The organism is Streptomyces luteireticuli (assembly GCF_041519305.1).
Classification (GTDB): Bacteria; Actinomycetota; Actinomycetes; order Streptomycetales; family Streptomycetaceae; genus Streptomyces; species Streptomyces luteireticuli.
In genome coordinates this window covers 508,456-564,467 of the sequence record NZ_CP167928.1, presented here as the reverse complement: position 1 = coordinate 564,467, position 56,012 = coordinate 508,456, and the positions used below count along the sequence as shown (strand labels likewise).

The window sequence follows — 56,012 nt, the reverse complement described above, 5'->3', positions numbered from 1 at the left end:
CGCTACGCCATCATCCGCTCCCACGGCGATGGCGCCCTGCGACCCTTGCGGGAGCCGGGCGACACCGAGGGGTGAGAAGCGGCCGGATCATTCACCATGCAATGCGGTAAGCCGTCGATACGACAATGGCCGGGGGGTGGCTCTGGCGGGTGAGGGGTGGGACGGGTCACGATGGTGGCCATGAGTGCTGTATCGGACGCTGTGGGTGATGGCGGGCGGGGTTCTCCGAGGACGCCTGAACGGACGCCAGCATGTTCCGTTCCGCCCAGCACCCTCGAGGAACGGGCCCAGACCCTGCTGGGCAGCTTGACCGAACAGAGCCGGCTTACTCCCTCGGTTTACGAGACCGGACGCGTTGTCTCGCTACTGCCGGAACTAGCCCGGCACTCCGAGCGAGTCACCTTCCTGCTCGCCACTCAGAAGCCGGAAGGACATTGGGGGCCGCATCACGCCGGGTACGCCCTGATTCCCACACTCAGTGCGATCGAGGCCCTGCTAGCAGTCCGGCTACGCAATCCCCACGACGCTCGGATCACCTCCGCCGCGCGCTCAGGCGTGCGGAGCCTCGCTGATCTGGCTGAGGCACAGTTGCCTGACTTGCCTGCAGCCGATCTCATCGTCGCCATGCTGGTCCCGCGTATCGAGCAGCACCTGAACGGCAACGCCCCCCTAGAGGGAGCGCCCTTGCGTCTGCCCGACCAACTCCTCGCGTTAGCTTGTCGCAGCGGCAGGCTGACCGCGACGCGCGCCCTGCTGTCCGGCACCGCCCGCATCGAGCCCAAGTTGCTGCACGCCGCAGAAACCTTCGGCGAATGCCGCTGGCCGGACCGCGTGCAGCCGACGGAAGCAGGGGGCATCGGAGCCTCGCCCGCGGCCTCAGCGGCGTGGCTTGCCGCTGGTGGCTCTGCACAGCCCGGGTCACGCGTAGTGCGCCGGTACCTTCGACGGGCGATGCAACAGCACGGCGGGCCCTTGCCCTGCGTCTGGCCCGCCGCCGTCTTCGAACGCGCGTGGGTACTGAACTGGCTGCTCCACTCCGGGATATCGCTGCCAGTGCCCCCGCATCTGCGGCGCGGTCTCCGTGAATCTCTGGGGCCGGAAGGGGCCGCGACCGCACTCGGACTACCCCCGGACGCGGACACCACCAGCATGGTCCTGGCCACTCTCACTCTGCTCGATGAGCCCCTCGCCCCCACGGCACTGCTGCGCTACGAGCTCGACACGCACTTCTGCACATGGCCGGGCGAACAAGGCCAGTCAGTCACCACCAACGCCCATGTGCTCGAAGCCCTGGGCCTGTATGTCCTCGCATGCCCCGCGGAGAAGAGGCGCTATGCCCGATTGATCCGTAAGGTCTCCGGCTGGCTCCGCGACCGGCAACTCGACTCCGGTGCATGGGACGACCGGTGGCACGCCTCGCCCTACTATGCAACGTTCTCCGCAGCTCTCGCGCTGCACCGCTTCGGTGTCCCGGATGCAGCCTCATCCACCAGGACGGTCCAGTGGTTAATGGAGACGCAGCACGATGACGGCTCGTGGGGCATCTGGGGCGGCACCGCAGAAGAAACTGCTTACGCCGTCCTGCTTCTCGCCCGGTTACCAGCCTCTGGGGACGCCCGTTGCCAAAACGCTCTCAACCGAGCTCGGCCCCACCTCGCTTGTACAACCCCAGCCAGTGGTCATCCACCTCTGTGGCATGACAAGGACCTGTACACGCCCAACGCGATCGTCTCAGCCGCACTGCTCGCCGCTGGACACGAAGTCAGAACGTTGACCTCTCCGTGAGACCGAATCAGGGATTGGAAATGAACAGAGTCGATGTCCACAGGGTGATGACCGAGCTAGCCGATCTCCTGCACCTTCAAATCTATCCAGAAAGCGATCGCCTAGAGCAAGAAACTCTGGCCTGGTTCGACGCCCTGGACCTGTCGGGCATTCCGCTGGTGAGTAAAGAGAAGTTGCGCACATATGAATTCGCTCGTGGCGTCGGCGCATCGTTGCCGACTGCCGAGTTTTCCACGGTGCTGTGGTGGAGTAAATTCACCCTCTGGTACATGATCATCGATGACAACTATGCCGAGACCGCCGCCGTCCATGACCTCGCAGGCTACCTCGGCACTGTCGGCGAAATCTGGCGAATTTCGCAAGATACCATGCCTCCCGAACTTCCTGGCACACCGCTCGCTTCTGTGCTGAACGAACTGCTCGACGAGCTGGATAGCTTGGTCAACAGCTGTATCGCTGCACGGATACGCCACGCTCTGCGTGACTACTTCTTCGCTGCCGCTTGGGAAGCAGCTGCCAGGAGTGCCGGATCATTGCCTGACCCATCGGCATATCACACATTCCGGCGACACTTCGCTCTCTTCGTGCTCAACGTTGAGTTTGTTGAGCACCTCCCCGGCTTGCTACTCACCGATGATGAACGCCGGATACCTGAGGTGCGTAAACTTCGCGCATTGGCCTGTGATGTCATGGGGGACATCAATGTACTGTGCTCTCTCCGTAAAGAGGTTACTGTCAACAATTTCTTTCTTCCTGAAGTCACCTCCAGCTCTGAAAATCTCAATGAATACGCTTCTACGTTGCCAGTTCTGTGCCGTAGTCAAGCTCGGGAGATTCTCCAACTGGGACGGATGCTCGCTCCCGATCCAAAGCTGAGCTCGTATGCTACCGCCATTGCCAAATGGGTTGCTGGCACCACATGGTGGCACCAGCAAGCCCTGCGCCATCGTTATCAAGCCTGAGGATCATGGTTTGCTGGGTCTCGGTTCGGTCATCGCGAGGACTGGTGGGCTCTCGGCCTGACTGTTTCATAGGTGTTCGCCTGTGAAACGCCGTCACCCGGCGGACGCGTCCAGGGCGAACCGCATTTCATGAGTTGTTGCAAACGGCTGGACGGTTTGAAACCACTCATGAAACAGTCGGGGCTCGTGAGCGACGACTTCAAGCGCGTGGAATCGCACGACTGCCCGATGTCCACCTGCGCCGCCCCCGCGGGCTCGCCGTGCCGCACCGGCAAGGGCAAGGTGGCCATCCAGTACCACACCGCCCGCTTCCGCCTCGTGCCCCAACTCGCCAAGGCCCTCAACGTGCCGACCCCCGCCGTACGCAAGCCCGGATCCGCCTGGGCCGAGCTGCCCCGGCCGAGGAACGCCGGCGCCGAACCCGTCGGGCACGCCCGCCTGGGGTACGCCCGCGCCTCGACCGCCCGCCAGTCCCTCGACTCCCAGCTCGACTCACTCGCCGAAGCCGGAGTCACCCGGATCTTCTCCCAGAAGATCTCCACCCGCGCCACCCAGCGGCCCGAACTGGACAAGGCCGTCGCCCTCGCCGGCGAACTACGCGCCTCCGGGGTGCGCGTCACGCTCGTCGTCCACGAGCACAAGCGGCTCGGCCGCGGCATCGAACTGGCGACCCTGGCCGAGGAACTGAAGGCGAGCGACGTCAGCCTGGAGTTCCTCACCGGCGAACTGCAGGGCTCCCACGATCCCTCGGGCGTCGTGTTCACGGTGCTGGCCGCGCTGTCGGGCATGGAACGCGAGTACATCCGCGACCGCACCCTGGAAGGTCACGAGTCCGCCCGCAAACGCGGCAAGACCATCGGAGGCGCGGGTGGCAATCCCCTGGGATCGTGGAGTCTTCGTCTATGCGGCTTGAGTGGGCGTTCGATGTTGATTCGCGCTGACCGTTTCAGTGCGCTTTGCCGGGACTCATCACCAATGCACACGGCCTGAAATGCCCGGAAGCTCCCTGCAGGCAGGGAGTTTTCGCCTCATTTCTAAACCAGACAGAATCTGGGCGCTATGTGCGAACCAAACGGGCAACTGGGTCGATGCACCGAAGGGCATGAGTAGGCATATCCGGTGTAAATCACTTCAAAAGACGCTGCCCGCAAAGGGGATATAGCGTCAGGAACCTTCCCTGAATGCCCTCTGAGAGGGCGTTTACCTAGTTCTGTTCCGATAAATGGCCTTTGCCGCTGCCCTAGTTTGCTTGGCTTCGCGAGGTATGCAGACTTCGTGCCCCGTCGCTGCTCGGGACCTGTCGTCCGTTTCGCTCGCTTCTGACGCCGGGAGTCCGTCTGGTTTCAAGATCAGGGAGAATCGCCGAACATGCAGCGGAACGACACCGTCCGTCTCGACCATGATCACGCTACGGCGTGAGCCAGCGGAAGCCGTACCCCAGCGACCTGTCCGACGCCCGATGGGCCTTGATCGAGCCGACGTTGACGGCCTGGCGGAAAGCCCGGCTCGACCGTCGCCCCACCGGAAAGCCGGCCACGGTCGAACTCCGCGATGTGTTCAACGCGATTCTCTATCTGAACCGCACGGGAATCCCCTGGAAGTACCTCCCGCACGACTTCCCCGGACACGGCACCGTCTACTTCTACTACGCGGCCTGGCGCGACGAGGGAATCTTCGCCCAACTCAACTACGACCTCACGGGATTGGCCCGCGTAAAGGAAGGCCGCAAGCCCGAACCCACCGCCTCCGTCATCGACACCCAGAGCGTGAAGACCTCCACCAACGTGCCCGTGACCAGCCAGGGAACCGATGCCGCCAAGAAGATCGTAGGCCGCAAGCGCGGCATCCTGACCGACACGCTCGGCCTCATCCTCGCCGTGACCGTCACGGCCGCCGGCCTCCACGAGAACGCCCTGGGAATACGCCTCCTCGACCAAGCGAAGGAAACGTATCCGACCATCTCCAAGAGCTGGGTCGACACCGGCTTCAAGAACGCCGTCGTCGAGCACGGGGCGAAGCTCGGAATCGACGTCGAAGTCGTCAACAGGAACCCCGGAGTTCGCGGATTTCATGTCGTGAAAAGGCGCTGGGTGGTGGAGACGTGTCAAGCACACTGCACTCATGGATGCGGATCGGCTGGCGTGTTGTCGTTCTCGGTCCAGAGGCGGCGGCTGTACCAGCCGGGCGGGCGAGTCCGTCGTTCCCGCAGTTCGGCAAGTTCTTGCTGGCCGGCGTGAGCGATGAGCCGGTGCGGCCAGGAGCTCTCGCGGCGCGTGGTGATCCAGCCTCGGTTGATCCAGGCGTAGAGGGTGGAGGTGGTCATGTCCAGTTCCGCGGCCAGGTGTTTGAGCCACCATTCGTCCGGGCCGGGGCCTTCGCCGGGAAGTGCGGGGCGGTGGCGGTGGACACGGCCTGCCGGGCAGCCGAGACGGCGCATGAGGTTGCGGATGGTGGTCGCGGTGATCCGTTTGCCGCCCTTCGCCGGGCGGTAGCCCTCGGCTTCCAGGCGGTCGGCGATCCCGCTGGCGCCGGTGCCCTGGCCTGCGAGTTCCCTGATCCGGCTGGTCAGCTGTGGGTAGTAGGACAGTTGGTCGAGCCGCTGGACCGGGCGGACGAGCTCGCCGGAGGTGGTGGCGCCGCCCGCCCAGACGATGACCGCGGTGACGCGTTCGGTGGTGCCGGCCACGGTGACGACGACCTTGTCGACGATCGCGCGGATGATCTCCTTGCGGTCCGTGACCGTCGTCGTCTTCGCATGCCACAGCCCGTTGATGTCACCGGCCAGAGTGGTGATGGTCCGGCGCTCGGCGGGGGTGAGGGTTCGCGGGCTGGTGCGGGTGAAGCGGGCGTGTTCCTCGCGGAGTTTCTGCTGGCTGGCCAGCGCGGTCTCCCATTCCTTCTCCAGCTGGCGCACGACCAGGCGGTTTTCGGGTTCGGCCAGGTGGTAGCAGCGGCGGGCCCGGTCGGCTTCGTACTCGGCCCGCTCCAGCCGCTGGGCCCACAGCTTCTCCAGTTCGGCCCGCTCGGACATGACCTGGTCAGCCGCCTGGAGCGAGACCTCGACGGCGGCGGGCGTGAGCGCGGCCAGGACCTGCTGTTCGACGAAGCGGTCCACGCATGCCGCGTTCAGGAGCTGGCAGGTCCTGGCGGCTCCGTAGTTGGTGACCTCCCGGGAGCACACGTACTCCGGGACGGCCTTGCTCTCCTGGGTGTGATACCGCACGATCACGCGGCGGTGGCAGCGGCCGCAGAAGACCAGCCCGGCCGCGAGAGCGGGCCCGTTGCGGACGGCGCCCATGGTCTCGGCGCGGGCCCGGTTGGCGGCGAGTTTCGCCTCGTTCGCCTCGAACTGGGCCACCGTGATGTAGGCGGGGAGCACGTCGGGGACCATCACGAGCCATTCGTCCCTTGCCTGGACGACCCGGCCCGTGCTGGGGCGGGCGGGGTCCTTGCGGCGTGGGTCGACCCGGCGCCGGCCGTAGGCGTAGATGCCGGCGTAGGCGGGGTTGTGCAGCAGGGTCTGCAGGGTCATCCGGTTCGGCCTCCGCCATTCCAGGGTGCCCTTGTCCGGACCCTCGCGCAGCCGGATGCCCAGCTGGATGTCGTGGTCGACGAGGTAGCGGAGCATCCCGTGCAGCGTGCCGATCCGCTCGAACTGCGCGAAGACCAGGCGGATGACGGTCTGCACCTGCTCGTCCGGGTCGAAGACCACCTCGCCCGAAGGACGGCGGACATAGCCGGAGGGCAGCGGGAAGGTGAGTTCGCCGCGGCGGGCCTTGTTGATGCGTCCGTTCCACATCCGCTGCTTGATCAGGTGGAGTTCGGCCTCGCTCATCGTGCCCTTGAGCCCGAGCAGCAGCCGGTCGTTGTAGTCCGCCGGGTCGTAGACCCCGTCGGTGTCCGCCAGCACCGCCCCCGACAGGGCACACAACTCGATGAGCTGGTACCAGTCCTTGCCCGAGCGGGCCAGACGGGACATCTCGATACCGAGCACGAGGCCGACGTGGTCCAGGCCGATCTCAGTGACCAGCCGCTGGAAACCGGTCCGGGCCACCGCACTCGCCCCGGACATCCCCTGGTCGTCGTCGATCACCAGGACCCGGTCCGCCTCCCAGCCCAGCCTCACCGCCCGGTCCACCAGCGCATACTGCAGCCGCGTCGACTCCTGATGATCCAGGACCTGCTGCCGCGTGGACTGACGGACATAGACCGCCGCGAGACGCAGGAGGTGACGGTCGGTCACCTTACTGTCAGCCCTCTCCCAGGGCATCACCGCTGTCATGACCGGCCCCGTTCACCCGGCGCCGCAGCGGTCGACATCACGCGGCCAGCCAGCTTCGCCAACTGCCGCACCACCGCCTGCCGGTTCACCTCCGGCAGCCCGGCCCACACCCTCTCGTCCGACGCCGGCCGCACAGTCCTCTGGGGCCGACATCACCTCCGTCGCACATGCCACGACCCCCTCGCCACGGCCCTCCAGCCGCTCGGCCACCATGACCAGCCGCAACAGGCCCTCACGACCGATTATCGGCGCACGTCCACACTCGTGACTATCCATATGCGCAGTGTGCTTGGGCGATGGAACGAAGTTTTGGTTGGATCATGATGCACCGCCGGCTCGCCCGCGACTACGAGACCAAGCCCGAGCACTCCGAGAGCATGATCCGCCTCGCCGCGATCTCCAACCTCGCGAAGCGGGCAACCGGCGAATCCACCCCCACCTGGCGAGACACATAAAACGCAATCACTCACGAACTACACGAACCAGACGTCCTCTTAGATCTGAAATGGCGTCATTCTTGTGGTGATTTCTGACGCCCCGGGTGGCGGACTCCCCTGAGGCGCCGCGAGTTCTCCGGACAAGCGTCTGACGGTCTCTTACGCGACGGATCGCAACTTCTGGTATTCGGCATGGACTTCACGGGGAGGCCGGTATCCCACTGCCGAGTGAAGGCGTTTGTGATTGTACCAGAATTCGATGTACCGGGTGATGTCCTGTCGGGCAGCTTCACGGGTCAGGTAAGTTACGCGTGATGCTCGCTCGTTTTTCAGTGTGCCGAAGAACGATTCGGCGATAGCATTATCGAAGCAGATTCCGGTGCGGCCGGCTGATTGCCGCAGTCCGAGCCCTGAGAGGACGCCCGCGTACTCGGCTGACATGTAGTTGCTGCCGCGATCCGAGTGGAATATGGCTCCCGCGGCCAGCTTCCGGTTGCGGGCGGCGTTGCGTATGGCCCGGGATATCAGAGGTGTCTGGTAGTGGTCGTCCATTGCGTATCCGATGACTTCCTTGGTGCAGCAGTCGATGACCGTCGCCAGATAGAGCCATCCTTCACCGGTTTTGATGTAAGTGATATCGCCGACGAGCTTTTCGCCGGGGGCATCGGCGGTGAAGTCGCGGCCGACGAGGTCGGGCAACGCGCCGGCCGCGGGCCGGGTCAGGCCGAACCTCTTCGGCTTCGGCTGGCAGGTCACCAGGCCCAGGACCCGCATCAGCTGGCGGACCAGCTCCAGGCCGGCGGCCACGCCCCAGCGGGCCAGCTGGGCATGCACGCGCCGGTACCCGTATGTGCTGTCCGACATCTCGAATACCTTCCGGATGAGCGTCTTCAGTTCCTCGCGGCGTTTCGCCGTCGCGGAATCGGAGCGCGAGCGCCAGTCGTAGTAGCCAGATTTGGACACGCCGAGCCGCTGGCACATGAACTCGACTGTGTAGGCGTACTCCTCGGTGTCGAGTCGCATCGTTTCGATGAACTCGAACTTGCTGGCTACCGGGGATCCCTCGCGAAGTACGCTGCGGCTTTTTTCAGGAACGCGTTCTCCATCTCAAGCTCACGGACGCGCCGTTCCGCTTCCTTCAGACGGGCCCGTTCGTCAAGCGCCAATGGTGCATCGGCCGTCGGCTCGTTGCGCCGCTTATGCTTCTTCACCCAGCCGCGGAGCGTCTCCGGGTTGATTCCGAGTTCACGCCCTACCTCGGTGACGGTCTTGCTCGACTGCAACGCGATCTGGACGGCTTCTTCCCGGAACTCCGGGGTGTACTTGCTGGGTGGCGCCACTTCTTCTTCCTCGTTTCCTGTTCAGGACAACCCTATTGGATGCCTGTCCGGAAACTTCGGGGCTCCTCACCCCGTACGGGTCGGGGACTGGCGCGGTGATCAAGTCCCCGTGTCCAGTCCCCCAGGTTTCCCGGTAGGGCGGCCTCGCCCCGTTGGCGGTCAGGTTGCCTTGTAGCGGGCGGCAGCCATGTTGAGGTGGTTCGTGGTCGCGCCGCCGACGAGCACGATCTTGTTGGCAGTTTGCAGGACGATGGCGCGGCCGCCGTCGCCCTGGCCGGCGAAGTCGGTGCGCACGATGCCGCCGGTACCGAACGCGGCATCCAGGGTGCCGTTCGGGTTGAGCCGCCAGAGCCCGAAGTCGCCCACCATAGGGTCGGCGAAGCCCGTGAGACCGGTGGCCTCACCAATGAACCCGCCTGCGACGATCTTCCCGTCGTTCTGCAGCACCAGGCCGCGCACCCCGTCCGGGATGAGCGGGGAGGGATCGGACTGTGTCTTCCCGCCAGTGCCGAAGGCGGCATCCAGGCTGCCGTCGGGGTGGTAGCGAACCCAGCCGGCCTTGATGTCCCCGCCGGTCCCGAAGGGGTCGGCGGCGTCAATGTCCCCGCCCAGGACGATGGCGCCGTCCGCCTTCACGAGGACCACGAACCCGAGGTCGTTGAGCCCGTTGAAATCGGTGCGCACGAACCCGCTGGTGCCGAACGTGGCATCCAGGGTGCCATCGGTGTTGAACCGGGCGAGCAGGAAGTCGTCCTGCGTGATGGTGTCGAATCCGGCGACCAGGAACTTGCCCGTGCTCAGCAGGGCCAGGGCAAACAGGTGGCCGGAGTTGCCGATCGGCACGGCCGCTTTGCCCCCACCCGCGAAGGTGGCATCCAGGCTCCCATCGGGGTTGAGCCGGATCAGCCCGGGATTAGCACCGGCCACCCCCGCCCCGAGAATCTTGCCGTCCGGCTGGATGGCCATCGCCCGGATGGCGTCCCCTGTCGCTCCGCTGATGTCGTAGGTGACCGTCCCGCCGGTACCGAACGAGCTGTCCAGCGTGCCGTCGGTATTGAGCCGGGCCACCGAGATGTTCCCGGCCAGCTCAGATCCCGAAAAGCCGCCCACGACGATCTTCCCGTCGCTCTGGAGGGCGACGGCGCGGGCGACGTCCTCCTGGCCCGTGAAGTTGATGACGACCTTGCCGCCGCTGCCGAAGGAAGCGTCCAGGCTCCCGTTGGGGCTGAGCCTGACCACCCCCCAGTCTCCGCTGGAGACATCGCCGACCCGGCCCGCCAGCACCAGACTCTGATTGCCCTGGACGGCCACCGCGTTCGCGATGGAGATCGGGCCGAAGTCAACACTGACCTTGCCGCCTGTGCCGAACGAGGTGTCGAGATCACCGGCAGCCATGGCTCACCTCGCACCGAGCCGCATCTATGGATCGCATGGCCGAACCTCCTCTTGCCGAATCCCTGTCAGTCTTGGTAGAGAAATGCCCGAGGAGGTGACCACTGCACCCCTCGTGTCACGGCGCACACACGCGAACCCCAGCGCCCCGGCGCATACCGCAGCGCATGCGGACTGTCATGCGCTGCACGGCGCGCAGTGCGCACGAACCGGCCTGGTGGCGGCGCCCGCATGACCGTGGCCCGAGGTCGGGCCCGTCGAGATTGACGTCCCGCGCGACCGGGAGGGCAGCTTCGAGCCGCAGATCGTCAAGAAACGGCAGCGCCGGCTGACCGGCGTCGATGAGATGGTGCTTTCCCTGTCCGCCCGTGGCCTGACGCACGGCGAGATCTCTGCTCATCTCGCGGAGGTCTATGGCGCCGAGGTGTCCAAGACGACGATTTCCACGATCACGGACAAGGTGATCGACGGCATGCACGAATGGCAAAACCGGCCCCTCGACTCGGTCTACCCGGTCCTGTTTATCGACTGTGTGCACGTGAAGCTGCGGGACGGCCAGGTCGCCAACAGGCCGATCTACGTCGTGCTCGCGGTCACCGTCGAAGGCACCCGTGAGATTCTCGGTCTGTGGGCCGGCGACGGCGGCGAAGGAGCAAAGTACTGGCTCCAGGTCCTCACCGAGATAAAGAACCGGGGCGTCGACGCAAGGCCACGGAGTTAAGACGCGACTTCATCCGTCAAGAGGGTGAACTCGGCTCGTGATGCGGACGCGGGAACGGGACCTCCGGTACAGCAAGGGATCGACCAAGATCTACTCGCTGAAGAGGTCCCGTTGACCGACCAGTGTGCCACTGCTGTGCCTGAGTGTGGTGGCAGTGCGGGGAAATCCCCGCTCGCGCCAGGGCACTTGGGTGAGCTGACCCGTTACCTTCCCGTCGAACTTGTCGATGCGGTCCTGGAGGAGAGCCGCGCGTTTGAGCGTCGGCGGCGCCTCCTGCCATCGCGTGTCGGCGTGTACTTCGTCCTGGCTCTGTCGCTGTTCCCCGCGCTGGGTTACCTGCGTGTCTGGGGCAAACTGACGGCCGGATTCGCCAGGCTGGAGGTTGTACGTCCGAGCGAGAAGGCCCTTCGATGCCTGCGGCGGCGCTTGGGGCCTGCCCCGCTCAGGGCCTTGTTCGAGGTGGTGGCCGGGCCGCTCGCGCAACCCACCACGGTCGGGGTCCGCTACCGGCGCTGGCGGACCGTGGCCTTCGACGGGTGCAGCGCGGTGAAGGTGCCCGACTCCGAGCGGAACCGGGCCTGGCTCGGCAAGATCCAAGCCCGGCTGGGGTGGGCCGGCTACCCCCTCCTCCGGCTGATGACGCTCTGCGAGACCGGCTCCCGCGGTCTGCTCGGTGCGGTCTTCGGGCCGACGAACGAGTACGAGACCGCGTATGCGCGTCGCCTCCTGCCGCTGGTGGACGCCACCATGCTCGTGCTCGCCGACCGGGGCTTCGATGCAGACGACTTCCTGTCGGACACCGCCGCCACCGGAGCTCAGTTCGTCATCCGCATCACCGCCCGCCGCCGCCCGGCCGTCCTGGCCGTGCTGCCGGACGGCTCGTATCTCACCCGGCTCGGCAGGCTCAAACTGCGCGTCGTCGACGCGACGATCACGATGACCACGGACAGCGGCGAGACACTCTGCGAGCACTACCGCATCGCCACCACCCTGCTCGACTACCGCCGCGACCCCGCCGAAACACTGGTCCGGCTCTACCACGAGCGCTGGGAGGTCGAGTCCGCCTACTACGCGCTGCGGCACACCCTGCAGGACGGTCTTGTGCTCAGGTCGCAGGACCGCGCGGGCCTGGAGCAGGAAGTGTGGTCGCAGCTGATCGTCTACCAGCTCCTGCGGACGGCGATGGTCGACGCCGTGGAGTCATGTCCGGGCACAGACCCGGACCGCGCCAGCTTCACCATCGCTCTGGAAAGCGCACGCGAGCGGATCATCCTTGCCGACGCCGCCGCAGGTGTTCACGACGAGCTGGTCGGCGCCATCGGCCGGGCCGTGCTGGACGGTCTGCTGCCACCGAGGCGGGCCCGCACCAGCGCCCGCTCGGTCAAGGCCGCCCGCACGCGATACCCCACCAGACCCGCAGAACCCCGCCCCCGGCAGAGCAAGGTGATCAGCGGCCTGGCCATCACGCTTCGCGCGGCTCCCGAGGCCCCGCCCCGACCGACAGACAGCCGTGAAGACCAGCGCAAGGCTGTTACCGGGATCAGGCCCATGGGCGCCGGAAATCGAAACCGGGCCTTCCACCTCATGGCCACCGAGCCCGAACGGCCCTGGCGTCCTCGCGAAGTCGCCATCGCCCTGGGCATTTACAACTACGCGAGCTTCGCGACCCAGATGACCCAGTGGGCGGCCGAAGGCCTTCTCAAGAAGATCGCCTACGGGACCTACACCCTCGCCGACGCATGGAAACGGACCGCCTTGACGGACGCGAACAGGGCTTAACTCCGTGGCCTTGGGCGTCGACGACGTCTGCATGGTCGTCTGTGACGGCTTGAAGGGCCTGCCTGATGCGATCGGGACGGTCTGGCCCCAGGCCATCACGCAGACCTGTGTCGTTCACCTTCTGAGGGCGTCGTTCCGTTACGCGGCCCGGCAGGACTGGGACAAGATCTCGAAGGCGCTCAAGCCCGTCTACACCGCCCCGACCCAGGATGCCGCGGAGGAGAAGTTCCTCGAGTTCTGCGAGACATGGGGCAAGAAATACCCGGCGATCGTCAGGCTGTGGGAGAACGCCTGGGCCGAGTTCGTGCCCTTCCTCCAGTTCGACACCGAGATACGGCGGATCGTCTGCACCACGAACGCCATCGAGAGCGTCAACGCACGCATCCGCAAGGCCGTCCGCGCCCGCGGGCATTTCCCGAACGAGCAGGCAGCGATCAAGTGCGTCTACATGGCCGTCATGAGCCTCGACCCGACCGGGCAGGGACGCAAACGCTGGTCACAACGCTGGAAGGCCGCCCTCAACGCCTTCGAGATCACCTTCGACGGCCGGCTCTCAGCCGCCCGCCGCTGACCCACTAACAACTCCAGAACCACCGTTAACTTTACGGACCCGACGGGCTGTGTGTCCAGCTGCGTTCGTCGACTGGATCACTGTGGTGGTCTCAGGTCCAGGGTGCGGCGTACGGTCGTGGAGACGGGTTCGGTACCGTGGAGCTGGCTGATGACGATGGTGATGTCGACGCGATCGCCAGTCTGGGCGCGTTTGGCTCTGCCGGTGGGGACATAGACGTCACCGCTGTGCTGTTGGTTGTCGCAAACCACCCTGTCGTCGGTGAAGCCGTTGCCTTTGGGATAGGCCTGGTCCTCGACGGTGATTTCGGCGTCCCCGGCTGTGGCCTGAGTTCCGTCGCCGAGTCCGGTGCAGGTGTAGGTGTAGCCCACGTGGATCTGTGAACCGTCTCCGGTTGAGTCGACTTGGGCCCAGTCGGCGGTCAGTGTGATCGGGTCGGAGGCAAGGGCGGTCGGGGTGTTTGTGAGGAGCATCCCGGCGGCCAGAGCCGGTCCGGCGAGCAGTACGGGAGTGCGCAAGCGGCGTGGCGGGGCCATAGGAGTGCCTTTCTAACTGCGGGGACACAGGCCGGAACAACCTGGGTGTTCCTTCAAGCGTGCGGTGGTCTGGGCCGTGGCGCACGCCCGGCCCGCCACAGGGCGGACAGCGACGCTGGCTCGTCTGTTGGTACCGCGAAGTCCTGGGACGGTACCCAGAGCCGTTCCAAAGTCGCAATGGGTCAAGCCATCTCGCCGATCGAATGGGTGACCGAGTCGGCGTCCGTGCAGCTCAGCGCCGCTTTGTCGAACCGTACGGCCTGATGGTCCGTGAGGCGATTAAGGATGCCGGTCATGTCCCCAAGTCTCTGACCAGCGGAGATGCAGTCGACTGCCGACCCTGGAACAGCCCTGGGACGGTACCTGATGAGCCGCCGTGGCGAGCGGCTTTACTCCATCACGGTGAGCGGCCGCGCGGCAGACCGTTCAGCCGGGCCCGGGCGGATATGAATGCATGGAATCTTCCGATTGTCGTACGGAGGAGCGGTGTACCAACGATTCACGCCGGCCCGGACGGCCGTGTGCGGCAGCCTGCTGCTGGCTCTGGTGGCGGTCACCGGTACGCAGACCGGTGCCGCTGTGCCCGAGTCTCGGCCCTGGCCGCCCTCCGCGATTGCAGCCCCGATTCCTGGGCCGCCAGCGCTCAGCAAGAACATGAGCGATCAGATCGCCAAATACGCCGGGGCGTGCCAGGAGACCAAGCAGCAAGACCAGACGGTCAAGGCGCTGTGCGAGGTCGACTGGAAACAGATGTACGACCGGGCGACCAATCTGGTCAAAGGCGCCAACGGCAGCGCCGAGGTGCGCCAGGCCCTGAAGAAGGCGCCGAAGACGCTGCAGAGCAACGAGCAGCGGTGGGCCTGGGCCAGGGAGGTGGTCCGGACCTCGGAGGATTATCTTGAGAAGTTTTCCCAGGCCAAGAAGGCGTTCCGGACGATCAAGTCGAGTGCCTTCACCGGTGTGGGGGCTGCGCTGAGCAACGCGATCTCCAACTCCGACGTGTGGGGCGATCCCAGTGCCACTCCCACGGAGAAGGCCTACGCGGTGCTCGGTAGCCTGCCAGTCGTAGGCGAGATGCTGGGCTTCGTCAAGAGCGCGCAGAAGGAGGATGTGGAGGGCGTTATCGTCAACACCCTAGCGTTGGCGGGAATCATCGCCACCTTCGCCTTCCCGCCGGCCGCTCTTTTGATCGAGGCCATCATCCTGGGGTACAACGTCGTCAAGGTGTTCCTCAGCTTCTTCACCCAGCAGAGCGGTCCCTTCGACCAGCATTCCGCCATTAAGGAAGGCTTCGTCCGCGCCAACGACAAGGAGGGCGTTGGCTTCCACTGGGCCACACCACAGGATGAACGGGCGAAGGCTACCGGGAGCCGACAACTAAGAAAGCACTACATGATCTTCACCAGCAATGCTCCGCATGAGGCGCTGTTGCGGGAGATCAGGCTGGGCGCCGGGGCATTGGAAGTGGATAGCGTCGTCGCCCGGGCCGGGTCCCACGACGGGCCGCAACTGGCCAAGTTCACCTGTCAGGACAAAGTAATCGACTTTATCTGCAGTCCTTCCAACACAGTCCCGTTCGGCAAGCACTACAGCCTCAAGAACCGGGCCGTGTATCTAGAGCTCACCTTCGAGGACGTGGGTGCACCCTGTACAGGGCCATGCCCTACCCAAGGCCAGCGCATCGTGGTGAAGACACAGGAATACGGCTCCAACCCTGTCTACGAGGAGACGTTCCTGACCGTCACCGGCCAGCCGCCCCATCGCACACACAAGAGGTTCTGCCCTGCCGGGGCATACTGCCCCCTGCCCGGACCGTACCCTGGAGGTAACCCCTTTGAGGAAGTTTCATCGTGATTCGTGCAGGTCAACGGCTCTGAGCCCTTTCCAACCTCAGTTTGTGCGGTTGAGGTGGAGGGTGAGGATGGCCTGGACGGTGCGGGTGATGCGGGTGGTGCTGCGGCGGAGCTTGCGGAGGAGCCGCCGGTTCTTGAGGGTGGCCATGGCTCGTTCGCCGAGAGCGCGGATCTTGGCGTGGCACCGGTTGACAGCCTTCTGGCCTGCGGAGAGGTGAGGCGCCGCGAGTTCTCCGGACAAGCGTCTGACGGTCTCTTACGCGACGGATCGCAACTTCTGGTATTCGGCATGGACTTCACGGGGAGGCCGGTATCCCACTGCCGAGTGAAGGCGTTTGTGATTGTACCAGAATTCGATGTACCGGGTGATGTCCTGTCGGGCAGCTTCACGGGTCAGGTAAGTTACGCGTGATGCTCGCTCGTTTTTCAGTGTGCCGAAGAACGATTCGGCGATAGCATTATCGAAGCAGATTCCGGTGCGGCCGGCTGATTGCCGCAGTCCGAGCCCTGAGAGGACGCCCGCGTACTCGGCTGACATGTAGTTGCTGCCGCGATCCGAGTGGAATATGGCTCCCGCGGCCAGCTTCCGGTTGCGGGCGGCGTTGCGTATGGCCCGGGATATCAGAGGTGTCTGGTAGTGGTCGTCCATTGCGTATCCGATGACTTCCTTGGTGCAGCAGTCGATGACCGTCGCCAGATAGAGCCATCCTTCACCGGTTTTGATGTAAGTGATATCGCCGACGAGCTTTTCGCCGGGGGCATCGGCGGTGAAGTCGCGGCCGACGAGGTCGGGCAACGCGCCGGCCGCGGGCCGGGTCAGGCCGAACCTCTTCGGCTTCGGCTGGCAGGTCACCAGGCCCAGGACCCGCATCAGCTGGCGGACCAGCTCCAGGCCGGCGGCCACGCCCCAGCGGGCCAGCTGGGCATGCACGCGCCGGTACCCGTATGTGCTGTCCGACATCTCGAATACCTTCCGGATGAGCGTCTTCAGTTCCTCGCGGCGTTTCGCCGTCGCGGAATCGGAGCGCGAGCGCCAGTCGTAGTAGCCAGATTTGGACACGCCGAGCCGCTGGCACATGAACTCGACTGTGTAGGCGTACTCCTCGGTGTCGAGTCGCATCGTTTCGATGAACTCGAACTTGCTGGCTACCGGGGATCCCTCGCGAAGTACGCTGCGGCTTTTTTCAGGAACGCGTTCTCCATCTCAAGCTCACGGACGCGCCGTTCCGCTTCCTTCAGACGGGCCCGTTCGTCAAGCGCCAATGGTGCATCGGCCGTCGGCTCGTTGCGCCGCTTATGCTTCTTCACCCAGCCGCGGAGCGTCTCCGGGTTGATTCCGAGTTCACGCCCTACCTCGGTGACGGTCTTGCTCGACTGCAACGCGATCTGGACGGCTTCTTCCCGGAACTCCGGGGTGTACTTGCTGGGTGGCGCCACTTCTTCTTCCTCGTTTCCTGTTCAGGACAACCCTATTGGATGCCTGTCCGGAAACTTCGGGGCTCCTCACACCCAGTGCGTCCTCAAGATCTTCGCGATCCGCTCGGGAGATGCCTGGCGGCTGGTCAGGTCGGTGATCACGTAGACCGTCTCCCGGCTCTGCTTGCCGGTCTTGGTGTCGGTGCGGTGCCGTACGACCTTGGCGATCTGAACGGCGTGAGGGAAGTCGACTCCGAGGCCGGTGACGGTCAGGGCCGTGAGGACCCGCGTCTCCTTGTGGCCGTGGCTGGTGGTGCGGTCGTGGAACTTCGCCGTTGCCCGGTCCCAGGGCAGGGTCCGCAGTTGTCCGTGTAGGTTCTTCTGGTTCCGCTTCACGGTGAAGACGTAAATGATGTCCCGTAAGCCCTGGTCAGGCATGTGATGATCTTGGTGTGAGTGCTGTGGTCACGGCGTCTGAGCCGAGGTGGATAGGCCTGTTCTCCGGGCTGAGCGAGCGGCAGTTCCGCAAGCTCGTAGGTGTGGTGCGGCGTCGTGGCGGTGGGGCGCCGACCGGTGGCCGGCCATGGTCCCTGCCGCTGTGAGGCTCTCGGGGGCGTGTGCGGGTATTCGTGAGCCGGTTGTGTGTTCCAGTGCGCCCTGTTCGCTGGACTGGCTGGTTTGTGCTGCTGGCAGGACACTCCGAGCACCGCAGCGCTCTCTGGCTTCCCTGGGTGCTGCGGCACCGTGGACCGGAAGGGGAACTCGCCATGCGAAACGTACGCTCCCGCCTCACCACCACAGGCCCAAGGACCGGCAAGGCCGCTGCAGCCACCGCCCTGGCCCTGGGCCTCCTCACCGCCCTCACCACACCCGCCCACGCGCAAGGCCCCGTCCACGGATGCCCTTCAGGCGACGGCTGCGTCTACAAGACTCAGGCCGACTACAACAACAACTCCCCCAGCGCGAAGCTGAGCCTGAAGGTAACCGCCACCTACCTCGGCTTCCCCATCACGATCATCGACGTCGACGTCAACAACTCTGACGCCCCTGCCTACACCTCTGAAGGAAAATTCGTCCTCAGGATCCCCGGTGTGCTCTGTGTGTACGTCCCCGATGACAAGGACGTACAGGCACCCGACACCATCGAGAACCCCGCAGACGGAGCCATGGTCAACGCCATGGCAGTCGGCGCAACCAAAGCAGACGTGGAGGCGATTGCCGTCGTAGCCCTCAGCAACTGCGGCTCCTGAAAACGGCGCGTGAAGGGCCACAGGCCCTACGTGACCCCCAGGAAAGCGGCATGCAGTCAGGTCAGTGCCTGTCGGTGAGGCCTGCATGGCAACTCTCGCGGAGGGGGCGCCAGGGGCCTGGCCGGAAGGCTCGCCAGGGTCGTTCTCAACGACATCCGGGGTCGTTGAGACCCCTTCCCGGCATAGCCATCATTCCGGTCACCCTGACCGTTCCTTGAAGCGTCCACACGGACGGCAGCGCGAACGGCCTTCTTCTGTAGTCCCTGTGCGGTGCGTCGGGTCACGTACTCGCGGGTGCGTCGGTCGTGTTGCATGCGGACGACCGCGATGCGGTAGAGGGCCGCGTTGGCGGACCGGTTGCCTCCCCGGTTGAGCCGGTGCCGGTCCCGGCGGCCGGAAGAAGCGGGCAGAGGCGCGGCGCCGCACAGGTGGGCGAAGGCTGCCTCGGAGCGCAAGCGCTCGGGGTTGTCACCGACAGCTGCCAGAAGGCGGGCTGCGGTCTCGGGGCCGACGCCGTTGACGGCCAGGAGTGCCGGCGCGGTCTGAGCTGCCAGTGCTTTCAACTCCACGTCGTAGTCGCTGATTTCGCGCGCCAGGTCCTGGTAGCGGCGGGCAAGTCGGCGCAGGGTGAACTTGGCCGCGGCGGTGGGATCGGCCAGGTCCGGTGTCGGTCGGAGTCTGGCGCACGTGCTGATCAGCTCTGCCGGTGCCAGACCGCGCAGTTGGCCGTGCAGGGTGTCGGGTGCGGTGACCAGGAGGCTGCGGATCTGGTTGATGGCCTGGGTGCGGGCCTTCATGGCCGAGGTACGGGCGTTGTGCAGGACACGTAGTCCCTCGGCGGCACCGGCGTGGGTCTTGGGGATGATGCCCGCGCGTCCGGAGGCGACCGCCTCGGCGGCGGCGTAGGCGTCGACGGGATCGGACTTGCCCAGCTGGCGGCGCATGCGCCGGTCAGGCCGGTAGATGTCGAACACTTGCAGGCCGGCGGCAGCCAGGGCGCGTGCAAGCTGGGTGCCGTAGGATCCGGTGCCCTCGACGCCGACGGCGAGCACGGCCCCGAAGGAGTGCAGCCAAGGCCAGCAGGGCGCGGTAGCCGTCGCTCGTGGTGGGGAACTGCGCGTCGCCCAGGTGCCGTCCGATGGGGTCGACGACGGCGGCGTGGTGGGTGTCGGCGTGGGTGTCCACGCCGCCGAAGACGTCCGGGCGCTGATCGGTCATGATGGGGGTGCTGTCCTTCCGGGTTGCTTCGATGGGCAGCACACGCCGGCCGGGCGGCGGACAAAGCAGTGACGGGGGCTTCTCGCCCAAGCTCCTATCAGGTCACGAGCGCCCGGTCAGCTGTGTGCACCGTGGCCCTCCGCAGCGAGTCGACAGTTCTCCGACATGACAGCCATGGGGTGTCAGCTTCGATGTGGGTCAGACCCGGCGGAGGACCACGGCACCATCATCACTGCTTCGATGTGCCGTCAGTCTGCCACCGTCTGTCTGGTGAAGTCACCCACGCGTCAACACCGCGTGATTTCCGGGCTGGAGGGGCGGCTGCGGACACTGCCGGACCCGCGCCGACGTCGGGGGCGTCGTCACTCTCTGGTGTCGGTACTGCTGATCACGGCCTGTGCGGTCCTGGCCGGTGCCTGCTCCTATGCCGCGGTCGGGCAGTGGGCCCGCCACGCCCCGCAGGATGCCCTGGCCCGCCTCGGTGTCCGGGCCGCCGGCCCCCTGGCCGTGCGGCAGGCGCCGAGCACATCGACGATCCGCAGGGTCGTGCTCGCGGTGTGCCCCGGGGCCTGGCCGACCTGCTCGGATGTGCCCCGGACAGGGCAGGACGGGTGGCCGTGGACGGCAAGGCCGCCCGCGGTTCACGCACCGATGCCGGCCCGGCAGCCCACCCGCTCGCTGCTGTCACCGGTGACGGGCGGACCGTCACACAGCTCCGAGTACCGGACAAAACGAACGAGATCACCTGCTTCGCGGCACTGCTGGAGCCCTTCGGCCTCACCGGCACCGTCGTGACGGCCGACGCCCTGCACACCCAGCGCACACACACGAAGTTCCTGGTCGGGGAGAAGAAAGCGCACTGCCTGCTGACGGTCAGGCCGAGCCGGCCACGCCTGCACGCCGCACTGCGCGCGCTGTGAGCTTCCCCCGAGATGCGGAGTCAGTTGACAGAGGGTCAGATGGGACTCATGAGAGGACCTTCGACCATGGCTGCCCCGAGAAGATATCCGCTGGAGTTGCGTGAGCGTGCGGTGCGGATGTACCGCACCTCCGACCCGAGGCCGCAGATCAAGAAACTGGCCGTCGACCTCGGCGTGCATCCGGAGGCCCTGCGCGGCTGGATCCGCCAGGCCGAGGCCGATGCCGGCGAGCGCGACGACCGGCTCACCACCGACGAGCGGGCCGAGCTCACGGCCCTGCGCAAGGAGAACGCCCAGCTCAAGCGGGCCAACGACGTGCTGCGGACGGCCTCGGCGTTTTTCGCGGCGCAACTCGACCCGACCCGGCCCAGGTGACGGCGCTCGTTGACGAGCATCCCCGCCTGGGGGTCGAGTGCGTACTCCGGGAGCTCCACATCCCTTCCGCCACTTACTACCGCTGGCGCCGCGCGGAGAAGGAGCCGTGCGAACGGCGCCGCCGGGACGTCGAGCTGACCGAGCAGATCCGCACGATCCACGCCGACTCCGGCGGGATCTACGGCTCGCCGCGGGTGCACGCCGTCCTCAAACGGGAGGGCGTCCGCGTGGGCCGCAAGCGGGTCGAACGGCTGATGCGCGAGGACGGTCTTGCGGGCGTGAGCCCACGCCGCAAGAGCGGCTTCACGCGCCGGGACCCGAAGGCCACCTTGGCCCCGGACCTGGTCAACCGGGACTTCACCGCACCCGCGCCGAACCGGCTGTGGGTCACCGACCTCACAATGGTTCCGACCGGCGAGGGGCCGCTGTGGCTCTCGGCGATCCGCGACGCGTTCTCCCGCCGGGTGGTCGCCTGGGAGACCTCCGCCCGCGCCGATGCGGACCTGGTGCTGACCACCCTCGAGTACGCCCTCTCGTCCCGCGAGGTCGAGCCGGGCAAGCTCATTCACCACGCCGATCACGGCTGTCAATACACGTCCATCAAGCTCACGACCCGGTTGGTGCGGGCGGGAATTGAGGCGTCCATGGGGTCCGTGGGGGACTCGTACGATAACGCCCTCGCGGAAAATCTGTGGATGCTGATCAAGACCGAGGGCCTGCGCGGCCGCACCTTCGCCACACGTGCCGAGGCGAACCTCGCGCTCTTCGAGTACATCGACGGTTTCTATAACCCCCGCCGCATCCAAGAACGGCTCGGCTACCTCAGCCCGATCGAGTTCGAGGAGAAGCACTACACCGACCAGGCGACGGCCGAACCAGCGAACCTGAACACCCATCAACCCGTCCCGACCTGCTGATCAGCAACTCTCACGCAGCGGGGGAACCTCACTGCCCCGGACACAGTGCACGGCCCGCCGTTACAACCGGGACGGGGGGCACGGCCGGCAGGAGACCCGCTCCGTGCGCGTACTGACCGTCACCGGCATGGGCATCGACTTCCCGCACACGGCCCAGGCCGCGAAGATCCTGCGGTACCGCACCGATGCCAAGACCGGAAAGACCACGCGGCAGACCGTCTACGCCATCACGGACCTCACCTCGCACCAGGCCTCCCCGCAGCAGATCGGATACCTGGCCCGGGCACAATGGGTGATCGAGAACCGGCTCCACCACGTCCGCGACACCACCCCCGCCGAGGACGCTTCCAAGATCCGTACAGGACACGGCCCGGAGAACATGGCCACCCTGCGGAACCCTGCCGTCAACACCCTCCGGGACGCCGGACACCACAACATCGCCACCGGCCTCCGCGAGACCTCCTGTCATCCCCTCACCCACCCCCTCGACCTCCTCCACCTAACCCGACCAGCACCAACCCCCAACCGTCAGGACTTTGAATCAGCCCTGCGACGCGTCCGGCGACGCCACTCACCTTCAACGAGTTGGGGTGTTTCCGGGCAGGGCGCGTTACCGGTCAGGGGAAGCACCGATGCACCACCCGGGCCCGGGAACCGTCCCGTTGTGCACAACCCCGCGCGCTTCCCGCCCGCCACAGGGTGAGTCTGCGCATGCCCCTTTACCCGCTCCCGAAAGACACTGCTCACGCCTGGGCCCGTGCCTGCGTGCTCTGCATTGATGAGGAGCACGCTTGACCGGCTTTGGCATCGGCGGGTCTCTCCTCGGCCTGGCCCGGAAGGTGCCCGGCGACAGTTCGGCCGCCTGGCCACACCGCGGGCACGGGCGGCCGCGTCGGCTGCTTCAGCCTACCTATGGGCACAACACTGCTGAGATGGGTTTTTGGAGGGCCCGGAGAGGGCGGCAACCAGCATGATCTCGAACGATGGTGTGGTTTTGCGCCTGCAAGCCCTGGTCGAGGTCGTCGGGACCGACGGGGGCATGATCAGTCCTGCGGTGTACGACACCGCCCGTTCCGTAACGTTGCTGCCTCACAACAGCGAAACCCGCGACCGGATGCTGGGCTGGATCGTGGCCCAGCAGCAGGCCGACGGTGGCTGGGGCGACTCACGAGTTCCCTGGGCGCGGGATCTGCCGACCGTGGCAGCTCTGCTCGCCCTGCACCGGCACCGTGCGTATCTCGAACAGGTACGTAGTGCGCTGTCGTTTCTCCACGCGCATGCTTCCCGATGGTGGAGCGATCCGCTGCCGCTGGACCTGCCTGTTGGCCTTGAGCTCACACTCCCCGCGCTGTTCGACGAATCCGCCAGCCACGGCCTCGATCTTCCATCGGCCCCATACGGGCCACTGCGCGCGTTGAGTGAGCAGCGTCGGCGCACCATCGGGGCCCTGGCACCGCACTCGCCCGGAACCCCGGCCGTGCATTCCTGGGAGGCCTGGGCCGACCAGAGCGCCATAGAACTTGTCGACGACAGCGGCGGGGTCGGCCACAGCCCCGCAGCGACCGTGACTTGGCTGCATCGCATCGGCGCCCTCGGCTCTGGCGCTGAACAAGGTCGCCGTTACTTGGTCAAAGCACAGGCCGCCACCCGCACCGACTGCTCGCTGCCCACTGTATGGCCCATCGGCAACTTCGAACGCGTCTGGATCCTGCATGCCCTCACGCTTGCCGGTCTGCTCACCCACCCCAACTTGCGCACCACCTGCACCGAGCAACTGACCCGCATCGAACGATCCCTCACACCCAACGGCATAGGGATGAGTGATGCCTTCATGGTGGATGGAGACATTACTGCCACTGCGGTCGCCACACTCCGGCTCGCGGGACGGCCCATCGACACCACTTTGATCGAGCAATTCCGTAAAGAGGACCACTTCGGCACAAGCTCACGTCAGCCGCCGCAGCCATCCTCGCTCTCATGCTCCATACGCAAAAAGGAACCAGGCTACTTGGAGAAGAAGGACCATTGGATACTTCCGCTATCAGTATTCCACCCGTCTATTGCCCGATCGCGTCGGCAATTCACCCTAATTCCGGGACCATCCAGGCCCGGTCCATCGAATGGATCACCGGTCTCGATTACTTCAGCCATCCGACCCGTCTTCCAAGGATCATCGGATCCCGGGCCGGACAACTCTCCGCCCGCCTCGCACCCGACGGATTCGACGACCATGTGCAGACCACTGCCGACGTCTTCACCTGGCAGTTCGCCTTCGACGACGACCGCTGCGACAACAGCGAACTCGGCCACGACTCCGACGGCTACCTCTGCCTGCTCGCTGAGCTTCTGGCCGTTACCAACACGCTCGACGCCGAACCACCCAGCGACGACCCGTACATCATCCTCCTGCATGGCCTATGGCGCCGCATCCGTGACCAGACCCCGCCGGGCCTGGCCCACCGCATCATGGATGCCAACCGCGAGTGGCTCGTCAGCATGGCCATTCAGGCCAGCAGTGCCGCCCGCGGCAACCGAAGTCTCAATCACTATGCCGTTTACCGCCAGTGGTCCGGAGCTCATCTGAGCACTTGCGCCAATCTCGAGAATTCCTATCGGGTCCACGTGCCACCTCAGGAGTTCCATTCCCCACGCGTCCGCGCTGCCACAGCAGCCGTCGGCCTCATTGTCTGCTGGGACAATGACCTGTTCTCCTACCGCAAAGAGATCACAGGCCAACAGGTCGAGAATAACGCCCTGCTGCTCGTGATGGAGGAGCGGGGATGCTCGCTCCAGGAAGCCGTGGATATCGTCGTTGCTCAACGTGACCGCACCGTTTGCCTCTTCCTTAAACTCCGAGAACTCCTCCTGCCCACTGCCAGTCACGAGCTACATGAATACCTCAAGGCCCTCGGCCACTACATCCGAGGCTGCCTCGACTGGTATCTCACTACCCCCCGCTACACGCACATCGGGGGCTCTGACGGCTACGAGCGCTACGATTGCCTCACCCTCCCCGTCGGCTGGGCCGACACCCCTTCAGACTCCACCTTGGAACCGATCGAGGGCCTACCCGCTGTTGCCTGGTGGTGGGACCAGCTCTGATTTCCCGGAGTCTGTTCTTTTTGCAGTCCCATCCAACCGGGTAGTTAGCGGATTTCCCCTGGTGGCAAGGGTGTTGGTGACCACTGCGTGGCGGGGGTCTGTACCGAATGCTTTACAGACCCTCCTCACCCCTGGGCATGCCGATTATTCCGGCAGGGTGAAGGCTCGCCAGTGTATTTTCGCTGCCGCGGCCGGCCGACTCGGGGTCGAGGCCCCTCGACCGGGTCACGAGGGCGGATAGAACTGGCGGACCCAGCGGCGGTATGAGCCGATGGCCTCGTCGCCCGCGGCGAGGCGGGGGCGGGGCTCGTAGCGTTTGGTGTTCCAGATCTTCAGGTCGTCTTTGAGGGCGTTGACCGCGCCCCACAGGATTCCCCGGGCGACGCTCCGTGCCAGAGGCTGCCGCAGGAGTGGCAGAGCAGACCGTGGCGTCCCGTCGAGGCCGGTGCACGCCGCCGCGACCAGCATGCGCGTGCTCCGGGGACCGGTCGGCGTGTGCATGGCCCAGAGGTGGATCGCGAGGCCGAGCGGGGGCATGGAGGTGTCGGTGCGGAAGCAGCCCACTCCCGCGAGGAGGAACGAGTACTCGCTCGTGATCTTCAGCGTGGGAAACGGCTTCGGCGCCAGCTGCAGGCGAAGCCGGAGGAAGGGTCCCTCGGCCTGCGGCGGTACGAGTTCCCGCGCTGCCACCCCGTGCAGCGTGTTCAAGTGCCGGTAGTCGAGCGAGTTCTCGGAGAGGTCCTGGGCGTGGGTGAGCACATCGGCGGTCCAGACGGCCGTGGGAGGGGGGATCGCTCCGGGCACGCCGGGAATCTCCCACGCGGGCGGAGCGTCGTCGTGGCCGCGCCAGACGAAGACGAAGCCGTCGCGTTCGCAGAGGGTGTGGTGCTCCAGCCGGATCCGCGGTGCCCGGCCGCCGGGGGCGTGGACGCAGGCGCCGTCGGGGGCGTAGGCGAAGCTGTGGAACGGGCACACCAGGTTCCGGCCCTCGACCGTGCCGAGGCCCAAATGGGCCCCGAGGTGCGGACAGTAGGGCCGCACCGCGTAGGGCCTGCCGTCGCGGGTGCGGTAGAGGACGACATCCTCGCCCGCGAACCTGCGGGTCAGGACAGCGCCCGGGGCGAGATCGCGGGAGAGCGCCAGGCAGAACCAGCCGCTGGGGTAAGGCAGCACTGGGCCCCGGCCGTCTCCCACGACACTCGGTCCCGCCTCGTCCCCGTCCTGTCCCTGTCCCGTCCCCATGCCACGCATGCAACCGCAGAGGCGGGCTGGCGAACATCCTTCATGCAGAAAAACACTCGTATGAGTGGCATTACGCTGATATCACCCTTGTGGCCCCCGTCGGGGCCTACTGTTTGGCCTCTTTCTGTTTGGCAGGGGGTGCCGCCGTGACCGAGGAGCCGGCAGAGAGCCGCGATCACGAAACACAGGCGCATGAGGCAGCCCGGGCGCGCGAGGCAGCCGACGTGCACGAGGCAGAGGTCCTCGTCACCGGGGCCGGCTTGTCCGGGGTGGCCGCCGCCATCGCCCTGCGCCGGGCCGGTTTCGACGGCGTCGTCGTGCTGGAGAAATCCGCGCGGCTCGGCGGGACTTGGCGGGACAACACCTACCCCGGGTGCGGCTGCGACGTCCCCTCGGTGCTGTACGAGTACTCCTTCGCCCCCCACTCCTGGAGCCGTTGCTTCGCCGCCCAGCCCGAGATCCTCGCCTATCTCGAGACCACCGCGGCGGCCCACGGAGCCGACAAGGCGATCCGCTACGGCACGGAAGTTCTCGGCGGCCGCTGGGATCCGGACGCGCACCGCTGGACCCTGCGGACCACCAGCGGCACCTGGAAGGCCCGCGCCGTCGTCGTGGCCACCGGCCCCTGGCACCGGCCCCGCTACCCCGACGTCCCCGGCCTCGACGGCTTCCCCGGGCCCGTCTTCCACTCCGCCCGCTGGGACCACTCCACCGATCTGACCGGGCGTCACATCGCCGTCGTCGGCACCGGAGCCTCCACCGTTCAGTTCCTCCCCGAGATCCAGCCCCGGGCCGCTCGCGTCGATGTCTTCCAGAGCACCGCCGACTGGGTACTCCCCAAACCGGACTACACCCTCTCGCCGGGCGCCCACCGATTCCTGAAGCGCCACCCCGCGGCCCACCGTGCGCTCCGCGGCCTGCACCACTGGACACAGGAAGCCGTCGGCGTGCCCCTGCGCCATCCCTGGATGCTGCCACCGCTGGAGGCCGTAACCCGCCGCCACCTGCGCACCTCGGTACCCGACCCCGCCCTGCGCCGGGCACTGACTCCCCGGCACCGCCTCGGAGGCCGCCGCCTGATCGCCTCCGACACTTACTACCCGGCCCTGACCAGGTCCAATGTCCACCTTTACCCGACCCGTGTGACCGAAGTGCAGGGATCCGACGTCATCGGCGCCGACGGCACCCGCACCCGCGCCGACCTCATCGTCCTCGCCACTGGCTTCCACATCGGGGACTTGCCTCTGGCCCACCGCCTCCACGGCGCCGATGGCGCCACGCTGACGCAGACCTGGTCCCAAGGCCGCCGCGCCTACCTGGGCACCAGCGTCAGCGGATACCCCAACCTCTTCCTCCTCCTCGGACCAAACCTGCTCACCGGCCACACCGCGGTGCCCACCGTCCTCGAAGCCCAGCTCCGCTTCATCACCACCGCCCTCACCCACCTGCGCGCCGACGGACACACGGCGATGGACGTACGGGCCGAGGCGGAGGCGACGCATCACACCGCCCTTCACGCCGCGCTGCAGACCACCGTCTACAACACCCGCCGGCTGCTCCAGCTATTACTTCAGCCACCCTGGTGTGAACACGTTCTGCTGGCCCTGGTCCACGCGCAGGCTCGTCAGGCGCCTGCACGCGTTCGACCCCAGCGCCTACAGCTGGTCATCGTCGGCCGCGGGTGTGTCCGGATGATGGGTCTTACAAGATTTTCGTAGCCGTTGATCGATACCCAGACTGCTGACGCAGTGTCGTTGCGGGTGCAGACTGTTGCAGTGTGACGTGGAGTTGACGATGCTGCTGCCGCAGCTGGCCGCGGTGCAGGTCGAAGCAGTGGAGGCCGGCGAGGACGTCATCCGGATCACGGCACGGACGCATGCCGGGGTGTCGGCCGCCTGCCCGGGATGTGGGCAGACGTCGGGCTGGGAACACAGCCGGTATGTGCGGCATGTCGCGGACGAGGCGGTCGGCGGCCGCCCGGTCATGGTCGACCTGTCGGTGCGGCGGATGTACTGCGAGAACCCGGACTGCTCGAAGCAGACGTTCGCCGAGCAGGTCGAGGGCCTGACAGTTCGCTACCAGCGCCGGACTCCGGCTCTGCAGGCGGTGGTTGAGGCGGTCGCCCGTGCGTTGGCGGGCACGGCCGGGGCCTGCCTGCTGCTCCGCCTGCACCACGTGCTCAGCTGGGCTACCGTACTGGCCTGCCTGTTGCATATCCTCCTGCCCGAGCGGCCGGTGCCCCGGGTGCTGGGGATCGACGAGTTCGCCCTGCGCAAGGGCAACGCTACGCGACGATTCTGATCGACGCGGAAAGCGGCCAGCGCATAGAGGTCTTGCCCGACCGGAAGATGGCCACCGTCACCGCCTGGTTACGCGAGCATCCCGGGGTCGAGATCGCGTGCCGGGACGGGGCCGGGGACTTCGCCCAGGCCATCACCGACGCCGACCCCACGATCGCGCAGAGCATGGATCGCTGGCATCTGTGGCACGGTCTCGGCGAGGCAGCCTGGAAGGAAGTCGGGACGCACAGCGCCTGCTGGGCGAAGATCGGTCCGCCGGTGTCCGAGGGCAGACGCGCCGTGACTACCCGTGAACGTTGGCGGCAGGTCCATCAACTCCTGGACGCGGGCGTCGGCCTGCTCGACTGCTCCCGTCGGCTGAATCTCGCCTTGAACACGGTCAAACGCTATGCCCGCCATACCGAGCCCGAGCAGCTGATCCGGGCCCCGGCCTACCGGCCCACCCTGGTCGACCCCTACCGCGAGCACCTGCGCCGCGCCGGTCCGAGAATCCGGCCGTTCCCGTCACCCACCTCCTCAGCGAGATCAGGGAACTCGGCTACACCGGAAGCGCGAACCTGCTGGTCCGCTACATCAACCAGGGCCGCGTCGAGGCCGACCATGCCACCCTTTCGCCACGCAAGGTCACCGGACTCCTCCTGAGCGATCCCGCCCGCCAAGGCGAGGAGCGGAGCGTTCTGCGCGACCAACTCGCGGCTGCCTGCGCGGAGATGACCAGCCTGTCCGACCTGGTGAGCGCGTTCGCCCGGCTACTGCGCCCCGCACAGGACAACACGGAGGTGTTGACCGGCTGGATCGCACGAGCACTGGACGCAGACCTGCCCTTCCTTCACTCTTTCGCCACCGGCCTCGAACGAGACCGCGCCGCCGTCAACGCCGCACTGACCCTGCCCCACTACAACGGACGCACCGAGGGCGTCAACAACAAGATCATTCTGTGGAATCAGAATTGTCAAGCTTGCTGTGCTTTGCCCTGGCAGACAGCGAGGATCGGCAGGAGGGTGGCGTTCGTTGGGACGTCGAGCTGCCGGGGTGTTGGCCCGGCCGGGGTGGGAGCGTCGGCGAGTCTGTCGAGGAGGCGGTCGAGCACGCTCTGGCCGTCGGTGACGGCTGCCTGCTCATCCTCGGTGAGCGGGATCGAGACGGCCATCTTCTGCAAGTTGCCCTTGGCCTCCAGTAGTTGGGCCTTCGTGGAGTCCTTGGGGGTGTAGAAGTCGCAGCGTGCGCAGGCCATGCGGTGCTGGCACTGCTCGAAGAAGGTGTAGGTGCAGTAGCCGTGTCCGAGGTCGTAGTGCTGCCAGGGTTCGCCGGTTCCGACGGCGCCGGTGGTGACCGCGTCGCGGTCGACCAGGACCTCGATGGTGCGGACGTTCCGCTCGAAGTAGCCGGCCTCGGAGTATGCCTTGGAGAGGGTGTTCGGGGTGATCTTTGCGTAGTACTGGGTGGATTGCGGTGATCGGTGTCCGAGCCAGGCTTGCAGCTCGAACAGTGTCATCGGTTCCTTGGCGTTGTAGAGCTGGCTGGCGATGGTGGACCGGGCCCGGTGGCTGGTGATGTTCCCGCGGACGTCGGCGTCCGGGACTCCTGCCTTGCGGCAGAGCATCGGGATGATCGTGTTGTTGATGTAGCTGGTGGAGACGCGGCGGGCCCGGACGGCGAACAGTAGCTCGGCGTGTTCGCCGGTGCGGCGGTCGGTGAACTTCGGCTGGTCCGGGCGGACGGCCTGCCAGGCGTCGATGGCCTGGCCGAGGATCGGGTCGACCGGCTTGGTGAAGGCGGTGCCGGTCTTGTGGGTCGGGACGTCGAGCAGGCAGACCGCGTCACGAGCCAGCACCTGCTGCGAGTCGCCGGCAATGGGTTCTCCGTCGTGCTGCCAGCGGATGCAGCCCAGTCTCAGCCGGGCGATCTCGTTGCTGCGTTGACCGGAGAACAGCCAGGTCAACGTGACCGCGCGGACCAGTTCGAAGGGATAGAAGTGCCCGGACCGGGTCTGCGGAAGATCTGCGGGATCAAGATTGAGGCCGGCCCACAACAGTTTCGCCCAGACCTCGTCGGCGATCACCCGTGGGTCGGGGCCGAGGAGGGCGGTGATGCTGCGGGGGATGGCCAGAGCGCGGAGTGGGTCGAAGCGGCGGGGCAGCCACTCCCATTCCTGGCAGTCACGGAAGAACGTCCGCAGCGCGGTGATCTGTCCGGCCTTGGTGGGCGCCTCCAGCGGCTTGCCGAGCCGGTCCTTGAGGCCGGCCGTGCGCTGGACGTAGTCGCCGACCTTCATCCGGTCCAGTGCGGCGATCCAGGTCGCGCAGGTCTGCCGCGTCCAGTCGGCGGGATTGGCGGCGTCGGGCTGTTCGGCGGTGATCCACCGGCCGACCCGCAGAAGGGTGGAGCGGATGCTGCCGCGGACGCGCGGCGTGAGGGCGGAGGTGTCGTGCCAGCGGTTGGCCCACTGTTCCCAGATCTTGGCGCCGCCGGTGGCCCTCGCCGAGTGACGGCCGGTGCTCTGCAGTGGTGGATCGCAGAATCCGAGCTCGGCGACCGCCCGCTGCAGAGCGTGCAGGGTGTTCAGCCGGGCGCCCTCCAGCAGCCGTTCCCGGCGGACCCTGTCGAACAGCGCGGTGTCCATGTCCTGCAGGTGCGGGCTGCGGTTGAGTAGAAACAGCTGACAGGCGACCGACGGCAGCAGCGTGTCGTCGGCCTGGCCCAGCTGATAGCCCCAGGTGCCAAGGACCGTGCGAATGCGGGCGATCTCGCTGGTGACGCGGTCGCGTCCGAAGAAGCGGCACGGGCCACGACCGCAGTCTGCTCCGGGACCGGCGGCAGACCCCTGGGCTGCATCGACATCGCTTCACTCCCCGCCAACACCACACGACAGGCTCCCGGCCGCAAAAGCGATCATGCCGTCACCAAGACGCCGCCCGCAGACAATTGAGCAACGGAGTCCTGGAGACTGGGACGTGTGAGCCCAGGGAAAGCAGTGCCAGGTGGGGAATAAGTACACAAAGCGGTACACGTCGGAGTGTAGGCGGGACGCGGTCGCACTCGTCGACTCGACGGGCCGGACGGTGACCGAGGTCGCGCGGGAGCTGGGAGTGAGCCCGGAGTCCTTGCGCGGGTGGTACCGGCAGGCGAAGACCGACCGCGGGGAAGGCCGGCACGGGGATCTGACCAGTGCCGAGCGCGAGGAGCTCAGGCGCCTGCGCAAACTGGCCGCCGAGCAGGCGGAGACCATCGAGGTCCTGCGAAAAGTGACGGTCTTCTTCGCGAGGGAAAGCGACCGGTGAGCGAAATCTACGCGTTCATCGAGGCGGAGAAGACCACCCATTCCGTCGCTCTGATGTGCCGGCTGCTGAAGGTGGCCCGCTCCTCTTTCTGTGCCTGGCAGGCCGCCGAGGAGGCCCGCGCGGCACGTGAGGCTGCCGACGACGCCCTCGCGCACGAGATCGCTGCGCTCCACCTCGCATCGAAGGGCACGTACGGCGTCCCGCGCATCCATGCCGGACTGCAGCGTCTGGGCAAACGCGTCAACCGCAAGCGTGTCGCGCGCATCATGCGTGAACGCGGTATCACCGGCCACACCCGCCGCAGGCGGCGGAGCCTGACCCGGCAGGCGAAGAAAGCCGCGCCCGCGCCGGACCTCATCGGACGGGACTTCACCGCTCGCGGGCCCAGCATGAAACTCGTCGGGGACGTCACCTACATCCCCACCGGCGAGGGCTGGCTCTACCTCGCCACCTGGCTCGACCTGGCCACCCGGGAAGTGGTCGGTTACTCGATGGCCGGTCACCGCCGGGCCTCGCTCGTGGCCGGCGCGCTGAACATGGCCGCAGGCCGCGGCCGCCTGGAGCCCGGATGCATCGTGCACTCGGACCGCGGCGCGGAATACACCTCAGATGAACTCCGTCAGGAGATACGCAGGTTGGGCCTGAGACAGAGCATGAGAAGAACAGGGTCCTGTTACGATAACGCCGCCGCGGAGAGCTTCTTCGCCGTGCTGAAGGAAGTGAAGCTCTCCTCCACCAGTTCAAACGCCTCGCAGTCCGCTGGGAACGGCGCCTCGACCTCCACGACGCTCTCGTCTCCCTCACCTGCAGACTCATCTGCTGGCGACGCCTCAACAAGCGCAGACCATGATCCTGTTACGAGCTCATAGGGGCATCATGCTCGTGCGGGACATCGAGGATGGAAGGATACGGAACCAACAGAGCCCCTTGGCGCCGGTATCGAGTGAGATCAACACCCCAACGACAAGGGGCTCTGCCATGTCACCAGCACACCCGCTGACCAGGCCCTTTCATCCCTACGGGACAGGATGAAAGACGTTCAGTCGGAAGGATTTGCGATTTGACCGACTCTAGACGCCCCGATTCGGCCGGAACGATAATAGCGAATGCTCCGGTGTTCCGTTGCGACGTGAAGGGTGATTCGCTATGGAAACTTCGAGTGAGGTGTACGAGGTTCCCGTGTCGGTAGGGGAGGTGTATGAGGTTCCCGTGCTGGTGGAGGTCGGTGAATACGCCGAGTTGACCCGCGGGTCGATCATCGGATTCCTCTTCGAATCTGCCCACCCGCCGTTCAATCGGTATTTTTTCTGAGTCAGTAAGCGTGTGCCTCTCCGGGGCCTGGGACGTTGAGTCGGATTGCCGATGGCCGGGATCATGGTTCATGAGCCTGTCGGCGCGGGGTCGGGAGGATTGAGGAATTGACCGTCCTTTGCGACCCCAACCTGGCGGGTGCGCCTTTCTGGTCAGGCGCGTTCCGGTGTCCGCCGTCTTGAATTCGGTGCGGTAGCGGTAATTGCCGCTACCGCACCGTTTCCTGTAATCCCAAGCAGGTTTGGCCCCTGGGGGATGGCATGTGGGTCGTGGTCCTGCCGGACAGTGAGGCCGGTGCTGGGGCTGTGCAGATGCTGCGGCCTTATGTGTCGCAAGTTGTTGAACATGCCTCAGGGCGACCGTGGATGTTGGGTGTCTGGCCCGATGAGCTGCTGGCTGTGGGGCAGGCGGGTACGGCGCGTCTTGCCGTCATCGGTCGCCACAGAGTCGACGGGGAGGTGTTGTCGGCTCGTCTGAAGAAGCAGGCACAGGGGATCTCCGGAACGGACGGGCTCGCTGCCGGTGTCGCGGGCTGTTTCCACGTCGTGGGGTCGGCGGGCGGCCGGGTGCATGTACGAGGCAGCGCTTCCGGGACGCGGCGAGTCTGCATTTCGTCGGTTCCCCCCGTTCAGTCTGGGTCGGGTGAGGGCGGGGTCAGACGGGCCGTATGCCGAGGGGTGGTGCGGGAGCGCGTCCTTCCGGCCGTGCCGACAGTGCCCTGGGCGGCGCCAAGGCCCGCAAGGGCCGTCGGCGGGACGGACGCCGGACGGACATGCAGCGGCCCCGAATCCCGGGGCGGGGGCCGGGAGTTCGAGGCCGATGGGGGGTGCCCGCGGGGGGCGGTTGATCGGGGCGATGAGGAGAGGTCATGCCGCCGGACACGGGCCGGGCAGGGGGGTTGGGGGCTTCAGGGCTGAGGAGTCGGCTTGGGCGGGCGGAGCATGAGGAGGGGGTCGCCACGCCGTGGGGTGGGGGTGAAGCCGTGCCGGGTGTACCAGGCCTGCAGGGCTGCTTGGTCGAGTCCGGGGTGTCGGGTGGTGAGGGGGGATGCGACGACTTCGACGGGAGAGTCGGGGAAGTGGGTGAGGACGGCGTTCAGGAGATGGGTGGCGTAGCCGTGGCCTCGGTGCTTTCGGGGGACGGTAATCCGGGCGATCAGGATGGTGTCACCGTCGGTGAGGGCTTCGGCTCGGCCGAGGGTCTCGTCGTGGTCGGTGCGCAGTTCCCAGATGGCTTCGCCGTAGGGGGTGATGGTCCGGGTGAGGGGCATGGCGGGATCCTTCATTCGGGGCGGGCGGGGCGCGGTTCGGGTGTCACCGATCCTGCCGGACGGTCGGCTGGTGGTGCAGTGGGATCCGGGTGTCCGCATGCGCCGTGGACGGGTGGCGCCCGGTTCACGCCGACAGCCGGGTAGAACACCCCGCCGGCTGGCCCGGCCAGGGGGGCTCCGGTCCGCGGGGTGTGCAGGCGGGGTCGGGGTGCGGGGTTGTGAGGCCGGGGCGGGGTTGGCGGGTGGGGGCGGCCCCCGGGCGGGTACAGGGTGTGTTCCGGCCCGGGGGGCTGTGCGAGGGGGCGCGGGCGAGGCGTGGCCTGTGGTCGATGGGTCCTGTCGGGTGCTGCGGCGTGCGCCCGGGGCAGGAACTGTTGCTCACTCGCGCGTGGGTGAGTGCGGCCGCCTGTGCGCGGGCCGCCGCATCCCTGGTTTGACCGGAGAGTTGTGCGTGGGTGTCAGTTGTGCGTGGGTGTCAGGGGCGGGCGTGGGAGGGGTGGCGCAGGACGAACAGGGCCTTGTCCATGGACGTGGTGGCGGGGCGGATCAGGTCGGTGTGCTGGTCGCCGCCCCACACGATCCATCGGTCTCCGTCCAGATGGGGGGTCCACGTCAGGAGGAACGTCCGGCCGTCGGGGACCGTCGCCCGCCACTGACCGCGCTGTGTGGTCGTGAACGTCACTCCGGGGATGTCGGGAAGCTCGGGGACAGGGCCGAACCGACGGGCCTGGAGGTCGAGATATGCGCGCGTGGGGACGACCGCGGCCTCGGCCGTCGCGGGGTGCTCCGCGCCTTGCTCGCCGGGTGTCGGCTTCCAGTACGCGCCGCGCGCGTAGGTGAAGCCTCGCTTGGCCAGGACGGTCCCGGCGAGGTTCAGCACCTCGTCGCGCATGGCGTGTGCGTGGCTGCCGTCCAGCGGAACCGGGTCCCAGAGGTTCGGGCCGTCATCCCCTTCGGTGTTCACCCAGCGCAAGGACGCACGCGAGGTGATCGGGGAGACGTAGACCCGGGCGGCGACGGGACGGTAGCGCTCCTCTCCTTGAGCGAGGGCTTCGGCAGCCGCATCACCCGGTCACTGCGGATCCGGCCGACCAGTTCGACGGGCAGATCTCGCAGGACCCAGGCCAGGCGGGTGACGTCGTAACCCGCGTCCATGACGATCGTGATGTCCGGGTCGCCGGGCGTCCACTGGCCGGCTGCGTTGAGCCGCCCGACCACGGCGCGGAGCTGGGTGGCGGTGATGGCGGTCGCATCGTCTTCGGGCCCGAGCCGGACCACGTCCAAAATCGACGTCCACGAGGTAGCTCCCGGTTCGAGTACGGCGACGAAGGAGTAGGGCCAGCCCGGGATGAACTGGGAGGCGGACTTCGCCCGTCCGTAGACATGACAGAACAGCCGGTCCGCCGAGCACGGCGCGTCCGAGCGCAGCCACGGCGACACGTCGACCGCGAGGACCAGACGCCCGCCGTCGAAGCGCGGCAGGGGCATGTCGGCCAGCAGCGCCCGCAGCCTGTCGACGTCAATCCGGCCGCGGTTGAGGGCTCCGTACAACGCACCGTGACCACGTGGGTGCTCGGGCACCAGCGTCAACTCCACCGGCGAGGTAACCGGCCCGTCGACGCACAGCAGCGCGTCGGCCAGCTCGAACAACTCATCCCGCCGGGCGGTCAGACACTCGTAGAACTCGCCCCGGAAGCGTGACGCTTCCGCGAACGCTTCCCGCCGGACATCGTGCTGCAGCAGACTCGCCGGTGCGGCCTTCGTCTCAGTCACGTGCGCTCCTTGGTCGGAGCACAGGATCAGGCGAAGGCCGCCCCTGTGTCCGGCGAACGCCCAGGTGAGCGGCCTAGTTCGAGGAGTATTTCGACTCATCGATAGCCTTCGTCATCATGATGCGCGCTTGGATCCTGCCGATGCTGCTGGTGCTCTGCGGCTCAACCGTCGCGACTGTGCTGACGTTCGAGGGGAGCCTCGGCACAGCCGCGGCACTCCTGCTGGTGTTCGTGACGCTCGCCGGCGTGAACTCGCCCCTGATCTTCCCGAGGTCGATCAGCGCGCAGGAGGCACAACGCCGCAGCGCGGCCGACGGCCGGCCGGTCGTCTTCTGGCGGCCAGGCTGCAAGTACTGCATCCGACTGCGCATCCGGCTGGGCCGCAACGCCCGCCAGCTGCACTGGGTCAACATCTGGGGAGACCCGGCAGCAGCCGCAGCGGTGAGGGCAGCCAACGACGGCAACGAGACCGTGCCGACCGTCGTCGTAGCGGGCCAGCCACACACCAACCCCGATCCTGAATGGGTGGGCGAACAACTCTCCCCTTCCACGTGATCAGAAACCACGCTCTACCGAAGAGGCACCCGCAGGCCCAAGGACGGGGTTAAAAGACAAGCTGAACCGTTGGCCGGACGGTTGCTTCCGGAAGGGGCCGAAGGCGTGACCGGCGGCGGAGCCGGGAGGAAGTCGTCGGCATCCCGGTGCTGTCCTTCCGGTGCCGGGCCCCGCCCAAGGGCGAACCCTCTGCACCGTCGGACAGGTTCATGGAGGCGGGATGAGCCGGACGACGGTGACCGTGAGGATTCCCGCCGAGACCATGTAGCGCAGGATGACACCGGAGACGGTGGCCTCGCGACGGTCCCTGTCCGAGCCGACCTGGCTTGAGGTCTGCCCGTAGGGGTCTGTCCCGATCGTGGCCTCCACACGGGCCCGGAACGCTGTCGGATCAGGCAGTTTGCCCAGAGCCTCTTCAGCGAGCGGTGCGTAGGCGACGCGATACCTCACGCGGCGGCCGCCGGGACCGCGCTGGCCTGGCGCTCGGCCTGGAGCAGAATATCCACACGGTCCAGCTCGTCGCCGGGAATCAGCTCAAGCGCCCACTTGCGGATGACCGAACCCACCGCACCCGGCCCGGCAGCCGAGAACTCCTCGTCGAACACCCCCCGACGCTCGGAGCCGAGCGCCGCCCGCACATCCTTCGCGGTAAGAGGGACATCGAAGTCCTCCCCACCGAAACGCACCCGGACCGGGCCGCTGATGCGGTACACACGCTGCTCCCCGTCCAGTTCGGCGAACGCCGCTTTCTGGGCAGTGATCCTCCGGACGACAGCTTCCTCGTCCAGGTCGTACGGAAGGCCGGCCATGATGACTCCTCCTCGATGTCGCCTGCGGCCAACGCTACCGGCGGCAGGCCACCACCGTCCGCGCCTGCGCCGAACATCCCGCACCACAGGCATCCGGAGGCGAACAGTACGGTGACACACCCGGCCGGGCGATACCGGGCAGCATGCCGCAGCGGCCGGGCGTAGGGTCAAGATGCCCGCGTGAGGTTCCCCCGCTGCGTGAGAGTTGCTGATCAGCAGGTCGGGACGGGTTGATGGGTGTTCAGGTTCGCTGGTTCGGCCGTCGCCTGGTCGGTGTAGTGCTTCTCCTCGAACTCGATCGGGCTGAGGTAGCCGAGCCGTTCTTGGATGCGGCGGGGGTTATAGAAACCGTCGATGTACTCGAAGAGCGCGAGGTTCGCCTCGGCACGTGTGGCGAAGGTGCGGCCGCGCAGGCCCTCGGTCTTGATCAGCATCCACAGATTTTCCGCGAGGGCGTTATCGTACGAGTCCCCCACGGACCCCATGGACGCCTCAATTCCCGCCCGCACCAACCGGGTCGTGAGCTTGATGGACGTGTATTGACAGCCGTGATCGGCGTGGTGAATGAGCTTGCCCGGCTCGACCTCGCGGGACGAGAGGGCGTACTCGAGGGTGGTCAGCACCAGGTCCGCATCGGCGCGGGCGGAGGTCTCCCAGGCGACCACCCGGCGGGAGAACGCGTCGCGGATCGCCGAGAGCCACAGCGGCCCCTCGCCGGTCGGAACCATTGTGAGGTCGGTGACCCACAGCCGGTTCGGCGCGGGTGCGGTGAAGTCCCGGTTGACCAGGTCCGGGGCCAAGGTGGCCTTCGGGTCCCGGCGCGTGAAGCCGCTCTTGCGGCGTGGGCTCACGCCCGCAAGACCGTCCTCGCGCATCAGCCGTTCGACCCGCTTGCGGCCCACGCGGACGCCCTCCCGTTTGAGGACGGCGTGCACCCGCGGCGAGCCGTAGATCCCGCCGGAGTCGGCGTGGATCGTGCGGATCTGCTCGGTCAGCTCGACGTCCCGGCGGCGCCGTTCGCACGGCTCCTTCTCCGCGCGGCGCCAGCGGTAGTAAGTGGCGGAAGGGATGTGGAGCTCCCGGAGTACGCACTCGACCCCCAGGCGGGGATGCTCGTCAACGAGCGCCGTCACCTGGGCCGGGTCGGGTCGAGTTGCGCCGCGAAAAACGCCGAGGCCGTCCGCAGCACGTCGTTGGCCCGCTTGAGCTGGGCGTTCTCCTTGCGCAGGGCCGTGAGCTCGGCCCGCTCGTCGGTGGTGAGCCGGTCGTCGCGCTCGCCGGCATCGGCCTCGGCCTGGCGGATCCAGCCGCGCAGGGCCTCCGGATGCACGCCGAGGTCGACGGCCAGTTTCTTGATCTGCGGCCTCGGGTCGGAGGTGCGGTACATCCGCACCGCACGCTCACGCAACTCCAGCGGATATCTTCTCGGGGCAGCCATGGTCGAAGGTCCTCTCATGAGTCCCATCTGACCCTCTGTCAACTGACTCCGCATCTCGGGGGAAGCTCAGCGACAGACAGGACTCGCGGACAAGGGCGGCCCCGTTGGCCACAGGCGCCGGCATACGGGGCCGCCACATCGCTACCCCTGCCGTGACGTCATGGGCCTCGTGGTCGGCAGCACCCGCTGTACCGGGCCCAACCTCTGCTGCTGCGCCCCGCTGTTCGCCGGACGTCCCGTAGGCGCCGTTGCTGTCTTGGGGACTGGGGCGGGGGTCGGCCGGATCGAGTTCTGGGGCGGCCTGCTCTCGCCGCTCGCGGCCGCCATGGTGTTGGCACGCCGCGGGGAGCGGGTGCTCGCGGTCGACGGCGCCAGCCAGCCGTCGCTCGCTGCCGGGCCGGGTACCGGCGTGTACCAGCCGGTCCTCCTCGACACTCCCTGGCCTGGGCCGGACCCGCTGGCCACAGAGTCCCGCGACAACTGACGCCCCGGCCGGTTCACGGCCCGGTGGCGGCAGCCTGGGCCAGCTGTGGGTGACCCCGCTGCGCCAGATGGTGCCGGTGGTGGTGATCTGCCGGGCCAGGTGTTCGTACTCGGTGAGCGGACCGGCCAGTTGCCCTCGGCCGTTCTCCTTGGGCCGGTACCGGGGCAGGATGATCCCGGGATGGGCGTCCCGCCAGGTGCGCAGGCCCGGCGTACGCCACTGATGCCCCTCGGCCGGCAGTCACGAGCGTGGCATCGAGCCGGGCGGCAGGCGCACGCCCGCATCGGCGCGGTCGTCGTTGCAGCAGCTCTGTCCTCGGCGGCGCCGCACCATGGGCACCTCGGATTCCCCATGAGAAGCATGCGCTGGGATAATCAGGGGGATGGCCATAGATGAAATCCAGTTCGACCTCCAGCCTCGCGGCGATCTCGGCGTGCTTGAAGTCGTCCCCCGTATCAACGGACTACCGCTCACCGAGCTGATCGACACGTTCGAGACCGGTGCCGGGATGCAGCCTGCAGGCGATGCCTACGGCGGTCTTATCCCCGAGTATTTCCGGTTCGGCCCGATGGAGGACCACTTCCTCGGACAGTCCGCCAGCGCGATGGGGCCGAGGACACCCGTTCTCGGTTGTGCATGCGGCGAGTGGGGATGCTGGCCGCTCATGGCCCGCATCACCACGACAGCCGACCTCGTGACCTGGGACGCCCTGCCGCACGGGTGGTACACGGGCGCTCCCGCATCCGCCGCATACGCCTGGGATATCTTCCGCTTTCTCTGTAGATATGGATGCAACAGCGGCTGAACGGGCATCCCGCGTATGCCGGACATGCCTGTTGTGTGAGGTCGACTTCCGCAGCGAGTGTGAGGAGATCACGATGGCCCGGTACCGCAGGGGAGTCGGTGGTCTGCTGTCCGACCTGACCGATGACTTCGGCGACATGGTCAACAACGAGCCTTTTTCACGTGTACGGCCTGCGGGTGGGGCGGTGGCGTGTGTTGACGGTGGCGTGACGAACGGGGCATCTCGCTGGTTGGCGGGTCACCACAACCAAGCCTGACCTGCGGAGATGCCCCGTGTTCCTCTATCCTGCCGCATGCGATCTCGACGAGGAGCTCCTGGAGCTGGTGACGATGGTGATCGTCGCGCGCAACGGTGACCGCACCTGCAAGCTGCGCCCGTACGACCAGGCCCGGTGCACCCTGGTCTACCTGCGCAAGCACGACACCTTCGAACAACTCGCGGCCGGCTTCGCGATCAGCGTGGCCACGGCCTGGCGCTACGTGAACGACACGATCGGGCAACTCGCCGACCTGGCCCCCACGTTGACGGAAGCGCTCACAAGTCACCATGCCGACGGCTACGTGCTGCTGGACGGCACCGTCGCGGAGACCGACCGGGTCGCCGCCGGAGGACACTTCTCCGGAAAGATCCGCCACGAGGGCGTGAACCTGCAGGTCGTCACCGCAGAAGAGGGGAAGCTTCTGTGGATCTCGCCCGCCCTGCCCGGCGGCACCCACGACGTGAAGGCCGCTCGCGAGCACGGCATCATCGAGGCCTGCGCACAGCTGGACCTCGAGATCCTCGCAGACAAGGGCTACCGAGGTGCCGGCGGCACCGTCATCACCCCGGTCAAACGCCGCCCGAACACCGAACTGCCCGGCAAACACAAGAAGTCGAACAGGGTCCACGCATCACTCCGGGCACCTGTCGAACGGACGATCTCCCGGATCAAGCAGTGGAGGATCTTCCGCCACGCCCGCATCAGCCCGAACAAGCTCACGTCAGCCGCCGCAGCCCTCCTCACCCTCATGATCTACACGTGAAAAAGGCTCCAGGTCAGCGTGGTGATCTCGACGTCGTCGAGAGTTCTCCACGGGCCGCCGGGTTTGATGGCCTCGGTCTTGAACAGGCCGATCGTGGACTCCATAAGCGCGTTGTCGTAGGCGTCGCCGACGGTGCCGACGCTCGGGGCGGCGCCGGCTTCGAGGAGCCGGTCGGTGTAGCGGATGGACACATACTGGCTGCCCGCATCGCTGTGATGTATGAGTCCGTGCAGGTCAGTGGCCCCGTCGCGGTCACGGGACCAGATAGCCATCTCGAGCGCGTCCAGGACAAGATCGGTGCGTTTGTGGCCGGCGGCCCGCCAGCCGACGATCTTCCGGGAGAAGACGTCCAGGACGAAGGCGACGTAGACGAAGCCGGCCCAGGTGGCGACGTAGGTGAAGTCGGTCACCCACAGCTGGTTGGGACGGGAGGCGGTGAAGTCACGGTCGACCAGGTCCGCGGGACGCTCGGCGGAAGGATCGGGAACGGTCGTGCGTGTGGTCCTGCCGCGGACGGCGCCTGCCAGGCCGAGCGAGCGCATGAGGCGTTCGACGGTGCAGCGGGCCACCTCGATGCCCTCGCGGCGCAACTGCCGCCAGACCTTTCGAGCTCCGTAGACACGGTGGTTCTCGTCGAAGACGCGCTGGATCTCCACCGTGAGCTCCTCCTCCCGCAGCCGGCGCCGCGAGGGACTGGCCTCGCGCTTCTTGGCGGCGTAGTACGTGGACGGAGCGAACTGCAGCACCTCGCAGACCGGCTCGACCCCGAGCTCCTCACGCACCTCGTCGACGAACACGGTCATCTCGGCAGTCGCGGGTCGAGCTCCCGCGCGAAGAAAGCCGACGCCGCTTTGAGGATCTCGTTCGCCCGCCTCAGCTCGCGATTCTCACGTTCGAGCTCGGCGATCCGCTGGGCGTCGGCGGTGCTGGTGCCGGACCGCTTGCCGCCGTCGACCTCGGCCTGGCGCACCCAGTTCCGCACCGCCTCGCGATTGATCCCGAGCTGGTCGGCAACCCGCGATATCGACCCCGTCCTCACGCCGGTCTGCTCGCGTATCTCGAACACCATCCGCACGGCCCGCTCACGCAGCTCGTCAGGGTACTTCCTCTTCGCTGGCATAGGTCCCAATCCTCCAGGATTCGAACCCTCTAACGAACACGGGGCGGTTCAGTCCCAGCAAGGGGCGAGGAACCCGTCGACCGGAACGGGCTCGCCGCAGGGCAGCCGGGCGATGCCGAACCCCAACTGCTTGAGGGCGCTGCGGTTTACCGGCCGCAGCAGCGTGCCGTAGCGTGAGACGGTGGGCTGGGAGGCGCCGAAGAGCTCGCCGGCCATCTCCTGCAGCATCGTGCCGCAGCAAGGAAGCAGAGCAGGACTACCGCTTCCACAACGGCAGCACGCGCGGCCGTCCCGTCGTCCGGTCCCGGTCCGGCAGCCGGCGCTCCACCCGGCCGATGAGCAGGGACAGCTGATACGGGCTCAGTCCGGTAGTACGGTGGAAGCGCATCGGTCCCCCCGAGCGTCCGTATTTGCGGTGACACGTCGTACGGTACGCCGAGGGGACCGATCTTGCTTTCCATGATCAACCACTCAAAATCCACAGAGTTTTGAATAACCTTCCTGTCCGGAAACTTCGGGGCACCTCAAACCCTCCGGAGCCGTAAGAAAATTATTTGTTGGCGGTTGTCATGCTCACCTGCGGTGTCAAGAGGCAGAACCCGCAAGTAATTTCCTTACAGCTCCTCCACACTACGAGGGGATGGACAGGATGTGAGACAGAGCCCCTACTTGCAGGTTCCGTTGCCTTGGGGATCCAGGCTGCATGTGGCCTGGAGGGTCGCTCCGAGGTCGGAGGCCCCTCCAGGCAAGCCGTATACCGTAACGTTCTCGATGATTTCGACCTTCTCGCCGTTGGTGACGCTGCCGAGCGAGGTAAGAGGGATGTCGATCTGTTCTGCGCCGCCGTTGCCCTGAGCGGTAGCGGTGCCGACAGACAGATCCACCCCTCCTGCTGCCACCGTGACAGTGGCCAATTCGGTGGATCCTTCCTCGGTTCCGTTCAGGAACAGACTCAGTGAGACCGGGAGATTGTGGTTGATGCCGAGGATGTTTGCCCCGATGGCCGTGTTTGCGTGCGCGGCGGTGGGGCTGAGTAGGATCCCGGTGGTGGCGAGGAGGGTTGTGGCGGCAGCAGCGCCCAGGGCACGTAGTGGGTGGTGGTGACGGTACATCGCGGAACTCCTTCGTTCGATCACTGGTCTGTGAGGGCCGGATAGGGGCCGCCGACGTTCTCGGTGCGTCATTGGCCCGGGGGGCATCACGGGCTGCGGCTGGTCAGTCGCCGCCTGCATTACCATTGCAACACGCTAGGCACAGACTGGCCATCGAGTGGGCGCTTGCACTGCACACCGGGAAGGTTATTCAAAACTCTGTGGATTTTGAGTGGTTGATCATGGAAAGCAAGATCGGTCCCCTCGGCGTACCGTACGACGTGTCACCGCAAATACGGACGCTCGGGGGGACCGATGCGCTTCCACCGTACTACCGGACTGAGCCCGTATCAGCTGTCCCTGCTCATCGGCCGGGTGGAGCGCCGGCTGCCGGACCGGGACCGGACGACGGGACGGCCGCGCGTGCTGCCGTTGTGGAAGCGGTAGTCCTGCTCTGCTTCCTTGCTGCGGCACGATGCTGCAGGAGATGGCCGGCGAGCTCTTCGGCGCCTCCCAGCCCACCGTCTCACGCTACGGCACGCTGCTGCGGCCGGTAAACCGCAGCGCCCTCAAGCAGTTGGGGTTCGGCATCGCCCGGCTGCCCTGCGGCGAGCCCGTTCCGGTCGACGGGTTCCTCGCCCCTTGCTGGGACCGGAAGGACGCCGAACAGCTGTTTTCTGCAAAACACCGGCGCGCGGGGCACAACAGGCAAGTCGTCTCCGACCTCCGTGGCAGGCTGCAGTGCCACCAGTTCTGAATAACCTTCCTGGTCCCGTGCCAGCCACGACCCTGGCGACCGACCACCGTCGCCGACGACACGGCGCCGTCCGCACCCGACCTGATGGCCCGTGACTTCACTGCAGAGGCCCCCGGCCGCAAACTGGTCAGCGATATCACGTATATCCATGCCTGGGCCGGGTTCCTCTATCTCGCAACGGTTATTGACTGCCACACCAAGGCCGTGACCAGCTGGGCGATGACCGACCACATGAAGGCCTCGCCCATATCGGATGCGCTCGACATGGCAGCACGGAACACCAACCTCACCGAGGGCTGCATTTTCCACTCGGACCACGGCAGTCAATACACTTCCCGGGAACTCTGGGGGAAACTCCGCTCGTTGGGGCTCAGGGCATCAGTCGGCCGCACCGGGGTCTGCTGGGTCAATGCCATGGCCGAATCATTCTTCGGCGCCCTGAAGAACGAGTCCACCGTCGGCCCGCCTCCGTCAGACATGTCCTGCACTGGTCCCACTGGCGCCGGAAAAGGCAGTACCAAGCCCGCATCTGCCACTACAAACGACGAGGCCACACACCACCAGAAACTGCCCAACCGTCACAGCAAAGACCGTTGCAGTACTTAGTGGAGGTTTCATCCTGGAATCCCCCGTGGCAGACCGATTCTGAAGAGCGGTCAGTGAGGCACGTGTGGTTTTCGTTCCTGTTGGTGCACCACGGCATCGGACTTGCGGCGCGTTATGCGCTTTGGGTTCCGACATCAGCCTTGGAGTCTGTCTCATTCAAGGATGCCCGGTCTCACCCAGGAATCGGCGAGTGGACCTCCGGGCCCTGGCGGTGGGTTCCCCAACGCGGTACGCCAAGAGTATGGGCGAACGCCGAGCGTATGGCAGCGATCTGTCCGATGACCGATGGGCCCTGGTGGAGCCGGTGTTGAGCGAGTGGCGTGCCAAGCGCCGCCAGGCCGGCATCCCCGGTGGGCGGCCACCGAAGTACGCGCTGCGGGACCTGCTGGATGCGATCTTGTACGTGGACCGCACCGGCATCCCCTGGCGCTACCTGCCCCACGACTTCCCGCCGTGGGAGACCACCTACCACTACTTCGCGTACTGGCGTGACGAGGGAGTCTTCGAGAAGCTGAACGGGCTGCTGCGGCACCGGCTGCGTGAGCAGGCCGGACGGGACGCCGAGCCGAGCGCGGGGATCATCGACGCGCAGAGCGTGAAGACCGCCCACACCGTCCCGTCCGCCACACAGGGCACGGACGCCGCGAAGAAGATCGTCGGCCGCAAGCGCAGCATCCTGACCGACACGCTCGGCCTGCTGCTGTTCGTGCTGGTCACTGCCGCCAGCGTGCAGGACTCCACCGCCGGCACACCCTTGATCAGGCAGGCCTCCCGGGCACACCGGCGGCTGCGGAAGATCTGGGTCGACGGCGGCTACCGCCAGCACCTCGTCGAGAGCGCCGCCCGGCTGGGCATCGACCTGGAAATCGTCCAACGCAAGCCCGGGACCAGGGGATTCGCTCCGATTCCACACCGCTGGCCAGTAGAGCGGACCTTCGGTTGGATCATGATGCACCGCCGTCTGGCCCGCGACTACGAGACGCTGACCGCCAGCTCTGAAGCCATGATCTACCTTGCAATGATCGACACCATGGCCCGCCGGATCACCGGAGAAACCACCCAAACCTGGCGCACCTCAACGCCCGAGGATGAGACACCACGCCCAGGATGAAACCTCCACTTAGAGTGCGATGAAAGCGGATGCCAGGACGGCGGTGTACCAGTACTCGAAATATCGGTAGGTGTGGTGGTCGTAGGCGGGGGTGTGGCGGCGGGGCACGCGCCAGGCGATGGTCCAGCAGAGTGCGGCGGTAGCCGCTTCGGCGAACCAGGCCGACGGGCTGGCGCCAGCGGCCCGGATAAGTAGTACGTGGTCGACGAGGGGGAGGAGGGTGAAGCCGGCGCAGAGCAACTGGCGGGTGAAGGATTCGCTGAAGGCGATGGGGAACGTCATTCGGCGGGTACTGGCGTCTCCGTGCAGGTCGCGAAGGTCCTGAATAGGGGTCAGGAAGAAGATCGGAATGGCGAGGGCTAGCATCCAGCGCCAGGCATCGGCGTTCAGGGGAGCGGTCATCTGCCAGGCGGGGCCGAGCATGGGCAGGACGCCGAAGCCGATGACAGCGTTCTTCACCACCCAGTTCCGGGAGCCGCCGAGGTTGTGCAACAGAGTCATGGCTTGCCAGATCAGGGCCCATTGCCAGACTCCCAGTGCCCATCCGACCAGGGGAAAGGCGATGAAGGTGACGCCTGTCCGCAGGAAGGCGCCTTGCCGGGAGGTGTCTCCTACCACTAGCGGTCGGGAGGGCTTGTTGATCTGGTCCTCATGCATGCCCGCGAGCTGGTTGGTCAGGCAGAAAGTGTAGAGGTAGAGCCAGAAGTAGATCACTGAAGCGGCGGCGGTGACCGCGAAGCGGCCGGGTGGCAGGTGGTAATGGAGTCCCACCGCGATCGTGAATACCACTCCGGGGTAAAATCCTGCCCACAGGTCGTTCCTGATGAACCGCCAGCTGATCCAGGGTTCGCGTCCCAGGTGCCATAGGACCGTGCGGGCAGTGCAGACCAGGCGGCGCGCTGTGTCCGGCGCCGGGGCGGTGACTGCTACGGGGTCTCTTTGCGTACCTGCCATCGGACTGCTCCTGGGTGTTACGCGGGATGCTTCGTCGGGGGATGGGCCAGATGTCGCAAGGCCACGGCGGCTGCCTGCGGAGACACCGCGGTTTCAAGGCTGCGTGGGGCTTGCGGCCCGACGCTCCTCGATCACGAGTTCAACCGCGTCGCGAGCGCCCGCGTCGGTGAACAGGTGTCGCGGGTGGCCGTTCTCGTGTCCGCTGAGGTCGGGCTTACCGGGAAAGCTCGTAACACGTCTTGCTGGTGCGGGTCGGCGTGCGACTTCCACTGTCAAGCGGGTCTTCCTGGCCGTTCAACGAACCCGTCCGGCGACCGACTCGACGCCCTGTATCACCGTGTAGAGAAGACTGGGCGCGCGGCCGGCCTCGTCGTCGGCGCCAACCGGACGCCCGGGGTGCTGAGGATCGTGAACTCGCCTCCGCCGAGCGTGCTTTTGATCGATCGCCCGACTGGGAGGGATCGGTCGGTGAGCGCCCGGCTGGTGGCCGTGCAGGGCCCCGTTAAGGGCGGTGCGGTGGTGCTGTAGTGCTGGTTGGGCATCAGATGCCTCCTTGCATGGATTCCACTACCCTCCAGGTCCGTTGTTGAATGGATTTGGTGGGTTTTTGTGGTGATGGAGTTTCCATAGGGCGTAGGCGGCTGCAGCAGTGAGGAAGCGGCGTCGGTTGCGTGATCTGGACGCAGCGGTTTCGGTGCGTGCGGCCTGTGGGTCTTTGCGCGCTGTGACGCGGAGAGTGAAGTCGTTGTTGGCGAGGCTGTCGAGGAGATCGCGGGTTTTCTGCAGGGCGGCGGGGGCGGTGTTCATGAGTTCCAGGACGGTGCATGCGGCTTGTTCTTCGGAGAGGAGTTCGCGGGCGAGGTGGAAGATGATTTCCTGTATTTCCTCTTTCAGGATGTCGGTGATGACGGTCTCTGGGCACAGGCAGCGGATGGAGCCCTCGATGTTGGCGAATGCTTTTCCGAGGATGGCGATGGTGGGGTTGACACGGATGCCGCGGCGGGTGGAGTACTGTAGGACGGCGGTGAGGCTGACGCCGAAGTTGAGGTCGTCGAGGGACGCGGTGGCCACTTTGGGTACGAAGGCGGCCATGTCGTCGGCGAACTCGGCTGCCTGGGCCCACGGGGTGGGGTGGCCGAGTGATGTCCATGTCCGGGCTACTGCCGCGCCGTTGTTCTGGCCCATCTGGAAGAGCAGCAAGAGAAGGGCGCTGCTGAGGGAGCGGTCGAGGCGGCCGGTCATGCCCCAGTCGATGAGTGTGGCGCCCTGGCCGGGTTCGACGAAGATGTTGCCCGGGTGGGGGTCGGCGTGGAAGAACCGGTCGGTGAAGAAACCCCGGTACATGAACGCCAGCAGCTCATGGCTGATGGCGGTGCGTTCGGCGTCGGAGAAAGACTCGGGTGTGGCGTCCCTGATGGAGCACCCGGGTGCCAGTGTCTGGATGAGCACGTGCTCGGTGGCTGTGATGACTGCGGGGACGGACAGGTGCTCGAAGGGTTTGGCGCATTCACGGGCCCGTTGCATGTTGCGGGCTTCCAGCCGGAAGTCCAGTTCGGGTTCCATGGCGTCGAAAATGGTGCTGAGCACGGCTTCTACGTCAACCATGGCATTCAGCCGGGGGCTGGATCTGGCGAGCAGGCGGGCCAGACGGCGCAGGAGTGTCATGTCCGCGGCGACGATGCGGCGGATACCGGGTCTTTGGACTTTCACGACGGCAGGCTGACCGGTGCGGAGGGTGGCCCGGTAGGTCTGGGCCAGTGAGGCAGCGCCGAGGGGGTGGCCGGTGTCGATGTCGCGGAAGGTTTCACGCCAGTCAGGCCCGAGGCCGTGGGCGAGGACCGGCTCGAAGACGGAGAACGGCTGCGACGCCACCCGGTCGTGGAGCTGTTCCAGTTCGCTGATCACAGTCTGAGGCACGACGTCCGGACGGGTGGAGAGGATCTGGCCGATCTTGACATAGAAGGGTCCCAGGTCCTCCAGGGCCTCGCGCGCGGCCACTGCGCGCTGGCGTTCCGCTTCTTCACGGGTGATCCGGCCGTGGCGTGCGGCCAGATCACGGCGCGCTTCCCCGGCGATGAGCCGGCCGGCCCGCGTGGCAATGTGCCTGCCGCGGCCTTTCACGGTCCACTCCGGCAGGTGTCCTGGCAGATGCTGCAGCAGCCGGTGGCGCTGCTGTGGTGTTGCCCGGGTCGACGTGTGGCGGTGGCCAGGCCAAGGGCTGTGATCAGGACGCCGGCCAGGAGCCGGTGGGTGCAGTCACTGCCGGTGTTGTGGTCATGGGCGGAGAAGCGGCGCCCAGCGCGAAGATCCTGGATCAGCTCGCCGTGTGCCACGGGCCTGCCCAGGCCGGGGTCGTAGACCGTGCCGTCGGCATGACGGCACAGCACACGCACAGTACGGGCCATCGCGGGCGCACGCGGTCAGCGTGTGCGGGTGGGCCGCGCGGGCGCGGCGTCGTCCTCACGGGTGGGGGAGAAGGCGTTGACCGCGCGAGCGAGGATCTTCACTTCCTCCCGCAGCGCCGCGATCTCCTCACGCGCGTACTCCGCGGCCGGTGGCGTGTCCCAGCACCGGCAGCCAGGGCGGCGCCGTCGGCTGCAGGGGTCGTCCCAGCACTGGTCTCCGAAGACATCGTCGACCATGTCACCGAAGTCTTCGGTCAGGTCGGACAGCAGGCCGCCGATACCCCTTCGATACCGTGCCACGATGAACCTCCCCAACTCGGCCCGGCAAGACCGGACCCCGTCAACGGGCGCACAGTTTTTGGATCCATCCGTATGCTGGCCCGGGAAATCCTCTTAAACTCGGGCAGAAAATCCGATAAGATGAGGATACTGCACTTGAAGAACCGGATTTTCCGGCCCGGCGTGACATGCATGCGGTTTCGCGTCATGTGTTCACGCGCTCGGTCTTCATGAACGTAGGCCGTCCCGGACGCACGCGTCCAGGGCGCCTGGTACGGCGCGTGAAGCAATAAAGGCGTTCGGGAAGCACATGCTGGCGCGCGGAACCTGGAACGGACGTATATGTGAACGCGCCGGGAAAATGCGCGCCTAGTGTACCACCTCCGCGTGAATACGGTGTTGCGCGCGGAGGGCGGGCCTTCCGGTGATACGTCTTCCGCGAGGTTGCGCGATTATGCGCCGGTCCCCACGTCTTGGCTTCGTACAGGCGGTACACGCGCCTGGTGCTGACACGGGGCGGTGGTTGACAGTGCCGGTATTCGCTCGATCCGGGACCGGCCCCTCCGCTTAATTGCGGGCCAGCGTTTACCGGTCCCCATCGAACCCGCCCGTCGTTTCTTGAAGGGGTCGGCTGATGAACCCCTCCACCGCTACGGGAACCGTGGCCGTGCCGCCGCTGGTTGCGGCGTGCACCAGCCCGGCAGCCCTGCGCACCATCCCCAAGGCCGCCCTGGCTGAACTCGCCGAGAATATCCGCGACTTCCTCGTGGGCGCGGTGTGTGCAACGGGCGGGCATCTGGGCCCGAACCTCGGGGTGGTGGAGCTGACGATCGCACTCCACCGGGTCTTCGACTCTCCCCGCGACGTACTCTTGTTTGACATCGGGCATCAGGCGTATGTGCACAAGCTGCTCACAGGCCGGGCAGCGGGGTTCGACGCGCTGCGCCAGGAGGGAGGCTTGTCGGGGTATCCCTCCAGGCTGGAGTCGGAACACGATGTGATCGAGAACTCCCACGCCTCCACCGCCCTGTCCTATGCCGACGGCCTGGTCAAAGCACACGCTCTGGCAGAGCGGACGGATCGCGCGGTGGTAGCGGTCATCGGTGACGGCGCCATGACCGGAGGCATGGCATGGGAAGCACTGAACAATATCGCCGCCGCCCCCGGGCGCCCGGTGATCATCGTCCTCAATGACAACGGCCGCTCCTACGCCCCCACCACCGGCGCCCTTGCCGCCCATCTCACCCGCCTGCGCAGTCCTGTCGGCGAACCGGCCCGCAAACACAACATGTTCGCCAGCCTCGGACTCGCCTACGTCGGCCCCGTCGACGGCCATGACATCGGGGCCCTGGAAGAGGCCCTGCGCCGGGCCCGGTCTGTGGGCCGTCCGGCGATCGTCCACGTCGTAACGGTCAAAGGCAAAGGGTACGCGTATGCCGAGGAGGACCAGGCTGACCGCTTCCACGCCGTGGGTGTGACCGATCCGGCAACCGGCCGCCCGGCGCCCGCACTGCGGCACCCCAGGGTCTGTGCTCCGCGCAGCTGGACCAGCCTGTTCGCCGGTGAACTTCTCGCTCTCGCTCGTGAACGCCAGGATGTGGTAGCGGTAACGGCGTCGATGCTACGGCCGACCGGCCTGCATCTCATGGCTGAGGCCTTCCCGAGCCGGGTGTTCGATGTCGGGATTGCCGAACAGCATGCGGTGGCCAGCGCAGCCGGTCTGGCCACCGGTGGCTACCACCCCGTAGTGGCCCTGTATTCCGCATTCCTGTGTCGGGCGCTGGACCAGGCGCTGATGGATGTTGCGCTGCACCGTCTTCCCGTGACGTTCGTCCTGGACCGTGCCGGCGTCACCGGCCCGGACGGGCCCTCTCATCACGGCATGTGGGATGTGAGCGCGCTCGCCATCGTGCCCGGTATGCGCATCTGCGCGCCGCGGGACGCAGCGCGGTTGCGGGAGCTGCTGCGCGAAGCAGCGGACGTCGGCGACGGTCCGACGTGCCTGCGGATCCCCAAGGACACGGCGGGGGAGGAGATCCCGGCGCTAGCGCGGATGGACGGTATGGACATTCTCCACCGCAGCACCGGCCATTTCCTGGACGTCCTGCTCGTCGCCACCGGCCCCACCATCAGGCCAGCTCTAGACGCCGCCCGGGTCCTGGAGACGGAGGAGGGCATCGGCTCCACTGTGGTGGATCCGCGCTGGCTGCTGCCAGTCAACCCCGCCCTTGTCCACCTCGCGGCACGGCACAACCTGGTGATCACGGCCGAGGACAATACCCGCACCGGTGGCTTCGGCAGCCACCTGGCCCTGGCCTGCACCGATGCAGGCATCACCGTCCCCGTCCACCCCCTGGGCCTGCCGTCCGCGTTCCTTCCGCACGCCACCCGCACCTCACTCCTGGCCCAGGCAGGGCTCGATGCCGACGGGATCACCAAAGCTGTCCTGGCCGCCCGCTACCACCTCCACCGCCACACCGTCACCCCCCAGTACCTCGACCAGGCGCGGAGGCCGCAATGAACACCAGCCCCACACCACCCCCGCCGCCTCCCCTCACACCGGTGCGCCGCCGCTCCCGCCGGATTCATGTCGGCGCTGTCCCCGTCGGCGGCGGCACACCCGTGAGCGTGCAGACCATGACCACCACCCATACCGCCGATGTGGATGCCACCCTCCAGCAGATCGCCGAAATCACCGCAGCCGGTTGCGACATCGTCCGCGTCGCCGACTCCACCCATGACGACGCCGAGGCGTTGCCCGCGATTGTGAGGAAATCCTCGATCCCTGTCATCGCGGATATCCACTTCCAGCCCCGCTACGTTTTCGCCGCGATCGATGCAGGCTGCGCCGCCGTGCGGGTCAACCCCGGCAACATCAAGAAATTCGATGGCAGGGTCGGCGAGATCGCCCATGCCGCCGCAGCGGCCGGGGTGCCGATCCGCATCGGCGTCAACGCCGGGTCCCTCGACCCACGTCTGCTCGCCAGACACGGCAGCGCAACCCCGCAAGCCCTCGTCGAGTCCGCGTTGTGGGAGGCATCCCTGTTCGAGGAGCACGGCTTCACCGATTTGAAGATAGCGGTCAAACACCACGACCCCATGACCATGATCGCCGCCAACTGAGCTTCCCCCGAGATGCGGAGTCAGTTGACAGAGGGTCAGATGGGACTCATGAGAGGACCTTCGACCATGGCTGCCCCGAGAAGATATCCGCTGGAGTTGCGTGAGCGTGCGGTGCGGATGTACCGCACCTCCGACCCGAGGCCGCAGATCAAGAAACTGGCCGTCGACCTCGGCGTGCATCCGGAGGCCCTGCGCGGCTGGATCCGCCAGGCCGAGGCCGATGCCGGCGAGCGCGACGACCGGCTCACCACCGACGAGCGGGCCGAGCTCACGGCCCTGCGCAAGGAGAACGCCCAGCTCAAGCGGGCCAACGACGTGCTGCGGACGGCCTCGGCGTTTTTCGCGGCGCAACTCGACCCGACCCGGCCCAGGTGACGGCGCTCGTTGACGAGCATCCCCGCCTGGGGGTCGAGTGCGTACTCCGGGAGCTCCACATCCCTTCCGCCACTTACTACCGCTGGCGCCGCGCGGAGAAGGAGCCGTGCGAACGGCGCCGCCGGGACGTCGAGCTGACCGAGCAGATCCGCACGATCCACGCCGACTCCGGCGGGATCTACGGCTCGCCGCGGGTGCACGCCGTCCTCAAACGGGAGGGCGTCCGCGTGGGCCGCAAGCGGGTCGAACGGCTGATGCGCGAGGACGGTCTTGCGGGCGTGAGCCCACGCCGCAAGAGCGGCTTCACGCGCCGGGACCCGAAGGCCACCTTGGCCCCGGACCTGGTCAACCGGGACTTCACCGCACCCGCGCCGAACCGGCTGTGGGTCACCGACCTCACAATGGTTCCGACCGGCGAGGGGCCGCTGTGGCTCTCGGCGATCCGCGACGCGTTCTCCCGCCGGGTGGTCGCCTGGGAGACCTCCGCCCGCGCCGATGCGGACCTGGTGCTGACCACCCTCGAGTACGCCCTCTCGTCCCGCGAGGTCGAGCCGGGCAAGCTCATTCACCACGCCGATCACGGCTGTCAATACACGTCCATCAAGCTCACGACCCGGTTGGTGCGGGCGGGAATTGAGGCGTCCATGGGGTCCGTGGGGGACTCGTACGATAACGCCCTCGCGGAAAATCTGTGGATGCTGATCAAGACCGAGGGCCTGCGCGGCCGCACCTTCGCCACACGTGCCGAGGCGAACCTCGCGCTCTTCGAGTACATCGACGGTTTCTATAACCCCCGCCGCATCCAAGAACGGCTCGGCTACCTCAGCCCGATCGAGTTCGAGGAGAAGCACTACACCGACCAGGCGACGGCCGAACCAGCGAACCTGAACACCCATCAACCCGTCCCGACCTGCTGATCAGCAACTCTCACGCAGCGGGGGAACCTCAAACCGGCTCCTCGCCGACGCCTGTGACTACCCCCTCCACCTGGGCGTCACCGAAGCCGGTCCCGCCCTCCAGGGCGCCATCAAGTCGGCAGTTGCCTTCGGCGTTCTGCTGGGCGAAGGGATCGGGGACACCATCCGCGTCTCTCTTTCCGCCGACCCGGTGGAACAGGTCAAGGCCGGCATCCACATCCTGGCCTCGCTCGGACTGCGCCCGCGCAGGCTGGAGATCGTCTCCTGCCCCGGCTGCGGACGCCTCCAAGTCGACATCCACCGCCTCGCCGCACAGGTGGAAGCCGCCTTCGACGGCTTTCCGCATGCGCTGCGGATCGCGGTCATGGGGTGTGTGGTCAATGGGCCGGGTGAGTCCCGCGAGGCCGACCTCGGGGTCTCGTGCGGCAACGGCAAAGGGCAGATCTTCTGCAAGGGCAAGGTCATCACCACAGTCCCCGAATCGAAGATCGTCGACACCCTCCTCGACGAAGCGCTCCGCCTCACCAGCACTACCGATGGGGACGTGCTGTGACCACCCAGAACTCTGCCACCAGGCAGGTCACCTGCGCTGCCATCCGTGACCGTATCGACGCTGTGCTCGCGGAGTTCCTCGAGGGCAAGTCCCGCCAGGCGGCTGCCCGCAACCACCCGGCCGAGATTACCGACGTCTTGCACGACTTTCTGTTCGCCGGCGGTAAGCGGCTGCGGCCCGTGCTGTGCGTCCTCGGTTACCACGCAGTCCGCGGTCACCGGACCTCTGCACCGGTGGCACAGGTGGCGGCCTCGCTGGAGTTGTTCCATGCCTTCTGTCTCATCCACGACGACGTCATGGACCACTCCGCCACCCGCCGCGGCCGGCCCACCGTCCACCGCACCCTGGCCGTTCGCCACCACGACCACCCCGCTGCAGCGCAACTGGGCACGAGCGCTGCGATCCTCACCGGCGACCTGGCCCTGGTCTGGTCCGACGAACTCCTGGCCACAGGGCACCTCACCCGGACCCAGCGCGCCGCCATCCGGCCGCTGGTCGACGCCATGCGCACCGAGGTCATGTACGGCCAGTACCTCGACCTGACCGCCACCGGACAACCGACCGCCAACACCGGCACCGCCCTTGAGATCATCCGCTACAAGACCGCGAAATACACCGTTGAGCGTCCCTTGCACATCGGCGCTGCCCTCGCCGGGGCTGACAAGCAATTCTTCGACAGCCTCAGCGCATTTGCGCTGCCGCTCGGCGAGGCGTTCCAGATGCGGGACGACCTGCTGGGCGTTTTTGGCACTCCGGCCGAGACCGGCAAGCCGGCCCTGGACGACCTGCGCGAAGGCAAGCACACCGTCCTGGCGGCCCTGGCACTCATGAACGCCGACATCACGCAGACCCGGCTATTGCGCGCCGGATACGGCAACCCGCACCTCACGGAGGACAACGCCGCCACGCTGCGCGCAGTCCTCAAAGCCACCGGCGCGGCCCAGACGGTCGAGGACATGATCCGGGCCCGCTACACACAGGCCCTGACCGCGCTGAGGGACGTAGCGGTCCCCGAACCGGTCGGTGCCCAACTGCGAGCCCTGGCCGAGACGGCCGTGTGGAGGAGATCATGACCGCAGTCGGCATTCCTTCGCCCAGCGCGAAGACCCCCGCCGAAGCCATGGGCTCGTCTCCATACACGATCACGCATCAGGCGCGGTTGCGTACAGCGCGTGCCGAGTACTTCCGGATGCTCGGCGTCGGCACCCCGAGCTTGCGCCTGCATGACTTGCTTAGCCCATCCGGCGTCCGCGTGAGCGACCTGTGCCGCTCGTACCGGCCCAGTTCGTACCAGGCGCAACTGGACACGGTGATGCAGGAGTTCGCCTGGCGGCACGGTATCTGGGTGGAGGGGAGCAGTGACGCGTACACGCATCTCGTCGCTTTCGTCTACCCCGACGCCGCCCCCGAGCGGCTCATGACGCTCGGCAAGATCTATCTTGTCGACTTCTACCTGAATGACACCATCGGGCGGGACAAGTTCGCCCACCTGGCACCCCGCGAGCGCCGCGACGCCGTACGGGTCGTGGAACGCATAGTCCGTGCCTGCGAGAGTTCCTCCCGCGAGGAGGCCACC

General features: G+C 66.7%; 55 protein-coding genes, 11 pseudogenes and 1 other annotated feature (2 of these 67 only partly in view). Of the genes and pseudogenes, 39 read left to right on the top strand and 27 right to left on the bottom strand.

Features of this window, described 5'->3' with window-relative positions; all coding sequences use genetic code 11:
- The 5 genes and pseudogenes from AB8735_RS38440 to AB8735_RS38420 all read left to right on the top strand — a co-directional run.
- Positions 1–75 (top strand): annotated as a pseudogene (locus AB8735_RS38440) (Tn3 family transposase) (it extends 769 nt beyond the left edge of the window).
- A 231-nt stretch (positions 76–306) separates the two neighbouring features.
- On the top strand, positions 307–1,785 hold the full coding sequence (locus AB8735_RS38435; RefSeq protein ID WP_372412388.1) for a prenyltransferase/squalene oxidase repeat-containing protein: 1,479 nt from the start codon (positions 307–309) through the stop codon (positions 1,783–1,785).
- Positions 1,786–1,805: 20 nt separating this feature from the next.
- Positions 1,806–2,747: a terpene synthase family protein gene (locus tag AB8735_RS38430; protein ID WP_372412386.1), complete on the top strand. Its 942-nt coding sequence runs from the start codon at positions 1,806–1,808 to the stop codon at positions 2,745–2,747.
- A gap of 186 nt (positions 2,748–2,933) precedes the next feature.
- Entirely contained in the window at positions 2,934–3,737 is an 804-nt protein-coding gene (locus tag AB8735_RS38425; protein ID WP_372412384.1) for a recombinase family protein, read from the top strand.
- 425 nt (positions 3,738–4,162) lie between these two features.
- Positions 4,163–4,846 (top strand): annotated as a pseudogene (locus AB8735_RS38420) (IS5 family transposase); the annotation flags it as partial.
- Between the two features lie 20 nt (positions 4,847–4,866).
- Here the strand turns inward: AB8735_RS38420 and AB8735_RS38415 are convergent.
- On the bottom strand, positions 4,867–6,990 hold the full coding sequence (locus AB8735_RS38415; RefSeq protein WP_372404421.1) for a recombinase family protein: 2,124 nt from the start codon (positions 6,988–6,990) through the stop codon (positions 4,867–4,869).
- A gap of 329 nt (positions 6,991–7,319) precedes the next feature.
- Here AB8735_RS38415 and AB8735_RS38410 point away from each other — a divergent pair.
- Positions 7,320–7,484: pseudogene (locus AB8735_RS38410) on the top strand (IS5/IS1182 family transposase); the annotation flags it as partial.
- A gap of 141 nt (positions 7,485–7,625) precedes the next feature.
- Here AB8735_RS38410 and AB8735_RS38405 read toward each other — a convergent pair.
- Positions 7,626–8,806 (bottom strand): IS3 family transposase gene (locus AB8735_RS38405; protein ID WP_372409833.1). Its coding sequence is split into 2 segments (ribosomal slippage): positions 7,626–8,542 and positions 8,542–8,806, totalling 1,182 coding nucleotides; the frame shifts between segments, so codons are not numbered across the junction.
- Positions 8,807–8,965: 159 nt separating this feature from the next.
- Entirely contained in the window at positions 8,966–10,201 is a 1,236-nt protein-coding gene (locus AB8735_RS38400; protein WP_372412383.1) for a hypothetical protein, read from the bottom strand.
- A 247-nt stretch (positions 10,202–10,448) separates the two neighbouring features.
- Here AB8735_RS38400 and AB8735_RS38395 point away from each other — a divergent pair.
- From AB8735_RS38395 to AB8735_RS38385, 3 genes and pseudogenes are all read left to right on the top strand, one after another.
- Positions 10,449–10,898 (top strand): annotated as a pseudogene (locus AB8735_RS38395) (transposase); the annotation flags it as partial.
- Between the two features lie 132 nt (positions 10,899–11,030).
- Positions 11,031–12,698: an IS4 family transposase gene (locus AB8735_RS38390; RefSeq protein WP_372412382.1), complete on the top strand. Its 1,668-nt coding sequence runs from the start codon at positions 11,031–11,033 to the stop codon at positions 12,696–12,698.
- Positions 12,699–12,711: 13 nt separating this feature from the next.
- A pseudogene (locus AB8735_RS38385) lies at positions 12,712–13,269 on the top strand (transposase); the annotation flags it as partial.
- 77 nt (positions 13,270–13,346) lie between these two features.
- Here AB8735_RS38385 and AB8735_RS38380 read toward each other — a convergent pair.
- Entirely contained in the window at positions 13,347–13,787 is a 441-nt protein-coding gene (locus AB8735_RS38380; RefSeq protein ID WP_372412380.1) for a hypothetical protein, read from the bottom strand.
- Between the two features lie 504 nt (positions 13,788–14,291).
- On the opposite strand from AB8735_RS38380, the gene AB8735_RS38375 reads away from it, so the two are divergent.
- Positions 14,292–15,659 (top strand): hypothetical protein, encoded by a 1,368-nt coding sequence (locus AB8735_RS38375; RefSeq protein WP_372412378.1) that lies wholly within the window; start codon positions 14,292–14,294, stop codon positions 15,657–15,659.
- A gap of 36 nt (positions 15,660–15,695) precedes the next feature.
- Here the strand turns inward: AB8735_RS38375 and AB8735_RS38370 are convergent.
- From AB8735_RS38370 to AB8735_RS38360, 3 genes and pseudogenes are all read right to left on the bottom strand, one after another.
- Positions 15,696–15,872 (bottom strand): annotated as a pseudogene (locus AB8735_RS38370) (IS5/IS1182 family transposase); the annotation flags it as partial.
- Positions 15,873–15,914: 42 nt separating this feature from the next.
- Positions 15,915–17,095 (bottom strand): IS3 family transposase gene (locus AB8735_RS38365; RefSeq protein ID WP_372409833.1). Its coding sequence is split into 2 segments (ribosomal slippage): positions 15,915–16,831 and positions 16,831–17,095, totalling 1,182 coding nucleotides; the frame shifts between segments, so codons are not numbered across the junction.
- Between the two features lie 66 nt (positions 17,096–17,161).
- The gene (locus AB8735_RS38360) at positions 17,162–17,512 is read right to left on the bottom strand and encodes a hypothetical protein (protein WP_372412376.1); all 351 of its coding nucleotides are present in this window, start codon (positions 17,510–17,512) and stop codon (positions 17,162–17,164) included.
- Between the two features lie 329 nt (positions 17,513–17,841).
- On the opposite strand from AB8735_RS38360, the gene AB8735_RS38355 reads away from it, so the two are divergent.
- Entirely contained in the window at positions 17,842–18,324 is a 483-nt protein-coding gene (locus AB8735_RS38355) for a hypothetical protein (protein ID WP_372412374.1), read from the top strand.
- Positions 18,325–18,380: 56 nt separating this feature from the next.
- On the opposite strand, the gene AB8735_RS38350 is transcribed toward AB8735_RS38355, so the two are convergent.
- On the bottom strand, positions 18,381–19,376 hold the full coding sequence (locus tag AB8735_RS38350) for an IS110 family transposase (RefSeq protein ID WP_372412372.1): 996 nt from the start codon (positions 19,374–19,376) through the stop codon (positions 18,381–18,383).
- A 331-nt stretch (positions 19,377–19,707) separates the two neighbouring features.
- Here AB8735_RS38350 and AB8735_RS38345 point away from each other — a divergent pair.
- The 5 genes and pseudogenes from AB8735_RS38345 to AB8735_RS38325 all read left to right on the top strand — a co-directional run.
- A pseudogene (locus AB8735_RS38345) lies at positions 19,708–20,049 on the top strand (transposase family protein); the annotation flags it as partial.
- Positions 20,050–20,159: 110 nt separating this feature from the next.
- Positions 20,160–20,462 carry a hypothetical protein gene (locus AB8735_RS38340; RefSeq protein WP_372412489.1) on the top strand — a complete coding sequence of 101 codons (303 nt, stop codon included), beginning with the start codon at positions 20,160–20,162 and terminating at the stop codon, positions 20,460–20,462.
- A gap of 66 nt (positions 20,463–20,528) precedes the next feature.
- On the top strand, positions 20,529–20,837 hold the full coding sequence (locus AB8735_RS38335; RefSeq protein WP_372404934.1) for a transposase: 309 nt from the start codon (positions 20,529–20,531) through the stop codon (positions 20,835–20,837).
- Positions 20,834–21,754, top strand: a complete 921-nt coding sequence (locus tag AB8735_RS38330) for an IS3 family transposase (protein ID WP_372404936.1) — start codon at positions 20,834–20,836, stop codon at positions 21,752–21,754. Before AB8735_RS38335 ends, AB8735_RS38330 begins: the two co-directional genes overlap by 4 nt.
- Positions 21,732–22,457, top strand: coding sequence for an ISAs1 family transposase (locus AB8735_RS38325; protein WP_372412483.1), 726 nt, complete (start codon positions 21,732–21,734; stop codon positions 22,455–22,457). Before AB8735_RS38330 ends, AB8735_RS38325 begins: the two co-directional genes overlap by 23 nt.
- A gap of 462 nt (positions 22,458–22,919) precedes the next feature.
- Here the strand turns inward: AB8735_RS38325 and AB8735_RS38320 are convergent, their stop codons facing one another.
- Positions 22,920–23,687 (bottom strand): hypothetical protein, encoded by a 768-nt coding sequence (locus tag AB8735_RS38320; RefSeq protein WP_372412270.1) that lies wholly within the window; start codon positions 23,685–23,687, stop codon positions 22,920–22,922.
- A gap of 44 nt (positions 23,688–23,731) precedes the next feature.
- Here AB8735_RS38320 and AB8735_RS38315 point away from each other — a divergent pair, with 44 nt between their 5' ends.
- Positions 23,732–24,856, top strand: coding sequence for a hypothetical protein (locus tag AB8735_RS38315; RefSeq protein ID WP_372412369.1), 1,125 nt, complete (start codon positions 23,732–23,734; stop codon positions 24,854–24,856).
- A 225-nt stretch (positions 24,857–25,081) separates the two neighbouring features.
- Here the strand turns inward: AB8735_RS38315 and AB8735_RS38310 are convergent, their stop codons facing one another.
- The gene (locus AB8735_RS38310; protein ID WP_372412367.1) at positions 25,082–26,029 is read right to left on the bottom strand and encodes an aromatic ring-hydroxylating dioxygenase subunit alpha; all 948 of its coding nucleotides are present in this window, start codon (positions 26,027–26,029) and stop codon (positions 25,082–25,084) included.
- A gap of 293 nt (positions 26,030–26,322) precedes the next feature.
- On the opposite strand from AB8735_RS38310, the gene AB8735_RS38305 reads away from it, so the two are divergent.
- The 4 genes and pseudogenes from AB8735_RS38305 to AB8735_RS38290 all read left to right on the top strand — a co-directional run.
- Positions 26,323–27,816 (top strand): flavin-containing monooxygenase, encoded by a 1,494-nt coding sequence (locus AB8735_RS38305; RefSeq protein WP_372412365.1) that lies wholly within the window; start codon positions 26,323–26,325, stop codon positions 27,814–27,816.
- A gap of 76 nt (positions 27,817–27,892) precedes the next feature.
- Positions 27,893–28,399: a transposase family protein gene (locus AB8735_RS38300; protein WP_372412363.1), complete on the top strand. Its 507-nt coding sequence runs from the start codon at positions 27,893–27,895 to the stop codon at positions 28,397–28,399.
- Positions 28,400–28,431: 32 nt separating this feature from the next.
- Positions 28,432–29,040, top strand: a complete 609-nt coding sequence (locus AB8735_RS38295) for a hypothetical protein (protein ID WP_372412362.1) — start codon at positions 28,432–28,434, stop codon at positions 29,038–29,040.
- A pseudogene (locus tag AB8735_RS38290) lies at positions 28,923–29,288 on the top strand (ISL3 family transposase); the annotation flags it as partial. The gene AB8735_RS38295 and the pseudogene AB8735_RS38290, both read left to right, overlap by 118 nt.
- A 62-nt stretch (positions 29,289–29,350) precedes the next feature.
- Here AB8735_RS38290 and AB8735_RS38285 read toward each other — a convergent pair.
- Positions 29,351–31,021, bottom strand: a complete 1,671-nt coding sequence (locus tag AB8735_RS38285) for a tyrosine-type recombinase/integrase (protein WP_372412360.1) — start codon at positions 31,019–31,021, stop codon at positions 29,351–29,353.
- A gap of 358 nt (positions 31,022–31,379) precedes the next feature.
- Between AB8735_RS38285 and AB8735_RS38280 the strand changes: the two genes are divergently transcribed.
- The 3 genes from AB8735_RS38280 to AB8735_RS38270 all read left to right on the top strand — a co-directional run bounded on the left by AB8735_RS38280 (position 31,380) and on the right by AB8735_RS38270 (position 32,990).
- Positions 31,380–31,679, top strand: coding sequence for a transposase (locus tag AB8735_RS38280; RefSeq protein ID WP_372412358.1), 300 nt, complete (start codon positions 31,380–31,382; stop codon positions 31,677–31,679).
- A complete protein-coding gene (locus AB8735_RS38275; RefSeq protein ID WP_372412357.1) occupies positions 31,676–32,548 on the top strand; it encodes an IS3 family transposase in 873 nt (290 codons plus the stop codon). Before AB8735_RS38280 ends, AB8735_RS38275 begins: the two co-directional genes overlap by 4 nt.
- Before the next feature lie 277 nt (positions 32,549–32,825).
- Positions 32,826–32,990 carry a lasso RiPP family leader peptide-containing protein gene (locus AB8735_RS38270; protein ID WP_372412355.1) on the top strand — a complete coding sequence of 55 codons (165 nt, stop codon included), beginning with the start codon at positions 32,826–32,828 and terminating at the stop codon, positions 32,988–32,990.
- 907 nt (positions 32,991–33,897) lie between these two features.
- On the opposite strand, the gene AB8735_RS38265 is transcribed toward AB8735_RS38270, so the two are convergent.
- From AB8735_RS38265 to AB8735_RS38255, 3 genes and pseudogenes are all read right to left on the bottom strand, one after another.
- Positions 33,898–34,260: a GNAT family N-acetyltransferase gene (locus AB8735_RS38265; RefSeq protein WP_372412354.1), complete on the bottom strand. Its 363-nt coding sequence runs from the start codon at positions 34,258–34,260 to the stop codon at positions 33,898–33,900.
- 475 nt (positions 34,261–34,735) lie between these two features.
- Positions 34,736–35,224, bottom strand: coding sequence for a hypothetical protein (locus AB8735_RS38260; protein ID WP_372412353.1), 489 nt, complete (start codon positions 35,222–35,224; stop codon positions 34,736–34,738).
- Between the two features lie 53 nt (positions 35,225–35,277).
- Positions 35,278–36,000 (bottom strand): annotated as a pseudogene (locus AB8735_RS38255) (transposase); the annotation flags it as partial.
- A 149-nt stretch (positions 36,001–36,149) separates the two neighbouring features.
- Between AB8735_RS38255 and AB8735_RS38250 the strand changes: the two are divergent.
- Positions 36,150–36,587, top strand: a complete 438-nt coding sequence (locus AB8735_RS38250) for a glutaredoxin domain-containing protein (protein WP_372412352.1) — start codon at positions 36,150–36,152, stop codon at positions 36,585–36,587.
- 207 nt (positions 36,588–36,794) lie between these two features.
- Here the strand turns inward: AB8735_RS38250 and AB8735_RS38245 are convergent, their stop codons facing one another.
- The 4 genes from AB8735_RS38245 to AB8735_RS38230 form a co-directional block, all read right to left on the bottom strand.
- Positions 36,795–36,956: a hypothetical protein gene (locus AB8735_RS38245; RefSeq protein WP_372412351.1), complete on the bottom strand. Its 162-nt coding sequence runs from the start codon at positions 36,954–36,956 to the stop codon at positions 36,795–36,797.
- Positions 36,957–37,033: 77 nt separating this feature from the next.
- Positions 37,034–37,396 (bottom strand): hypothetical protein, encoded by a 363-nt coding sequence (locus AB8735_RS38240; protein ID WP_372412349.1) that lies wholly within the window; start codon positions 37,394–37,396, stop codon positions 37,034–37,036.
- 212 nt (positions 37,397–37,608) lie between these two features.
- Entirely contained in the window at positions 37,609–38,529 is a 921-nt protein-coding gene (locus tag AB8735_RS38235; RefSeq protein ID WP_372404936.1) for an IS3 family transposase, read from the bottom strand.
- Positions 38,526–38,834 (bottom strand): transposase, encoded by a 309-nt coding sequence (locus AB8735_RS38230; protein ID WP_372404934.1) that lies wholly within the window; start codon positions 38,832–38,834, stop codon positions 38,526–38,528. The genes AB8735_RS38235 and AB8735_RS38230 overlap by 4 nt, the downstream gene beginning before the upstream one ends.
- Before the next feature lie 256 nt (positions 38,835–39,090).
- Between AB8735_RS38230 and AB8735_RS38225 the strand changes: the two genes are divergently transcribed.
- The 3 genes from AB8735_RS38225 (at position 39,091) to AB8735_RS38215 (ending at position 41,145) form a co-directional block, all read left to right on the top strand.
- On the top strand, positions 39,091–39,318 hold the full coding sequence (locus AB8735_RS38225; protein ID WP_372412347.1) for a hypothetical protein: 228 nt from the start codon (positions 39,091–39,093) through the stop codon (positions 39,316–39,318).
- 382 nt (positions 39,319–39,700) lie between these two features.
- A complete protein-coding gene (locus AB8735_RS38220; protein WP_372412346.1) occupies positions 39,701–40,123 on the top strand; it encodes a hypothetical protein in 423 nt (140 codons plus the stop codon).
- 272 nt (positions 40,124–40,395) lie between these two features.
- On the top strand, positions 40,396–41,145 hold the full coding sequence (locus AB8735_RS38215; protein WP_372412302.1) for a transposase family protein: 750 nt from the start codon (positions 40,396–40,398) through the stop codon (positions 41,143–41,145).
- Here AB8735_RS38215 and AB8735_RS38210 read toward each other — a convergent pair.
- The 5 genes from AB8735_RS38210 to AB8735_RS38190 form a co-directional block, all read right to left on the bottom strand.
- Positions 41,136–41,948, bottom strand: a complete 813-nt coding sequence (locus AB8735_RS38210; RefSeq protein ID WP_372412344.1) for an IS3 family transposase — start codon at positions 41,946–41,948, stop codon at positions 41,136–41,138. The genes AB8735_RS38215 and AB8735_RS38210 overlap by 10 nt on opposite strands.
- Positions 41,874–41,987: a sequence feature (AL1L pseudoknot), on the bottom strand. Its footprint overlaps the gene before it by 75 nt.
- A complete protein-coding gene (locus AB8735_RS38205; RefSeq protein ID WP_372412342.1) occupies positions 41,945–42,265 on the bottom strand; it encodes a transposase in 321 nt (106 codons plus the stop codon). Its footprint overlaps the feature before it by 43 nt. The genes AB8735_RS38210 and AB8735_RS38205 overlap by 4 nt, the downstream gene beginning before the upstream one ends.
- 48 nt (positions 42,266–42,313) lie before the next feature.
- The gene (locus AB8735_RS38200; RefSeq protein WP_372412340.1) at positions 42,314–42,493 is read right to left on the bottom strand and encodes a hypothetical protein; all 180 of its coding nucleotides are present in this window, start codon (positions 42,491–42,493) and stop codon (positions 42,314–42,316) included.
- A gap of 28 nt (positions 42,494–42,521) precedes the next feature.
- Complete coding sequence (locus AB8735_RS38195) at positions 42,522–42,653, bottom strand: hypothetical protein (RefSeq protein ID WP_372412336.1); 132 nt, start codon at positions 42,651–42,653, stop codon at positions 42,522–42,524.
- Between the two features lie 277 nt (positions 42,654–42,930).
- A complete protein-coding gene (locus tag AB8735_RS38190; protein WP_372412338.1) occupies positions 42,931–43,377 on the bottom strand; it encodes a hypothetical protein in 447 nt (148 codons plus the stop codon).
- A 294-nt stretch (positions 43,378–43,671) separates the two neighbouring features.
- Between AB8735_RS38190 and AB8735_RS38185 the strand changes: the two genes are divergently transcribed.
- The 4 genes from AB8735_RS38185 to AB8735_RS38170 all read left to right on the top strand — a co-directional run bounded on the left by AB8735_RS38185 (position 43,672) and on the right by AB8735_RS38170 (position 45,830).
- Entirely contained in the window at positions 43,672–43,803 is a 132-nt protein-coding gene (locus tag AB8735_RS38185) for a hypothetical protein (protein ID WP_372412336.1), read from the top strand.
- A 28-nt stretch (positions 43,804–43,831) separates the two neighbouring features.
- Positions 43,832–44,113, top strand: coding sequence for a hypothetical protein (locus AB8735_RS38180; protein WP_372412334.1), 282 nt, complete (start codon positions 43,832–43,834; stop codon positions 44,111–44,113).
- Between the two features lie 84 nt (positions 44,114–44,197).
- A complete protein-coding gene (locus tag AB8735_RS38175) occupies positions 44,198–44,719 on the top strand; it encodes a DDE-type integrase/transposase/recombinase (RefSeq protein WP_372412332.1) in 522 nt (173 codons plus the stop codon).
- A gap of 241 nt (positions 44,720–44,960) precedes the next feature.
- Positions 44,961–45,830 carry an IS5 family transposase gene (locus AB8735_RS38170; RefSeq protein WP_372404158.1) on the top strand — a complete coding sequence of 290 codons (870 nt, stop codon included), beginning with the start codon at positions 44,961–44,963 and terminating at the stop codon, positions 45,828–45,830.
- Positions 45,831–45,839: 9 nt separating this feature from the next.
- On the opposite strand, the gene AB8735_RS38165 is transcribed toward AB8735_RS38170, so the two are convergent.
- The 4 genes from AB8735_RS38165 to AB8735_RS38150 all read right to left on the bottom strand — a co-directional run bounded on the left by AB8735_RS38165 (position 45,840) and on the right by AB8735_RS38150 (position 49,489).
- The gene (locus tag AB8735_RS38165) at positions 45,840–46,619 is read right to left on the bottom strand and encodes a UbiA family prenyltransferase (protein WP_372412330.1); all 780 of its coding nucleotides are present in this window, start codon (positions 46,617–46,619) and stop codon (positions 45,840–45,842) included.
- Between the two features lie 732 nt (positions 46,620–47,351).
- Entirely contained in the window at positions 47,352–48,905 is a 1,554-nt protein-coding gene (locus AB8735_RS38160) for an ABC1 kinase family protein (RefSeq protein ID WP_372412328.1), read from the bottom strand.
- Positions 48,902–49,171: a hypothetical protein gene (locus AB8735_RS38155; protein WP_372412327.1), complete on the bottom strand. Its 270-nt coding sequence runs from the start codon at positions 49,169–49,171 to the stop codon at positions 48,902–48,904. Before AB8735_RS38155 ends, AB8735_RS38160 begins: the two co-directional genes overlap by 4 nt.
- Positions 49,172–49,204: 33 nt before the next feature.
- Positions 49,205–49,489, bottom strand: coding sequence for a hypothetical protein (locus AB8735_RS38150; protein ID WP_372412325.1), 285 nt, complete (start codon positions 49,487–49,489; stop codon positions 49,205–49,207).
- A gap of 613 nt (positions 49,490–50,102) precedes the next feature.
- On the opposite strand from AB8735_RS38150, the gene AB8735_RS38145 reads away from it, so the two are divergent.
- The 7 genes and pseudogenes from AB8735_RS38145 to AB8735_RS38115 form a co-directional block, all read left to right on the top strand.
- A complete protein-coding gene (locus AB8735_RS38145) occupies positions 50,103–51,989 on the top strand; it encodes a 1-deoxy-D-xylulose-5-phosphate synthase (protein ID WP_372412323.1) in 1,887 nt (628 codons plus the stop codon).
- Positions 51,986–52,585, top strand: a pseudogene (locus AB8735_RS38140) (flavodoxin-dependent (E)-4-hydroxy-3-methylbut-2-enyl-diphosphate synthase); the annotation flags it as partial. The gene AB8735_RS38145 and the pseudogene AB8735_RS38140, both read left to right, overlap by 4 nt.
- Before the next feature lie 72 nt (positions 52,586–52,657).
- A complete protein-coding gene (locus tag AB8735_RS38135) occupies positions 52,658–52,966 on the top strand; it encodes a transposase (RefSeq protein WP_372404934.1) in 309 nt (102 codons plus the stop codon).
- Positions 52,963–53,883 (top strand): IS3 family transposase, encoded by a 921-nt coding sequence (locus tag AB8735_RS38130; protein WP_372404936.1) that lies wholly within the window; start codon positions 52,963–52,965, stop codon positions 53,881–53,883. The genes AB8735_RS38135 and AB8735_RS38130 overlap by 4 nt, the downstream gene beginning before the upstream one ends.
- Before the next feature lie 34 nt (positions 53,884–53,917).
- Positions 53,918–54,436, top strand: a pseudogene (locus AB8735_RS38125) (flavodoxin-dependent (E)-4-hydroxy-3-methylbut-2-enyl-diphosphate synthase); the annotation flags it as partial.
- Entirely contained in the window at positions 54,433–55,509 is a 1,077-nt protein-coding gene (locus AB8735_RS38120) for a polyprenyl synthetase family protein (protein ID WP_372412322.1), read from the top strand. The pseudogene AB8735_RS38125 and the gene AB8735_RS38120, both read left to right, overlap by 4 nt.
- A gap of 179 nt (positions 55,510–55,688) precedes the next feature.
- Positions 55,689–56,012 carry the 5' portion of a terpene synthase family protein gene (locus tag AB8735_RS38115; RefSeq protein WP_372412320.1) on the top strand. 690 nt of this gene lie beyond the right edge of the window, so the window shows 324 of its 1,014 coding nt (coding positions 1–324); its start codon is at positions 55,689–55,691; its stop codon lies beyond the right edge, outside the window.

What these genes read in the sequence shown, in the direction of transcription:
- AB8735_RS38265 (WP_372412354.1), bottom strand. Translation starts at nt 34,260, where the DNA reads ATGCCCCTCACCCGGACCATCACCCCCTACGGCGAAGCCATCTGGGAA.
- AB8735_RS38360 (WP_372412376.1), bottom strand. Translation starts at nt 17,512, where the DNA reads ATGCCTGACCAGGGCTTACGGGACATCATTTACGTCTTCACCGTGAAG.
- AB8735_RS38175 (WP_372412332.1), top strand. Translation starts at nt 44,198, where the DNA reads ATGGCCCGTGACTTCACTGCAGAGGCCCCCGGCCGCAAACTGGTCAGC.
- AB8735_RS38430 (WP_372412386.1), top strand. Translation starts at nt 1,806, where the DNA reads ATGAACAGAGTCGATGTCCACAGGGTGATGACCGAGCTAGCCGATCTC.
- AB8735_RS38200 (WP_372412340.1), bottom strand. Translation starts at nt 42,493, where the DNA reads ATGCTGCAGGAGATGGCCGGCGAGCTCTTCGGCGCCTCCCAGCCCACC.
- AB8735_RS38240 (WP_372412349.1), bottom strand. Translation starts at nt 37,396, where the DNA reads ATGGCCGGCCTTCCGTACGACCTGGACGAGGAAGCTGTCGTCCGGAGG.
- AB8735_RS38270 (WP_372412355.1), top strand. Translation starts at nt 32,826, where the DNA reads ATGGAAACTTCGAGTGAGGTGTACGAGGTTCCCGTGTCGGTAGGGGAG.
- AB8735_RS38285 (WP_372412360.1), bottom strand. Translation starts at nt 31,021, where the DNA reads ATGGACACCGCGCTGTTCGACAGGGTCCGCCGGGAACGGCTGCTGGAG.
- AB8735_RS38355 (WP_372412374.1), top strand. Translation starts at nt 17,842, where the DNA reads ATGCGAAACGTACGCTCCCGCCTCACCACCACAGGCCCAAGGACCGGC.
- AB8735_RS38205 (WP_372412342.1), bottom strand. Translation starts at nt 42,265, where the DNA reads ATGCCAGCGAAGAGGAAGTACCCTGACGAGCTGCGTGAGCGGGCCGTG.
- AB8735_RS38170 (WP_372404158.1), top strand. Translation starts at nt 44,961, where the DNA reads ATGGGCGAACGCCGAGCGTATGGCAGCGATCTGTCCGATGACCGATGG.
- AB8735_RS38195 (WP_372412336.1), bottom strand. Translation starts at nt 42,653, where the DNA reads ATGCGCTTCCACCGTACTACCGGACTGAGCCCGTATCAGCTGTCCCTG.
- AB8735_RS38135 (WP_372404934.1), top strand. Translation starts at nt 52,658, where the DNA reads ATGGCTGCCCCGAGAAGATATCCGCTGGAGTTGCGTGAGCGTGCGGTG.
- AB8735_RS38315 (WP_372412369.1), top strand. Translation starts at nt 23,732, where the DNA reads ATGCTCCATACGCAAAAAGGAACCAGGCTACTTGGAGAAGAAGGACCA.
- AB8735_RS38190 (WP_372412338.1), bottom strand. Translation starts at nt 43,377, where the DNA reads ATGTACCGTCACCACCACCCACTACGTGCCCTGGGCGCTGCTGCCGCC.
- AB8735_RS38300 (WP_372412363.1), top strand. Translation starts at nt 27,893, where the DNA reads ATGCTGCTGCCGCAGCTGGCCGCGGTGCAGGTCGAAGCAGTGGAGGCC.
- AB8735_RS38400 (WP_372412383.1), bottom strand. Translation starts at nt 10,201, where the DNA reads ATGGCTGCCGGTGATCTCGACACCTCGTTCGGCACAGGCGGCAAGGTC.
- AB8735_RS38220 (WP_372412346.1), top strand. Translation starts at nt 39,701, where the DNA reads ATGGCCATAGATGAAATCCAGTTCGACCTCCAGCCTCGCGGCGATCTC.
- AB8735_RS38180 (WP_372412334.1), top strand. Translation starts at nt 43,832, where the DNA reads ATGCTGCAGGAGATGGCCGGCGAGCTCTTCGGCGCCTCCCAGCCCACC.
- AB8735_RS38185 (WP_372412336.1), top strand. Translation starts at nt 43,672, where the DNA reads ATGCGCTTCCACCGTACTACCGGACTGAGCCCGTATCAGCTGTCCCTG.
- AB8735_RS38230 (WP_372404934.1), bottom strand. Translation starts at nt 38,834, where the DNA reads ATGGCTGCCCCGAGAAGATATCCGCTGGAGTTGCGTGAGCGTGCGGTG.
- AB8735_RS38145 (WP_372412323.1), top strand. Translation starts at nt 50,103, where the DNA reads ATGAACCCCTCCACCGCTACGGGAACCGTGGCCGTGCCGCCGCTGGTT.
- AB8735_RS38250 (WP_372412352.1), top strand. Translation starts at nt 36,150, where the DNA reads ATGATGCGCGCTTGGATCCTGCCGATGCTGCTGGTGCTCTGCGGCTCA.
- AB8735_RS38210 (WP_372412344.1), bottom strand. Translation starts at nt 41,948, where the DNA reads ATGACCGTGTTCGTCGACGAGGTGCGTGAGGAGCTCGGGGTCGAGCCG.
- AB8735_RS38335 (WP_372404934.1), top strand. Translation starts at nt 20,529, where the DNA reads ATGGCTGCCCCGAGAAGATATCCGCTGGAGTTGCGTGAGCGTGCGGTG.